At 73.1% G+C, this 57671-nt stretch carries 44 protein-coding genes (2 of these 44 cut by a window edge); 24 read left to right on the top strand and 20 right to left on the bottom strand.

Annotated features, from left to right (window positions below; all coding sequences use genetic code 11):
* Together ACWD4O_RS11535 and mltG are read left to right on the top strand one after the other, a co-directional pair.
* Positions 1–1764 carry the 3' portion of an ABC transporter ATP-binding protein gene (locus ACWD4O_RS11535; RefSeq protein ID WP_451279570.1) on the top strand. Its footprint begins 39 nt before the window's first position, so only the last 1764 of its 1803 coding nucleotides appear in the window; its start codon lies off the left edge, out of view; its stop codon occupies positions 1762–1764.
* 53 nt (positions 1765–1817) lie between these two features.
* Positions 1818–2720 (top strand): endolytic transglycosylase MltG, encoded by a 903-nt coding sequence (mltG, locus tag ACWD4O_RS11530; RefSeq protein WP_451279569.1) that lies wholly within the window; start codon positions 1818–1820, stop codon positions 2718–2720.
* Positions 2721–2733: 13 nt separating this feature from the next.
* On the opposite strand, the gene ACWD4O_RS11525 is transcribed toward mltG, so the two are convergent.
* The 5 genes from ACWD4O_RS11525 to ACWD4O_RS11505 all read right to left on the bottom strand — a co-directional run bounded on the left by ACWD4O_RS11525 (position 2734) and on the right by ACWD4O_RS11505 (position 7004).
* Complete coding sequence (locus ACWD4O_RS11525; protein ID WP_451279568.1) at positions 2734–3813, bottom strand: NAD(P)-binding domain-containing protein; 1080 nt, start codon at positions 3811–3813, stop codon at positions 2734–2736.
* A gap of 49 nt (positions 3814–3862) precedes the next feature.
* A complete protein-coding gene (locus ACWD4O_RS11520; protein ID WP_451279567.1) occupies positions 3863–4891 on the bottom strand; it encodes an ABC transporter substrate-binding protein in 1029 nt (342 codons plus the stop codon).
* A gap of 174 nt (positions 4892–5065) precedes the next feature.
* Complete coding sequence (locus ACWD4O_RS11515) at positions 5066–5842, bottom strand: ABC transporter ATP-binding protein (RefSeq protein WP_451279566.1); 777 nt, start codon at positions 5840–5842, stop codon at positions 5066–5068.
* Positions 5815–6699: an ABC transporter permease gene (locus ACWD4O_RS11510; RefSeq protein WP_451279565.1), complete on the bottom strand. Its 885-nt coding sequence runs from the start codon at positions 6697–6699 to the stop codon at positions 5815–5817. Before ACWD4O_RS11510 ends, ACWD4O_RS11515 begins: the two co-directional genes overlap by 28 nt.
* A 221-nt stretch (positions 6700–6920) precedes the next feature.
* On the bottom strand, positions 6921–7004 hold the full coding sequence (locus tag ACWD4O_RS11505; RefSeq protein WP_313884353.1) for a putative leader peptide: 84 nt from the start codon (positions 7002–7004) through the stop codon (positions 6921–6923).
* Positions 7005–7084: 80 nt separating this feature from the next.
* Between ACWD4O_RS11505 and ACWD4O_RS11500 the strand changes: the two genes are divergently transcribed.
* Positions 7085–7507, top strand: a complete 423-nt coding sequence (locus ACWD4O_RS11500; RefSeq protein WP_451279564.1) for a secondary thiamine-phosphate synthase enzyme YjbQ — start codon at positions 7085–7087, stop codon at positions 7505–7507.
* A gap of 103 nt (positions 7508–7610) precedes the next feature.
* Here ACWD4O_RS11500 and ACWD4O_RS11495 read toward each other — a convergent pair whose 3' ends face one another.
* A complete protein-coding gene (locus ACWD4O_RS11495) occupies positions 7611–7832 on the bottom strand; it encodes a hypothetical protein (protein WP_450947482.1) in 222 nt (73 codons plus the stop codon).
* Positions 7833–8012: 180 nt separating this feature from the next.
* Here ACWD4O_RS11495 and ACWD4O_RS11490 point away from each other — a divergent pair, with 180 nt between their 5' ends.
* Positions 8013–9458: a cytochrome gene (locus ACWD4O_RS11490; RefSeq protein ID WP_451279563.1), complete on the top strand. Its 1446-nt coding sequence runs from the start codon at positions 8013–8015 to the stop codon at positions 9456–9458.
* A 78-nt stretch (positions 9459–9536) separates the two neighbouring features.
* Here the strand turns inward: ACWD4O_RS11490 and ACWD4O_RS11485 are convergent, their stop codons facing one another.
* A complete protein-coding gene (locus tag ACWD4O_RS11485) occupies positions 9537–11993 on the bottom strand; it encodes a CBM35 domain-containing protein (RefSeq protein ID WP_451279562.1) in 2457 nt (818 codons plus the stop codon).
* A 210-nt stretch (positions 11994–12203) separates the two neighbouring features.
* Here ACWD4O_RS11485 and ACWD4O_RS11480 point away from each other — a divergent pair, with 210 nt between their 5' ends.
* Both ACWD4O_RS11480 and ACWD4O_RS11475 read left to right on the top strand, forming a co-directional pair.
* Positions 12204–14939: an MGH1-like glycoside hydrolase domain-containing protein gene (locus tag ACWD4O_RS11480; RefSeq protein WP_451279561.1), complete on the top strand. Its 2736-nt coding sequence runs from the start codon at positions 12204–12206 to the stop codon at positions 14937–14939.
* Positions 14936–16384 (top strand): alpha-amylase, encoded by a 1449-nt coding sequence (locus ACWD4O_RS11475; RefSeq protein ID WP_451279560.1) that lies wholly within the window; start codon positions 14936–14938, stop codon positions 16382–16384. The genes ACWD4O_RS11480 and ACWD4O_RS11475 overlap by 4 nt, the downstream gene beginning before the upstream one ends.
* Positions 16385–16387: 3 nt before the next feature.
* Here the strand turns inward: ACWD4O_RS11475 and ACWD4O_RS11470 are convergent, their stop codons facing one another.
* The 8 genes from ACWD4O_RS11470 to ACWD4O_RS11435 all read right to left on the bottom strand — a co-directional run bounded on the left by ACWD4O_RS11470 (position 16388) and on the right by ACWD4O_RS11435 (position 31019).
* Entirely contained in the window at positions 16388–16942 is a 555-nt protein-coding gene (locus ACWD4O_RS11470; RefSeq protein ID WP_451279559.1) for a DinB family protein, read from the bottom strand.
* A gap of 101 nt (positions 16943–17043) precedes the next feature.
* Positions 17044–18822, bottom strand: coding sequence for a hypothetical protein (locus tag ACWD4O_RS11465; RefSeq protein ID WP_451279558.1), 1779 nt, complete (start codon positions 18820–18822; stop codon positions 17044–17046).
* On the bottom strand, positions 18819–22505 hold the full coding sequence (locus tag ACWD4O_RS11460; protein ID WP_451279557.1) for a DUF5682 family protein: 3687 nt from the start codon (positions 22503–22505) through the stop codon (positions 18819–18821). The genes ACWD4O_RS11465 and ACWD4O_RS11460 overlap by 4 nt, the downstream gene beginning before the upstream one ends.
* A gap of 5 nt (positions 22506–22510) precedes the next feature.
* On the bottom strand, positions 22511–23680 hold the full coding sequence (locus ACWD4O_RS11455; RefSeq protein WP_451279556.1) for an ATP-binding protein: 1170 nt from the start codon (positions 23678–23680) through the stop codon (positions 22511–22513).
* A 35-nt stretch (positions 23681–23715) separates the two neighbouring features.
* Positions 23716–28728, bottom strand: a complete 5013-nt coding sequence (locus tag ACWD4O_RS11450) for a hypothetical protein (protein ID WP_451279555.1) — start codon at positions 28726–28728, stop codon at positions 23716–23718.
* Positions 28725–29579, bottom strand: coding sequence for a DUF4132 domain-containing protein (locus ACWD4O_RS11445; protein WP_451279554.1), 855 nt, complete (start codon positions 29577–29579; stop codon positions 28725–28727). The genes ACWD4O_RS11450 and ACWD4O_RS11445 overlap by 4 nt, the downstream gene beginning before the upstream one ends.
* Positions 29580–29677: 98 nt before the next feature.
* Positions 29678–30067: a cold-shock protein gene (locus ACWD4O_RS11440; RefSeq protein WP_351916336.1), complete on the bottom strand. Its 390-nt coding sequence runs from the start codon at positions 30065–30067 to the stop codon at positions 29678–29680.
* Positions 30068–30155: 88 nt separating this feature from the next.
* Positions 30156–31019, bottom strand: coding sequence for a LysR family transcriptional regulator (locus ACWD4O_RS11435; RefSeq protein ID WP_451279553.1), 864 nt, complete (start codon positions 31017–31019; stop codon positions 30156–30158).
* A gap of 68 nt (positions 31020–31087) precedes the next feature.
* Between ACWD4O_RS11435 and ACWD4O_RS11430 the strand changes: the two genes are divergently transcribed.
* Positions 31088–32029, top strand: a complete 942-nt coding sequence (locus tag ACWD4O_RS11430) for an EamA family transporter (protein WP_451279552.1) — start codon at positions 31088–31090, stop codon at positions 32027–32029.
* 34 nt (positions 32030–32063) lie between these two features.
* Here ACWD4O_RS11430 and ACWD4O_RS11425 read toward each other — a convergent pair whose 3' ends face one another.
* Positions 32064–32453, bottom strand: coding sequence for a DUF5997 family protein (locus ACWD4O_RS11425; RefSeq protein ID WP_451279551.1), 390 nt, complete (start codon positions 32451–32453; stop codon positions 32064–32066).
* Between the two features lie 58 nt (positions 32454–32511).
* Here ACWD4O_RS11425 and ACWD4O_RS11420 point away from each other — a divergent pair, with 58 nt between their 5' ends.
* A complete protein-coding gene (locus tag ACWD4O_RS11420; protein WP_451279550.1) occupies positions 32512–33333 on the top strand; it encodes a LysR family substrate-binding domain-containing protein in 822 nt (273 codons plus the stop codon).
* A 38-nt stretch (positions 33334–33371) separates the two neighbouring features.
* Here the strand turns inward: ACWD4O_RS11420 and ACWD4O_RS11415 are convergent, their stop codons facing one another.
* The 3 genes from ACWD4O_RS11415 to ACWD4O_RS11405 all read right to left on the bottom strand — a co-directional run bounded on the left by ACWD4O_RS11415 (position 33372) and on the right by ACWD4O_RS11405 (position 38264).
* On the bottom strand, positions 33372–36176 hold the full coding sequence (locus ACWD4O_RS11415) for a beta-L-arabinofuranosidase domain-containing protein (protein ID WP_451279549.1): 2805 nt from the start codon (positions 36174–36176) through the stop codon (positions 33372–33374).
* Between the two features lie 130 nt (positions 36177–36306).
* Complete coding sequence (locus tag ACWD4O_RS11410) at positions 36307–36783, bottom strand: Lrp/AsnC family transcriptional regulator (RefSeq protein WP_450951755.1); 477 nt, start codon at positions 36781–36783, stop codon at positions 36307–36309.
* A 107-nt stretch (positions 36784–36890) separates the two neighbouring features.
* On the bottom strand, positions 36891–38264 hold the full coding sequence (locus ACWD4O_RS11405) for an MFS transporter (RefSeq protein WP_451279548.1): 1374 nt from the start codon (positions 38262–38264) through the stop codon (positions 36891–36893).
* Positions 38265–38769: 505 nt separating this feature from the next.
* On the opposite strand from ACWD4O_RS11405, the gene ACWD4O_RS11400 reads away from it, so the two are divergent.
* The 16 genes from ACWD4O_RS11400 to ACWD4O_RS11325 all read left to right on the top strand — a co-directional run bounded on the left by ACWD4O_RS11400 (position 38770) and on the right by ACWD4O_RS11325 (position 56981).
* Positions 38770–39600 carry a 2-amino-3,7-dideoxy-D-threo-hept-6-ulosonate synthase gene (locus tag ACWD4O_RS11400; protein WP_451279547.1) on the top strand — a complete coding sequence of 277 codons (831 nt, stop codon included), beginning with the start codon at positions 38770–38772 and terminating at the stop codon, positions 39598–39600.
* On the top strand, positions 39597–40811 hold the full coding sequence (locus tag ACWD4O_RS11395; RefSeq protein ID WP_451279546.1) for a 3-dehydroquinate synthase II family protein: 1215 nt from the start codon (positions 39597–39599) through the stop codon (positions 40809–40811). Before ACWD4O_RS11400 ends, ACWD4O_RS11395 begins: the two co-directional genes overlap by 4 nt.
* A 6-nt stretch (positions 40812–40817) precedes the next feature.
* Positions 40818–42200 carry a class I adenylate-forming enzyme family protein gene (locus tag ACWD4O_RS11390; RefSeq protein ID WP_451279545.1) on the top strand — a complete coding sequence of 461 codons (1383 nt, stop codon included), beginning with the start codon at positions 40818–40820 and terminating at the stop codon, positions 42198–42200.
* A 60-nt stretch (positions 42201–42260) separates the two neighbouring features.
* Positions 42261–42536, top strand: coding sequence for an acyl carrier protein (locus ACWD4O_RS11385; protein ID WP_450951760.1), 276 nt, complete (start codon positions 42261–42263; stop codon positions 42534–42536).
* On the top strand, positions 42533–42811 hold the full coding sequence (locus ACWD4O_RS11380) for an acyl carrier protein (protein ID WP_451279544.1): 279 nt from the start codon (positions 42533–42535) through the stop codon (positions 42809–42811). Before ACWD4O_RS11385 ends, ACWD4O_RS11380 begins: the two co-directional genes overlap by 4 nt.
* Positions 42801–43976 carry a beta-ketoacyl-[acyl-carrier-protein] synthase family protein gene (locus ACWD4O_RS11375; protein WP_451279543.1) on the top strand — a complete coding sequence of 392 codons (1176 nt, stop codon included), beginning with the start codon at positions 42801–42803 and terminating at the stop codon, positions 43974–43976. The genes ACWD4O_RS11380 and ACWD4O_RS11375 overlap by 11 nt, the downstream gene beginning before the upstream one ends.
* Positions 43973–44833: a hypothetical protein gene (locus ACWD4O_RS11370; RefSeq protein WP_451279542.1), complete on the top strand. Its 861-nt coding sequence runs from the start codon at positions 43973–43975 to the stop codon at positions 44831–44833. Before ACWD4O_RS11375 ends, ACWD4O_RS11370 begins: the two co-directional genes overlap by 4 nt.
* On the top strand, positions 44820–46550 hold the full coding sequence (locus ACWD4O_RS11365; RefSeq protein WP_451279541.1) for an AMP-binding protein: 1731 nt from the start codon (positions 44820–44822) through the stop codon (positions 46548–46550). The genes ACWD4O_RS11370 and ACWD4O_RS11365 overlap by 14 nt, the downstream gene beginning before the upstream one ends.
* Positions 46547–47101, top strand: a complete 555-nt coding sequence (locus ACWD4O_RS11360) for a hypothetical protein (protein WP_451279540.1) — start codon at positions 46547–46549, stop codon at positions 47099–47101. The genes ACWD4O_RS11365 and ACWD4O_RS11360 overlap by 4 nt, the downstream gene beginning before the upstream one ends.
* Before the next feature lie 3 nt (positions 47102–47104).
* The gene (locus ACWD4O_RS11355) at positions 47105–48022 is read left to right on the top strand and encodes an NAD-dependent epimerase/dehydratase family protein (RefSeq protein WP_451279539.1); all 918 of its coding nucleotides are present in this window, start codon (positions 47105–47107) and stop codon (positions 48020–48022) included.
* Positions 48019–49899: an FAD/NAD(P)-binding protein gene (locus ACWD4O_RS11350; protein WP_451279538.1), complete on the top strand. Its 1881-nt coding sequence runs from the start codon at positions 48019–48021 to the stop codon at positions 49897–49899. The genes ACWD4O_RS11355 and ACWD4O_RS11350 overlap by 4 nt, the downstream gene beginning before the upstream one ends.
* Before the next feature lie 70 nt (positions 49900–49969).
* Positions 49970–51406: a class-II fumarase/aspartase family protein gene (locus tag ACWD4O_RS11345; protein WP_451279537.1), complete on the top strand. Its 1437-nt coding sequence runs from the start codon at positions 49970–49972 to the stop codon at positions 51404–51406.
* Entirely contained in the window at positions 51403–53073 is a 1671-nt protein-coding gene (locus tag ACWD4O_RS11340) for an MFS transporter (protein ID WP_451279536.1), read from the top strand. Before ACWD4O_RS11345 ends, ACWD4O_RS11340 begins: the two co-directional genes overlap by 4 nt.
* Positions 53074–53140: 67 nt before the next feature.
* Entirely contained in the window at positions 53141–53845 is a 705-nt protein-coding gene (gene fabG, locus ACWD4O_RS11335; RefSeq protein ID WP_451279660.1) for a 3-oxoacyl-ACP reductase FabG, read from the top strand.
* Positions 53846–54070: 225 nt separating this feature from the next.
* Positions 54071–55783 carry an FUSC family protein gene (locus ACWD4O_RS11330; RefSeq protein ID WP_451279535.1) on the top strand — a complete coding sequence of 571 codons (1713 nt, stop codon included), beginning with the start codon at positions 54071–54073 and terminating at the stop codon, positions 55781–55783.
* Between the two features lie 151 nt (positions 55784–55934).
* The gene (locus tag ACWD4O_RS11325) at positions 55935–56981 is read left to right on the top strand and encodes a lactonase family protein (RefSeq protein WP_451279534.1); all 1047 of its coding nucleotides are present in this window, start codon (positions 55935–55937) and stop codon (positions 56979–56981) included.
* 86 nt (positions 56982–57067) lie between these two features.
* Here the strand turns inward: ACWD4O_RS11325 and ACWD4O_RS11320 are convergent, their stop codons facing one another.
* Positions 57068–57671 carry the 3' portion of a sirohydrochlorin chelatase gene (locus ACWD4O_RS11320; RefSeq protein WP_451279533.1) on the bottom strand. Its footprint extends 320 nt past the window's final position, so only the last 604 of its 924 coding nucleotides appear in the window; its start codon lies beyond the right edge, outside the window; it ends in the stop codon at positions 57068–57070.

Here is a 57671-nt window from a genome sequence, read left to right as displayed (position 1 = left end):
ACCTCGACCGACGAACCCCGGCAGGTGCGCCGCATCCTCACCCTCTTCAAGCCCTATCGAGCCAGGCTCGCGGTCGTCGGCCTGCTGGTCGCCGCCTCGTCCCTGGTCGCCGTGGCCACCCCGTTCCTGCTGAAGGAGACGCTGGACGTCGCCATCCCCGAGGGGCGCACCGGCCTGCTGAGCCTCCTCGCCCTCGGCATGATCCTCAGCGCCGTCCTCGGCGGCGTCTTCGGCGTCCTGCAGACCCTGATCTCCACCACGGTCGGTCAGCGCGTCATGCACGATCTGCGCACGGCCGTCTACGACCGTCTGCAGCGCATGTCCCTCGCCTTCTTCACGCGCACGCGTACCGGCGAGGTGCAGTCCCGCATCGCCAACGACATCGGCGGCATGCAGGCCACCGTCACCTCCACCGCCACCTCCCTGGTCTCCAACTTCACCAGCGTGGTCGCCACGATCATCGCGATGGTCGCCCTCGACTGGCGGCTGACGGTCGTCTCCCTGCTCCTGCTGCCGGTCTTCGTGTGGATCAGCCGCCGTGTCGGCAACGAGCGCAAGAAGATCACCACCCAGCGTCAGAAGCAGATGGCGGCGATGGCCGCCACGGTCACCGAGTCGCTGTCGGTCAGCGGCATCCTGCTCGGCCGCACCATGGGCCGCTCCGACTCTCTCACCCGGGCCTTCTCGGAGGAGTCCGAACAGCTGGTCGACCTCGAGGTGAGATCGAACATGGCCGGCCGCTGGCGCATGGCCGTGATCGGGATCGTCATGTCCGCGATGCCGGCCTTCATCTACTGGACCGCAGGCGTGACCCTCCAGCTCGGCGGCCCCGATGTCTCCCTCGGCACGATCGTCGCGTTCGTCTCGCTCCAGCAGGGTCTGTTCCGCCCCGCCGTCAGTCTGCTGTCGACCGGGGTGCAGATCCAGACGTCGCTCGCGCTCTTCCAGCGCATCTTCGAGTATCTCGACCTCCCCATCGACATCACCGAGCGCGAGAACCCGGTCCACCTCGACCAGATCAAGGGCGAGATCCGCTTCGAGGACGTCGACTTCCGGTACGAGGACAAGGGCGGGCCCGTTCTCGACGGCATCGACGTCACCGTCCCCGCCGGCGGCAGTCTCGCCGTGGTCGGCCCGACCGGCGCGGGCAAGTCCACGCTGGGCTATCTGGTGCCGCGTCTGTACGACGTGACGGGCGGTCGGGTCACCCTCGACGGCGTCGACGTCCGCGATCTCGACTTCGACACCCTCGCCCGCGGGATCGGCGTCGTCTCGCAGGAGACGTATCTCTTCCATGCCACGGTCGCCGACAACCTGCGCTTCGCCAAGCCGGACGCCACCGACGAGGAGCTGTACACGGCCGCGCGAGCCGCGCAGATCCACGACCACATCGCCGCCCTGCCCGACGGCTACGACACGGTCGTCGGCGAGCGCGGGCACCGCTTCTCGGGCGGTGAGAAGCAGCGGCTGGCCATCGCCCGCACCATCCTGCGCGACCCGCCGGTGCTGATCCTCGACGAGGCGACCAGCGCCCTGGACACCCGTACGGAACGGGCGGTCCAGGAGGCCATCGACGCGCTCTCGGCCAACCGCACCACGCTCACCATCGCCCACCGCCTGTCCACCATTCGGGGTGCCGACCAGATCCTGGTGCTCGACTCGGGTCAAGTGGCCGAACGGGGCACGCACGAGGAGCTGTTGGAGCGGGACGGGCGGTATACGGCCCTGGTGCGACGAGACGCCCGCCTGGAGCCGACAAGATGAAAGTATGGCAAGTTATGCCGGGTTTGTGACGGTATGAGGGTTACCGTGCCCGCATGCAGATGAACACTCCGCCACGGAGCACGAGGAGCACGATTCGACTGACGCGCCGGGGCCGTCTCGTCCTCATCGCGACCGGAGCCGTCGTGGCCGGCACCGCCGTGGCGGTGCCGCTGCTGAGCCTGGAGAGCCCGAAGAAGGAGCAGGCGAAGCCGACGTCCCTGGTCATCCCGGAGGGCTGGAGGGCGAGCCAGATCTACGCGGCTGTCGACAAGGCGCTCGCCCTGCCGCCCGGCACGACGCTCAACGCGTTGCCGACGGCCGGTCTGAAGCTGCCGAACGACGCCGACGGCAACCCGGAGGGCTATCTCTTCCCGGCGACGTACCCGCTGGAGAAGGCGACCCCGCGCACGCTGCTGTCGTACATGGTCGACACGGCGAACAAGAAGTTCAACAAGGCGCCGGTCGCGGCGGGCGCCCAGCGCAACGCGATGAACGTCTATCAGGCGGTCACCATCGCCAGCCTCGTCCAGGCCGAGGCGGCCACCAAGGCGGACATGGGCAAGGTGGCCAGGGTGGTGTTCAACCGCCTGGAGCGCGGGATGCCGTTGCAGATGGACTCCACCATCAACTACGCGCTGAACCGTTCCACGCTGAACACGACGGAGAGCGACACCCGTATCGAGAGCCCCTACAACACCTACCAGCGCATGGGCCTGCCGCCGACGCCGATCGACAACCCCGGCGAGGAGGCGATGCGCGCCGCCATCAGCCCCACCCCGGGCGACTGGCTGTACTTCGTCACGGTCAGGCCGGGCGACACGCGCTTCACGGCGAGCTACGCGGAGCACCGGCGCAACGTCGCCGAGTTCGACCGGAACCAGAAGGCGGCCTCCGAGAGCCCGAGCAGCTCGGCGGGCACGAAGGGCGACAAGAGCACGTCGGCGGCGGCCGGCTGACCCGTCGGATGCGTCAGGCGACGGCGACGGGTTCCTCCGCGAGCAGCCGCCTGATGTCCCGTACGGCCGCGCGTCCGGCCCGGTTGGCGCCGATGGTGCTGGCCGACGGCCCGTAGCCGACGAGGTGGACGCGGGGATCGGCGACCGCACGCGTGCCCTCCACCCGGATCCCGCCGCCCGGCTCACGCAGCCGCAGCGGCGCGAGATGGTCGATGGCGGCCCGGAAGCCGGTCGCCCACAGGATGACGTCGGCGGCGACCCGCCGCCCGTCGTTCCACTCCACGCCGTCCTCGGTGATCCGGTCGAACATGGGCAGCCGGTCCAGCACCCCGTCGGCCAGCCCCTGCCGGATCGCGTCGTTGAGCGGCAGCCCCGTCACGGACACGACGCTCTTGGGCGGCAGCCCCTGCCGCACCCGCTCCTCCACGAGGGCGACCGCCGCCCGGCCCACCGCCTCGTCGAAGGGCCCCTCGCGGAAGACGGGAGGCCGTCGCGTCACCCAGGTGGTGTCGGCCGCGTACGGCGCGATCTCCAGCAGATGCTGGGTGCCGGACGCCCCACCGCCCACCACGAGCACCCGCAGCCCGGCGAACGCCTCGGGACCGGGGTACTGCGCGGTGTGCAGCTGCCGCCCGCGGAAGGTCTCCTGGCCGGGATAGCGCGGCCAGAACGGCCGGTCCCAGGTGCCGGTGGCGTTGATCAGGGCCCGCGTGGACCACGTTCCGTCGGAGGTCTCGACGAGCAGCCGTCCACCGACGCCCTCCCGGACGGCCGTCACCTCGACCGGCCGCCGCACCCGCAGGTCGAAGGCGCGTTCGTAGGCGTCGAAGTACTCGGCGATGACCTCGGACGACGGCCGTTCGGGATCCGCGCCCGTCAGCTCCATGCCGGGCAGCGCGTGCATCCCGTGCACCTTGCCGTACGTCAGTGAGGGCCACCGGAACTGCCAGGCGCCCCCCGGAGCGGGGGCGTGGTCGAGCACCACGAAGTCGCGCTCCGGCTCGAAACCGGTGCGGCGCAGGTGATAGGCGGCGGCCAGACCCGCCTGACCGGCGCCTATGACGACCACCTCGACCTCACGCACGTTGTTCACGCCTCTACCAACGGAACGGTGGGCGTGGATCTTCCCGCGTCGCCTGTGACTACGAGGACACGCGCGCGGGAGTGGTGGAGGGCGGCAGATCGCCGTTGTAGCGCGGGTCCACGAAGGCCGCGAAGTCCACCTTGCGCGGGATGAGCTTCAGCTCGGTGAACGTGTCGGCGATCCGCTGCTCGGAGGCGATCAGCGGCTTGTCGATCGCGACCGGGATCCGGGTGGAGTTCGTCCGCTCGACCGAGGCCAGCGCCACCTCGTACGGCAGCCCGGTCTCCTTCGCCCACACCTCGGCCCACTCCTCCTGGTGGTCGTACACCCAGGCCGTCGCGCGCCGCAGCCGCTCCAGGTAGTCCTCGATGGCGGCGGCCTTCTTCGTGTCCTCGAGCGCGGCCGGCGCGGCCACCTGGAAGGTGAGGCCGTTGGTGACACCGTCGCCGGTGGTCAGCACCCGCCCCTGCTTCGCCTGCAGCACCTGCGAGGTGTACGGGTCCCACACCGCCCACGCGTCGACCTTGCCGGAGGTGAACGCGGCGAGCGCGTCGGCCGGCTGGAGGTACTTGACCTTCACGTCGCTCAAGGTCAGTCCGGCCGCCTTGAGCGAGGCCACCAGCTGATAGTGCGCGGAGGAACCCTGCGCGACGGCGACGGACCTGCCCTTGAGCTGCTCGGGCTTCGTCAGCTCGGAATCGTCGGGTACGAGGACGGCGTCGCCCTTGGACGTGCCGTGGAAGGCGGACACCACCGTGATTTTCGAGTCGGAGCCGGCAGCGAAGACAGGCGGGGTGTTGCCGACGCCGCCGATGTCGACCGCCTTGGCGTTGACCGCCTCCAAGAGCGGTGGTCCGGAGGTGAACGTGGACCACTTGATCTTGTAGTCGAGGTTCTTCAGCTCACCCGCGGCTCGCAGCACGGCCTCGGAACCGCCCTTCTGGTCTCCGACGTTGAGAGTGAGAGAGCCCTTGCCGTCGGTGTCGCCGCCCGCGCCCGTGCCGGCGGAGGCGTTCCCGCCGCAGGCGGTGAGCAGCAGGGCGAGAGGAAGGAGCAGGGCCGCGGGGAGGAGGAGGCGTCGTCGCATGGGGGTCCGTCCAGAGATGGGGGAGTACCGGTGGGAGGGGGCGGAACGGGGCGGGGCGGGTTGAGCGGCCGAGGCGTTGGCGGTCGGCGGAGGTGGGGGAGGTGGTGGAGGTGACGGCGGCCGGCGGCCGGCGGTCGGGGGTCGGGGGTCGGCGGAGGTGGCGACAGCCGGCCGTCAGGCGGCTTCGGTGGCGGCCGGGTCCACGCCGAGGCGGCGCAGCAGTCCGGCGCGCAGTTCCGCGAAGCGGGGGTCGGCGATGTCGCGCGGGCGATCGAGGTCGATCTCCTGCTCGTGCGCGATGACACCGTCGTCCATCACCAGCACCCGGTCGGCGAGCAGCACGGCCTCCTCCACGTCGTGCGTGACGAGGAGCACGGCGCAGCCGCGGCGCTGCCACAACTCCCCGACCAGACGCTGCGCGTTGATACGGGTGAGTGCGTCGAGCGCACCGAACGGCTCGTCGAGCAGCAGCAGATCGGGTTCCCGCACCAGAGCCCTGGCCAGGGAGGCGCGCTGTGCCTCGCCGCCGGAGAGGGTCTTCGGCCAGGCGTCGGCGCGATGCCCGAGCCCCACTTCCGCCAGGGCCTGGTCGGCGACAGGGCGTTCGGGCCGGCCCGGCAGCCCGAGGAGCACATTGCGCCACACCTTCTTCCACGGCATCAGCCGCGGCGCCTGGAACGCGACGGCCTTGCGGCGCGGCACCAGCACGGTGCCCTCGATGTCACGGTCGAGCCCGGCGAGGATGCGCAGCAGCGTCGACTTGCCGCAGCCACTGCGGCCCAGCAGGGCCACGAACTCGCCCGGCCGGATGTCGAGCCGGAGGTCGTCGATGACGGCACGCCCGTCGAAGGAGCGGGTCAACCCCGCCACGCGGACGGCCTGCGGCGTCTGGGCCGGCTGCGGCGGCTGCGCCGCCCGGGGGCTCAACGGCCGGTGAACGTCGGTCGCCATTGCAGCAGCAGCCTTTCGAGAGAACGGACGATGAAGTCGGCGAGCAGACCGAGGAAGGCGTAGACGATGAGGCAGACCACGATCACGTCGGTGCGCAGGAAGTCCCGCGCCTGCACCATCAGGAAGCCGATGCCGGAGTCGGCGTTGATCTGCTCGGCGAAGACCAGCGCGAGCCAGGCGATACCGAGCGAGTAGCGCAGGCCCGTCATCGCGCCGGGCAGCGCACCCGGCAGGACCACATGCCGCACGAGCCCCCGGCGCGACAGCCCGAGCGACTCCCCGGCCTCGATCAACTGCGCGTCCACGCCCCGGATCCCGGCGTAGACGTTGAGGTAGAGCGGGAAGGTCACCCCGAGCGTGATGATGGCGATCTTCGGGGTCTCGCCGATGCCGAACCAGATGATGAACAGCGGGATGAGTCCGACGAACGGCACGGTCCGCAACATCTGCACCGGGGCGTCAACCAGATCCTCCCCGATCCGGAACAGCCCCGACACCAGGGCGAGTCCGGTGCCGATGAGGGTGCCCAGGAGCAGCCCGGCGGCCACGCGCTGCAGCGAGGTGCCCATGGCCGAGGGCAGCGAGCCGTCGGAGACGAGATCACCGGCGACCTGGGCGATCCGGCCCGGCGAGGCGAGGACGTCGGAGGCCAACACGCCTGTGGCGCTGAGGAGTTGCCACAGCAGAAGGAGCAGGACCGGTCCGGTGGTACGGCGCAGCCAGCGGGGGACGCGGGCGCGGCGGGAGGATCGGGGGACGATGGGGGTGAGTGCGAGAGGACTCTCAGGTGCGGATGCGGCGGACATAGGGGAAATGTCAGCCCCGGAGGACTCGGGCGGGGCGTGGCTGATGGTCATGGGGGGCTCCACGGAACGGAACAGATGAGGACCGGCGACCGGCGACCGGTGGCGGTGGGTGGGGGGAGCGGAGGGGCGCGCGGGGTGCGCCTCAGCGCCGCCACGTCACGATCGGCTCAATCGGATCGATCGACTCGATCGGCGATGGTGAAGTGAGGCGAAGCGGGGTGAGGGAAGTGAGGTGGTGCGGAGCGAAAGGTGCAGCCAGGGGCTGGAAGACGTCAGCGGCCGCGACGACACGCGGCGGAGGCCACCCGCAGCAGGTCGATGTGACCGCGCGTGGTGAGCAGGGCTGAACGCAACATGCGGCTGAACGTAGTCAGCCTGCATGCCCACGGTCAACGGGCGTCTCGCAGATCGGACTCCGGAAGGTCAGGATGGGGGCATGCCAGCTGCGTTCACCACCCGAGTTCTGCACATCGCCTCCGGTTCCCGGGAGAGGGTCGTCGACATCACCGGCGACTGTGAGGCGTTCCTGCGTGAAGAGGCCGCCGGCCGCAACGGCCTCCTGAACGTCTTCGTCCCGCACGCCACGGCCGGCATCGCGGTCATCGAGACCGGCGCCGGCAGCGACGACGACCTTCTCGCCGCCCTGCACACGCTCCTGCCCGCCGACGACCGCTGGCAGCACCGCCACGGCAGCCCCGGCCACGGCCGTGACCACGTCCTCCCGGCCTTCGTGCCGCCCCACGCGACCCTGCCGGTCCTGAACGGAAGGCTGGAACTGGGCACCTGGCAGTCGGTGTGCCTGGTGGACACCAACAAGGACAACCCCGACCGCCAGGTGCGGGTGAGTTTCCTGGGCTGACCCTGCGCCGCGCGCATATCGGCCTGCGCACGCACGCTCATATCAGCCTGCGCACGCACGCTGTGGAAGGGCGACGCGGGCCGGGCCGGCGAGGGGCGCTTCGTCAGACCTCATGCGGAGCGAAGAGCTCCAGGTGGCCGCAGGCGCGGCAGCGGTGGGCGTCTATCTGGAAGCGTGGCCGGCCGAAGCGCTTGGCGTTGCCCAGGAGCCCTCGTTGCAGCGGCCCGGGGATCCACCGCGCATACCCCCGCGCATGTTCGCCGGTCTCCTCGACGAACCCCGGCTCCAGGTCGTAGCCCTGGCATTGAGAGCACCTGATCTCCATGGCCGCACTGTAGACAGTGGACCGCGGCCCCGGATACGGCTCGTCGACGGCGGCCGGAGATCGCCCCGAGCCGTGCCCCCGTAGTTCACCCCGGGCGGGGCCTGGGATAAGGTCCCCCCGGTTCCGGTCACCGAATGGGGAGGTGCCGGTACGGGGAGTGTCTGAGGGGCGGGCAGATTGATGGAATCCCAGGTGGGCGACGGCGGATCCGTGGACCTCGAGGGAGCGACGTTAGAGTCGTTGTCCCCCGAACCGCTGCTGACCAGGGACTACGAGACCCGCCCCTCGCTCGTCTACGAGAGCCTGCGCCAGCGGTACGGCCCGGTCGCGCCGGTCGATCTGCTCGGGGTGCCCGCCTGGCTGGTCCTCGGCTACCGCGAGGCGCTCGAAGTCCTTCAGGACGACGCCGGGTGGCCGAAGGGGCTGGAGAACTGGCGGGCCCGCTCGGAGGGCCGGGTGCCCGCGGACTGGCCGCTCGGACCGTCCCTGGAGGTCAACCATGTGCTGATCCAGGGCGGCCCCGGTTACCGGCCGCTGAGGACGGCCTGGGACGCGGCTCTCAAACCGTTCCAGGACCCGCGTCACCCCCAGGCGAAGCGGCTGAAGACGGCGGTCACCGTCTACGCCGACGAACTCATCAGCCTGGTGGGGCAGGCGGGCGGCACGGGCCTGGCGGATCTGTCCGCCCAGTTCTCCCGTCCCCTGCCCCTGATGGTGGCCAGCCATCTGCTCGGCTTCCCCGGTTCACAGGGCGACGACGCGCTGATGGACATGTGGCGGGTACTGGACGCGGGCCCGGACGCGGAGCCGGCGCTGGAGAGGCTGCTGGGGGCCCTGGCGGAACTCGCGGCGGTGAAGCTGAAGACGCCGGGGGAGGACTTCCCCTCGTATCTGCTGGCGGCCCACCCCGAACTCTCCCTAGACGAACTGGCCCGTGAGCTGTTCATGCTGCTGGGCATGACCTCCGATCACGTCGGGATCCTCATCTCCAACACGGTGGTCGAGGTCATCTCGGGTGAGGGCGGCGTGCGCGCCAGCCTGTCCGCGGGGATGGTCAGGGAGAGCATGAACCGGGTGGTGATGCGCAAGCCGCCGCTGGTGAACTTCGTTCCGCGGTTCGCGGCCAAGGACACCAAGCTCGGGAACTACGTCATCCGCGCGGGCGACCCGGTGTGGGTCTCCTCCGCGGCGGCCCACGCGGACCCGCTCTTCGCCGGCAACGTGTGTCCGAGCACCACGGTCAGTACCCGGGCACACCTGTCATGGGGGGCGGGCCAGCGCCAGTGCCCGGCGCGCGAGCTCGCCTCGACGGTCGCGGCGGTCGGCGTGGGCCGGCTGTTCGAGCGGTTCACCCACCTGGACCTGGCGCTCCCCGTCGACCAACTGCCGTGGCGTTCCTCGCCGTTCATGCGGGGGCTGCGCTCGTTGCCCGTACGGTACGAACTCGCCGCGATGCCGCAGCCGCCGTCGGCGCGCGCCTCGACAGCGGGATCGGCATCGTCGGCGTCGGAGTCGACATCGGATGCGGATCCGGAATCGGCCGAGACGGCGTTGCCGGACCCGGCCGTCCGGCAGCGCTCGTCGCTGTGGCGGTATCTGACGGGCCTGATCGGCGTCGGCCGCTGATCGGCCGCTGATCGGCCGTTGATCGGTCGCTGACGGGCCGTCCGCCACAAGCGCAGCCCGGCTCTCGGAGGAGCCGGGCTACGACTGGCGGACGACCCGGCCCAGTTCGATGCGGTCGATGTTCGGGGCCCAGGCGCCCGCGTTCCCGAAGGTCACTCTGTTGGCGCCCTTCTCCAGGTCGACGGGGACGCCCAGCGTCCAGTAGTCGTCCGAGCTCCAGGTGTTCTTGAAGGTGACCCTGCGCGGCGCTCCGGCGCCGACCGTGATGTCTGCGGTACGGGACACGATGTCCGTGTTGTAGGCGTGGCCGTTGTCGCGGCGGTCGTTGTGCGCGTAGTGGACGACCAGCAGGTGACGGCCGGCGGTCGGCGCGTGCACGGTGAACTCGGCTGTGCTGGAAGGGCTGTTGCCGAGCTCGCCGATGCAGGAGCCCCCGAAGGCGTGGACGGAGTCGACGAGCCTCGCTCCTCCCGCCAGGACGGCGGAGGCGGCCGCGTAGGAGAGGACGCCGGTGGTCGAGCCTTCGCCCGAGACGTCGAGGGACCGGACCGCCGCGTGCTCGGCGGTCAGCGTGACACGGTTGTTGCCCGCGACCAGGTAGAGCCGCAGCGGCCGGCTCGGCGCCGCTGTGACCTGCTCGCCGTGCACGGTGAGCCGGACCGCCGCCGAGGCCCGCGGCACCACCGTGTAGTAGCCGTCGCGCGGGGCGTACACGTCGAAGACGGCCTTGTCGCCCTTGCGCAGGACGAGGGCGCCCGTGCCCACTCCGGCCGACGAGGAGTAGTCGTACGACGGGTTCCCGTCGATGTCCGCGAGCGTCGCCTCGTACGACGCCGACGGGGCGCCGGTGCGCGCGGTGAGGTCGATGCGGTCGAGGGTGACCTCGGCGTGGCCCTTGGCGAGCGTCAGCACATGGGAGCCGGCGGACAGCTCCACGCCGAGGTCCCTTCTGGCGCGGTAGTGCCGGTTCTGGGTGGAGGGATACGTCACCGTGGCCGGTTCCGCGCCGTCGACCGACAGCAGTTGGGTGGCCGGGCCGCCGGACTGGTTGCCGTACAGGATCGCCAGGTCGTACGTGCCGTCCGCCGGGACGGTCACCGTGAAGTCGACCTTGCTGGAGGCGGTGTCGAGGGGGCCGACGTCCTTCGTGCCGGAGGCCGCGTAGCCGTTGGGGTCGCTCACCGTTCCGTGGGTGTGGATCCGGCCGCCCGTGACGGCCGCGTCCTCGGCCTCGTAGGACGCCGACCAGGGGACGGCGGCGGGGGCCGGGGCGCCCGTGCCGCCCGGGGTGAGGACGAGCCGGTACGCGGACATCCGGCGCAGGCCGTGCAGCGGGACGGTCACCGAGCCGTCGTCCGCCACCTCGAGCTTCGTCCGCATGAGGATGCGCGGAGCGGCGTGCTGTCCCTCGTAGCCGGACCAGGCGGCCTCGGCGACGGTCACGCCGACCGTGCGGCCGAAGACGGACCGCGGGAGGCGGTGCACCACGACGTCCGCGTCGCCGTCCGAGCCGCCGAGCAGCACCTGGGCCTGGCGGCGTGCGGTGTCGAGGGAGGCGAGACCCTGGAGGGTGTCGACGGTGTTCGGCTGCGGCGGGGTGACGCCGACGGTGTCGCCGGTGAGCCCGGCGTACCAACGGAACAGCCACCAGCCGCCGTTGGGGATGTTCGTCCGCACCACATTGCCGTCCAGGTTGCCGGCGGCGTCCCAGTAGGCCTGGTTGGCGTACACCTTGTTGCGCTCGAACATCGAGACCCACTGCACGAGTTGCCCCGGCACGGACAGATCGCGGCGGTTGGCGTACTCGTCGATGCTGATCCTCAGCGGTGGGACGCCCGACTCGCGCTCGATGCGCCGGTAGTCGTCGTGGTGCTCCTGGAAGTCCCGCAGTGAGCCCGAGTCCAACTCGTGCCAGGTCAGCACCTGGGGCAGGACGTTCTCCCGTTTCGCGAAGGCGAGGAAGTCGGTCAACAGGCGGGCGTGGTAGGCGGCTTCGTTGGGGCCCGCGATCCTCGCGGCGGGGTCGACCGCACGGATGCGCTCGTACACTGTCTTCCAGTCCTGAAAGAAGCGGTCGCGGTTGGCCTCGTACTGCCTCTGGTCGGCCACGCCGAGGTCGTACCAGATCTGGTCGGGCTCGTTGAACGGGATGTAGACGAAGCGGTCGCCGTTCGGGTCGGCCGACACCTCCTTGACGATCTTGTCGACCTTGGGGAGGTAGTCGTCGATGCCGAGATCCTCGTACGGCCACCGGGCGTAGACGTCCTGCATCAGCACGTTGATCTCGCCGCCGCCGTTGCGGAAGAACGACCTGGAGACCGAGAGCGCGTCCCCGCCCGGGTGCTGGGCGCCGCCCTCCGGCTTCTGCGAGACGCTGGTGATCTTCAACGGCTCCAGTACGGCGTCGCCGGGCACGCCGTCGTCGCTCAGCCCGTAGAGCGCGCCGTTCGCGCCGAGGAGCACCGGGCCCTCGGAGACGGCGAGGTCCACGGTGAGGCGCCTCGACAGGGCCTCTATGTGACCGGTCACGTTCATGCAGGGATTGTGATCGGTCGTATACGGGCCGTCAAGAGCGCCAAGGATCGCCGGGTCGTGAGACGGCCGAACGTCGAACTCCACGCCCGTCATCCGTTCGGCCCAACTGGAGCCGATGCACCGGCCATGTCATTGCGGGCCGGTGCCGGACGGTCGAGGGTGGACGTACGGCTCCGGGGCGGCGCCGGGCGGTGGCGAGGAGGACGGGCGATGACGGACGGCGACGGCGCGGCGGACGCCGAGCGGCGGCGGCTGGCGGAGGCCGACGGGGGCGTGACGCCCTGGCGGCGCTGGGGACCGTATCTGAGCGAGCGCCAGTGGGGGACGGTCCGCGAGGACTACAGCACCGACGGCGACGCCTGGTCGTACTTCACCCACGACCAGGCCCGCTCGCGCGCCTACCGCTGGGGCGAGGACGGCATCGCCGGCGTCAGCGACGACAAACAGCGGCTCTGCTTCGCCCTGGCCCTGTGGAACGGCCGCGACCCGATCCTCAAGGAGCGGATGTTCGGGCTGACCAACAGCGAGGGCAACCACGGCGAGGACGTCAAGGAGTACTACTTCTACCTCGACAACACGCCCACGCACTCGTACATGAAGTACCTCTACAAGTACCCGCAGGGCGAGTTCCCCTACGCCGACCTCCTCGACGTCAACCGGGCCCGCGGCCGCCACGATGCCGAGTACGAACTCCTCGACACCGGAGTCTTCGACGAGAACCGCTACTTCGACGTGTTCGTCGAGTACGCGAAGGCGGGACCCGAGGATCTGCTGATCGAGATCACGGCGCACAACCGCGGCCCCGACGACGCCGTGCTCCATCTGCTGCCGACCCTGTGGTTCCGGCACACCTGGTCCTGGGCGGGCGGCGAGGCGGTGCCCGGACTGCGTGCGACGGACGGGGGCATCCGCGCCGACCACGAGGAACTCGGCCCGCGCTGGCTCTACCACGACGGCACGGCGGAACTGCTGTTCACCGGCAACGAGACCGACGACGAGCGGATCTTCGGGAGCCCGAACGCCACCCCCTATGTGAAGGACGGCATCGGCCGCTACGTCGTCCACGGCGAGAGCGCCGCCGTCGACCCCGCGCGCACCGGCACCAAGGCGGCCGTCCACCAGGCGCTCACCGTCCCCGGCGGCGGCAGCAGGACCCTCCGACTGCGGCTGACCGACGTCGAACTCGCCGACCCCTGGCGGGAGTTCGACGCGACCGTGGAGCTGCGCCGGAGCGAGGCCGACGCCTTCTACGACGGCATCACCCCGGACGGCATGGCCGAGGGCGAACGACACCTCGTCCGGCAGGCGCTGGCCGGCATGCTGTGGAGCAAGCAGTACTACGGCCTGGACGTCGCGCGCTGGCTCGCCGAACACGGCGTCGACCCGCTCGCCGCCGACCCCCGGATCCGCAACAGCGCCTGGTACCACATGGTCAACGACGAGATCATGTCGATGCCGGACACCTGGGAGTACCCGTGGTTCGCGGCCTGGGACCTCGCCTTCCACACCCTCGCCCTGGCCATGGTCGACATCGGCTTCGCCAAGAGCCAGCTCGACCTGCTGCTGCAGCGGCTCTATCTGCACCCCAACGGCCAGATCCCCGCGTACGAATGGAACTTCGGCGACGTCAACCCGCCTGTGCACGCCTGGGCCACCCTCTTCGTCTACGAACTGGAGAAGCACCGCACCGGACGCGCCGACCGCGCCTTCCTGGAGAACGCCTTCCACAAGCTGATGAAGAACTTCTCCTGGTGGCTCAACCGCAAGGACGTCGACGGCAACAACGTCTTCCAGGGCGGCTTCCTCGGCCTCGACAACATCGGCGTCTTCGACCGCAGCGCCCCACTGCCCACCGGCGGCCATCTCGACCAGGCCGACGGCACCGCCTGGATGGCGCTGTACTGCCAGAACCTCCTGGACATCGCGATCGAACTGGCCGTCGACAACCCGGTGTACGTCGAGCAGGCACAGACCCTGTTCGAGCACTTCGCGTGGATCGCCGTCGCCATGAACCGCGTCGGCAAGGACAACGCCAGCCTCTGGGACGAGGAGGACGGCTTCTTCTACGACGTCCTGCGTCTGCCCGACGGCACCGCGACCCCGCTGAAGGTGCGCTCGCTGGTCGGCTTGATACCACTGGCGGCGACCAGCGTGATCGGCGGCCGGGCGGACCAGCGATTCCCCCAACTCGTGCAGGGTGCAAAGGAGTTCATCAAGCGACACCCGGCCGTCGAGGCCTTCGTCTCCCAGCACGTCACCGCGGAACCGGGCGCCGACGGCCGCTATCTCTTCGCCCTGTTCGGCGAGGACCGGCTGCGCCGCGTGCTGGCCCGCATGCTCGACGAGGACGAGTTCCTCGGCCCGCACGGCATCCGCTCCCTCTCCCGCCACCACGCCGACCACCCGTACACCTTCGAGGTGCACGGACAGACCTACGGCGTCGGCTATCTGCCGGCCGAGTCCGACTCGGGGATGTTCGGCGGCAACTCCAACTGGCGCGGACCCGTGTGGTTCCCGATCAACCTGCTCCTGATCCGAGCGCTGCTGAACCTGCACGGCTACCACGGCCCCGACTTCCGGGTGGAGTGCCCGACCGGCTCCGGACGCCTGCTGAACCTCTACGAGGTCGCCCGCGAGATCTCCGACCGGCTCACCGCCACCTTCCTGCGGGACGCCGACGGCCACCGCCCGGTGCACGGCGCGCAGCCCCAGTTCGCCAAGGACCCGCACTGGAAGGACCTGATCCTGTTCTACGAGTACTTCCACGGCGACAACGGCGCGGGCCTCGGCGCCTCCCACCAGACCGGCTGGACCGGACTGGTGGCCGCCACCACCACGCTGTTCCACACCCTCACCGCCGACGAATGGCAGCGCGGCAGCCGGGAGTCCCTGCGGCCGAAGGGCGAGGGCAGCTCCGACGGCAACCGTGAGGAGCCGCTGTCATGACGGTGCTCTACGAGATCAACACCGTTGTCTGGCTGGGTGAGTTGAGCGTCCGGCACGGTCGCCGCGTCACCCTCGGGGACGTGCCCGGCGAGGACTGGGACGAGATCGCCGTGCCCGGTGTCGACACGGTCTGGCTGATGGGCGTCTGGGAGCGCAGCCCGGCCGGTCTGCGGATCGCACTGCGCGACGAGGGCCTGCTGACCTCGTTCCGCGAGGCCCTGCCCGACCTCACCGACGCGGACATCGTCGGCTCCCCCTACTGCGTACGGGACTACGTCGTCGACGCAGCCCTCGGCGGACCGGACGGACTGGCCGCCGCCCGGGTCCAACTGGCCCTCCGCGGACTGCGGTTGATCCTCGACCACGTCCCCAACCATGTCGCCCCCGACCACCCCTGGCTCACCGCGCACCCCGACCGCCTGATCCAGGGCACCGCGGACGACCTGGCGCGGACGCCGGGCGACTTCGTCGAGGCCGCCGACCGCGTCTACGCCCGCGGCCGCGACCCGTTCTTCCCGCCCTGGCCGGACGTCGTCCAGCTGAACGCCTTCAGCGACGGCCTGCGCGCGGCGACCGTGGACACGCTGGTGGCCATCGGCGACCAGGCGGACGGCGTGCGCTGCGACATGGCGATGCTGCTGATGAACGACGTCTTCGCGAAGACCTGGGGCGACCGGGCGGGACCGGCCCCCGCCGAGGACTTCTGGCCGCACGTCCTCCCGCGGGTCCGTGAGCGCCACCCCGACCTGCTCTTCGTCGCGGAGGCGTACTGGGACCTCGAGTGGTCCCTTCAGCAGCAGGGCTTCGACCACTGCTACGACAAACGGCTCCACGACCGGCTGGTCCACGAGGACGCCGACTCCGTCCGCGCCCATCTCCGGGCCGACCTCGCCCACCAGCGAGGCCTGGTCCGCTTCCTGGAGAACCACGACGAGCCACGGGCCGCCGCCACCCTGCCCGGCGCGCGCGGCCGGGCGGCCGCCGTCACCGTGGCGACCCTGCCCGGCGCGACCCTCTGGCACGAGGGCCAGTTCGAGGGACGCCGGGTACGGCCGCCGGTGTTCCTCGCGCGCAGACCGCGCGAGCCCGTCGACGAGCCGGCGCGCGACTTCCACCGCCGTCTGCTGCCGGCCGCGGCCGCCGTCCGCCGGGGCGAATGGCGACCGCTCGCCCCGACGGGCTGGCCGGACAACGACACCTGCCGCAACCTGCTGGCCTGGACCTGGACCCACCCGGACGCCCGCCATCTGGTCGTCGTCAACCACTCCGACCACCCGGCCCAGGCCCGACTGCCCCTGCCCTGGGACGACCTGCGTGGACGCGAACACCGCCTGACCGACCTGCTCACCTCGCAGTCGTACGACCGCGCCGGCGACGAACTGACCGACCCCGGCCTGTTCGTGGCCCTGGAGGCCTGGCAGGCCCACGTCCTCGAGGTCGGGTGATGCTCAGCCCATGCTCTTCGCGCCGTCCAGGGACTCGCGGATGATGTCGGCGTGACCGGCGTGCTGCGCGGTCTCCGCGACGATGTGCAGCAGGACGCGGCGGGCCGACCACCGCGCGCCCGGCTCGTTCCACGGAGCCGGCGGCAGCGGGTGATCCGCGTCCAGATCGGGCAGGGACACGACCAGTTCGTCGGTACGGCGCGCCACCTCGTCGTACTCCTTCAGCACCCCCGCCAGCGTCTCGCCGGGCAGCATCCGGAACTCGTCGGCTCGCGCGGCGAAGTCCGCCTCGGTCATGCTCGTGAAGTCGGGCATCGCCGACGGGCCCTCCAGGATGAAGGCCACCCAGCCCCGTTCCACCGAGGCGACGTGCTTGACCAGGCCGCCGAGACAGAGTTCGCTCGCGGTGGTCCGCAGACCGACCTGCTCGTCCGTGAGGTCACGGGTGGTGAAGCGCAGGAAGTGCCGCTGCTTGGCGAGCGCCTCCAGCAGATCGGCGCGCTCGCGGCTGACGGCCGGGGCCGCGGCGGTCTCTTCGAGGGGGGTGGGCTGGCTCATGGCTGCCTCCGTGAGTGCTGTTCCGGGATCATCTGTCCCGCGGTCACTTTCTCCCGCGGTCACGAGCACCACGTTAGGACCGATAGAGGTCAGATCCTGACCTAGATGCGCACGCCTTCCGGTGAAGTCGTCACCCCTTGCCCGCTCCCACCCCATGCCGCCGCGCACAGCGCCCGTTCGACCTCGGCGGTGTACACGGCCGAGGCCAGCCAGGCGCGGGCGAAGCGGTCGGCGTCGGCCGGGAGCAGACGGCCGAAGGCATCGCGGGAGCGGTCCGCGGCGGCGGCCTGAAGTTCGTCGAGGAGGTCGGCGGCGGTGGCGAGACCGACCCGACGCAGCCGCCCTCCGTCGCCCGCCCCGTTGCCGGGGAAGGACAGCACCCGGCGGCCCCCCGACACGGTCTGCTGCACTCGACGACCGAGGAGGTGCAGCGGGGCCTCGTCCACGGAGGGAGCGGAGGCGGGCGCGGCCGCCGCCGGGGGCAGGTCCGCGCGTTGCAGACGGTCCAGCCCCAGGTCCACCCGGGCCTCGTCCCCGGCGGGGTGCTCGGCGGCCAGCAGCAGCGCGCGCGGCACCGGACCCGGCGCGAGGCGGGCGACGATCCGCAGCCGCTTGCCCCGGGCCGCGGCCAGCAGCCGGAGGTTGTCGCGGTACGGAAGCGCGGGGTCGTCGTGCGCCATGGCGAGCCGGAGCGCCAGGCCGTCGCAGTCGGCCAGCAGACAGTCGCCCGTCGCCTCACGGACCGCGCCCGCCAGGGTGACGTCGAGGAAGAGCAGGCCGTGGCCCTCACCGGGGCCGCCGCTCAGGGCCCGGGCGACCTGCTGGGCGGCGGGCACCGCCCACAGCCGGTCGAGCGGCGCCTCGTTCCAGGCGGCGCCGGCCGCCCGCACCGCCCGCACCCCCGCCCCCGCGCCGAGCCGACCCGTCGGGGAGACGGTCGCACCGGAGACCGCGAGCCCCGCGCGCGACAGCTCACGGTGGGTCAGGGAGGCGTCGCCGATCCGCACGGCGCGGTCGGCGGCGCCGATCGCCCGGCCCGGGCCGCCCGGGGCCACGTCGGAGACCGTGTACAGGCGGCCCTCGGCGTCGGCGGTCCAGGTGACCGCGCCCGCGTACCCGCTCGCCGTCAGGATCGGCTCGGAGAAGAGCCCGTACAGCCGCAGGGAGCCGTCCGGGGTGTACGGCTGCCGTACGGAGCCGCGCAGTTCGGCCAGGTCCCGCCCGGTCGCGAACGGCAGGCGATGGGCCACGCCGAGGACGCCACGGAGGGCGTCGACGAGATCGGGCAGCCGGTACGCGGGATCGGCGGAGCGCGCCGCGCGTACCCCGGTGACGACGGAGACCGCCGAGGCGGCGGCCCGGGGGAGACCCGCGAGCCGTGCGCTGTGCGCGGCACGCAGCAGCTCCGCCTGGAGCACGGCGCCGGAGCCGTCCGTACCGGCCGCGAGCACGGCGGCCGCCGCCTCGAACACGGCCCGTGCGACGGCGAGTTGGTCGGGAGCGGCGGTCTCGACGGCCGACGGCTGCGCGGCCCCTTCGTCCTCGGCCGGCTCCTCCTGCGAGGCCTCGGGCGACGCGTCGGGGATGTCGTCGGCGACCGGTGCGGCCGAGGCCGCCGCCGCGCGGTGCAGACAGTCGGGCGCGAGCAGACAACCGCAGCGGATCGCATTCGCGTCGGTCACCGTGCCGCCGGGGGCGTGCAGTTCGAGGTCGGTGTCGTCGTCCACGGCGATCCGCACGGTGTCGCCCTCGCGGACCACCGGACGAGCCGCCAGCTTGGCGATGCCCGCGTCCAGCCGCTTGCGCAGCCGGGGCGAGAGCGCCTCGACGAGTTCGGCGGTGACGGCCGGGGCGACCGGCGGCAACAGGTCCGGGCTCATGCGATCTTCTCCCCTACCCAGCGGGCCAGTTCGAGCGGACTGAGAGCGGCGACGGGCATGCCCGCGGCGACGAGCTGACCCGCGACGCCCGTGGAGTAGCGCGGCCGGCCCGTGTCGTCGAGGCTGGCGCAGCCGAGCACATGACAGCCCGCGCCGACCAGCGCTCGCACCTCGGCGAGCAGCCCGCCGAGCGGATAGCCCTCCTCGAAGTCGCTGACGACCACGACAAGGGTCCGCGACGGCACGGTGACGAGCTCGCGCGCATGCCGCAGCCCCGCCGCGATGTGCGTGCCGCCGCCCACGCTGACCTCCAGCAGCAGCGACAGCGGGTCCTCGACATGGCCGGTGAGGTCGATGACCTCCGTGGAGAAGGCCAGGAAGTGCGTGGACAGGGTCGGCACCCCGGCCAGCACCGAGGCGGTCAGCGCGGCCCACACCGTCGACGCCTCCATGGACCCCGACACGTCCGTGACCAGGATCAGCCGCCAGTCGGCCGCCCGCCGCGCCCGGGTACGGAACACCGGGCGCTCGGGGATGACCTGGACCGTGCCGTCCGGCCCGCGCCGTGCCGTCGCCAGGTTGGCGCGCAGCGTGCGGGGCAGATCGAGGCCGCCGCCCGGCCGCCGGCTCGGGCGCGGCAGCGCCGTACCGTGCAGGGCGGGCCGCAGCCGCGTGGCCAGCTGCCGGGTCAACGCCTCGACCAGTCGCCGGACGAGCGGTCGCAGCGCTGCCAGCCGGGCCTCGGGCAGCCCGCCCGCATGCCGCAGGACCGTGCGCAGCAGATCGACCGAGGGGCGCACGCTGTCCGCGTCGAGTTCCGCGAGCACGTCCCGGCGGCCCGACGCGGCCGCCGCCGCCAGCACCTCCTCCCGGATGCCCGGGCCGAACAGCACGGCCAGTTCCTGCGCCCACTCCCGCACCCCGGGGTACGGCGTCTCCCGGCCGCCCCCGGCCCCCGGGCCCGTCAGATCCCCTCTGCTGCCCTCGCCGCGCCCGCTGCCGTACAGCTCGTCCAGAGCCGTGGCCAACGAGCGGGCGGAGGACGGGAGTTGATCGCGACGGCGGCCGAGCACGAGCCGCCAGCGGTCGGCGGGGGCAAGGAGCCGCTCCTCGCCCCCGGGCCCCTCGCTTCCGGACCCCTCGCCCCCAGAGGGTGCGACCTCTGAGGGGAGATCCCGGTCGACGAGGTCTTGGTCGACGAGGTCTCGGTCGACGACGTCCCGGCGGTTGTCGCCCGCTGTCGCCGGCAGCAGTCCGAGCGAGCGCAGCATTGCGCGGGCCGCGAGGTCCGCGCCGGCCCATGCGGCGAGCGCGGCCGGATCCAGGCCGTCGGTGTCGGCCATGCGCCCGGCGCCGAGGCGTTCCTCGACGGACGCCAGGAGACGGTCGCGTGCCGCCGGGCTCAGCGTCTCGAACCCGCCCCGCAGCGCGGGGAGCCGGTCGAGGAACTCCCGGTCGGGGAGCTCCGAGACCCGGCCCAGCAGGGGCTCCAGCGCGGGCGCCGCGGCCTCCAGCAGTGGACCCGCGGCGGTCAGCAGCCCGCTCAGCCGGGCGGTCAGGGCCGACCGCGAGTCGGGATCGACGGCGCCGTCCACCCAGGACGCGACCCGGTCGCCGAAGGCCCGGGCGTCCTCCTGCCCGAGCAGCACCCGGACGGCCCCGGCGGCGCCGCGCATCAGCGGGGAGCCCTCGGCGGCCAGCCGGGCGAGCGCCTCGGTGAGCCGGACACCGCCCAACAGGTCGGCCCGGTGGGCGAGTTCGAGCAGGGCATGGGCGTCGGCCGGATCCTCGGCGCCGGTCAGGCCGTCCACCTGCCGTACCGCGGCCGCGGTGAGCAGCTCGGCGACGGCGGCCGCCCGCGCCGCACGGTCCTCGTCGGAGCCGAGCCCCGGCACATGACCGGCCCGCAGCCGGTCCGACAGGGCCAGGCCGGCGAGGAGTTCGGGCAGCGTGCCGGCCTGGGGCAGTACCTCGGTGACATCGTCGAGCCGCTCCTGTGCGAGCGCGGGCAGCCCGCACTCCGCGGCTTCCGCGAGTCCTTGCAGCACCTGCGCGGCCGTCGAGCCACCCGCCTCCCGCTCCGCGCGCCGCCGCTCCCGCAGCACACCCTCGGCCGCCTGGGCAGCGGTGACCCCGCGGACGCCGGCCGCGGTCAGCATGGCCGCCGTCGCCGGCGTCCAACGCACCTCCCAGCGGGAGGTGAGGGCCTCGGCGCCGCCCGCGCCGACCACCTCCTTGGGCTCCCCGTACGGCACCCCGCACACCGTCAGCCGGCGCAGCAGCAGTTCACGGCGGCGGTCCAGGTCGGAGCGCAGCGGGTCGAGCCGTAGATCCCGGGGCGCGCCCGAGGCGCTCTCCGGACCCGGCAGGCCCAGCGTTCCGACCTCGGCCTCGACCGCCGGGGCGAGACCGCTGCGCGGCGCGTCCGGCGCCGGCCGGCCGGTGCGCGTGCCGACGAGCACCCGCTCCATCGCCCGCGCGACAGCCCGCCCCCGCCCGTACGGCTCACCCTGCGCGAGGACCGTCTGCACCGCCTCGACCAGCTCGCCACGGCCCGCGGCGGGCAGCCCGCGCAGCCGGGCGAGGTCCGAGGCGAGCCGGGTGATCTCGCGTGCGTCGGCGGGCCCGGACGGATGGCCGAGACCCCGCAGCTCCGCGCACACCCGCACGGCGGCCCGCGTCAGCGCCTCCTCCAGCGCCGCCGGATCGCCCGCCGCCCGGAACACCGTGTCCTGCCACTCCGGGTCCCGGATCCCGGCCGGATAACCGGACCGCTCGTCGAGCAGCGCATAGGCATACGGAATCAACGAGGTGACCCACGAAGCCCGTCCAGGAGCAACGGCGGCACCCCGCTCACCGCGCCCCGGCCCACCCGCTTCGCCGGTCCCGTCGACAGCCGCTCCGGCCCCCTCCGCCATAATCGCTGTCGCTGTCGCTGTCGCTGTCGCTGTCGCTGTCGCTGTCGCTGTCGCTGTCGCTCCGGTCAGGGCCGGGGCGTGGAAGGCGCCGACGAGCACGGCGGCGCGTTCGCCGTGGGCCGTGGCCTCGGCGATCCGGCAGCGCATCCACTGCTCGCGCCGCAGGTCCAGCTCGGGCACGCCGTCGGCGGCGACCGCGTCCTCGCGCAGCGCCCACCCCGTCAGCAGGGCCGCCCGGCGCAGCGCCTCGGGCGGGGAGCCCGGGGCGGTGGCCTCCACGAGCCGGTCCCACAGGTCGTCCCCGGGGCGGCCGGTGAGCCGGGCCCGCAGCGCGCCGGTGAGTCCGGGGGACTCGCCCCGCGCCGAGCCGTCGCGTCCCTCGCCCCACGCCCGGTCCGCCAGGGGCAGATCGCAGGCGATCACCGGGACGCCGTGCCGGGCGGCCCAGCGCACGGCGGCCAGCTCGGGGGAGAAGTCGGCGAACGGATAGAACGCCGGCCCGCCGCCGCCCCGGCCGTCGGCGGGCGCCGCCGCGAGGGCGACCGGTGCCCGGGTCTCCTCGTGCCCGAGCCACGGCAGCCACTCCTGCAGCTCGGCCGGCAGCTCCACGAGCAGCACGTCCGGCTTCGCCTCGTCCAACAGCACGGGCACGGCGGCGGCCAGCGAGGGCGCGTGGTGCCGTACGCCGATCAGGTAGGGCGCGGCCGGGCCGGTGAGTGCGGCGAGGGCCTCGTCGAGGGCGTCGACGTGGGACAGGTGGGACACGGCCGTCAGCCCTCCAGCACGGTGCGCAGGTCCCACAGGGTGCGCCAGGTGGCGGAGCCCTGTTCGGCGCGGCGGCGGACGGGGCCGTCCCAGTAGCCGCGCAGCCGGGCCGCGTCGGCGGGGTCGTCCTTGCGGACCACGCCCAGCAGATGGCCCGGGAGCAGCCCCAGCACATCACGGTCGCCGGGGAAGTAGGCCGCCGCGAGCGCCAGCGCGCCCGCGACCGACACCGCCTCCGCGGTGCTCATCACCGTGGACGGCCGCTCCACCTCCCAGCCCTCCGCCGACCGTCCCTCGCGCAGGTCGCGGAAGGCGGTGACCAGCGCCTCCAGCACGGCGTCGTCGACCTGGAAGGGCGCCCCGGCCCGCTCCACGGAGGCCCGGGCCTGGCTGCGCACCAGTGCCGTCTCCGCGTCGAGGTCCGGGATCGGGCCGACGGTCTCGAAGTTGAAGCGGCGCTTGAGGGCCGCGGACATCTCCGAGACGCCCTTGTCCCGCAGGTTGGCCGTGGCGATCAGGTTGAAACCCGGCGCGGCATGGGCCAACGCGTCGTCGCTGCCCGCCAGTTCGGGCACGGCGATGCGCCGCTCGGACAACAGCGAGACCAGGGAGTCCTGCACCTCGGGCAGACAGCGGGTGACCTCCTCGACCCGGGCGATGGCGCCCCGGGACATGGCGGTCAGCACCGGCGAGGGCACCAGCGCCTGCCGGCTCGGCCCCTGCGCCAGCAACAGGGCGTAGTTCCAGCCGTACTTGAGCTGGTCCTCCGTGGTGCCGGCCGTGCCCTGCACGACCAGACCGCTGGTACCGCACACGGCGGTGGACAGCAGCTCGGACAGCATCGACTTGGCGGTGCCGGGCTCGCCGACGAGCAGCAGACCGCGCTCACCCGCGAGCGTGACCACACACCGCTCCACCAGCGCCCGGTCGCCGACGAACTTGCCCTGCACGACCAGCCGGCGCGGCACCCCCTCCGCCGCCTCGGCGCCTTCGGGCAGCTTCAGGGCCCGGCCGTCGCTGCCCATCACGAACGTGACGACGGCACGCGGGGTGAGCCGCCAGGCGGGCGGGCGGGGCCCGTCGTCGTACGCGGCGAGGAAGACCAGCTCGGCGGCGTACAGGTCCTCGGGCGGGACGATCTGCCGGACGGGGGCGGGGGACACGGTGGTGGTCATCGGTGCGCGCTCTTCCAGAGGGGGCGGGACGGTGGTCATCGGCGGCGGCCCTTGCGGGTGGCGCGCGTGGTGAGTTCCTCGTAGGCGGGGGCGTCGCCCGCGCGGACGCGGTCCCACGCGCGGGTGAACAGCTCGGGCACCGGCACCAGAGGCACCGCGCGGGCGTTGCCGCGCACCGGGTAGAGGCCTTCCTTCCAGAGCTCCATCGGCAGCACGGGGGACTTGAGGTCGAGCCAGCCGCAGGGCAGGAAGAGGGTGCGCCCGGCGCGCGGCCGCTTGGCCTCGACGACCAGGTCGGTCGCCGCGAGTTCGGCGCGGGCCTTCTTCGTCCGGGCGGGCTTCCAGCCGGTCCAGCGCACGCAGTTGCGGTCCGTGGGGTCCGGGAGGGCGAGCAGCTGGAGGTAGAGCGTCGCCGCGTCCGTACCGAGGCCGTGCTCGGCTGCCACCTCCGCGACCAGTTCGGGCACGCTGAGGGAAGGGTCCTGGGCGTATCCGGCGGTCCCTTCGACGCCGGTGAGGGGATCATGGCCGACGGCGAGCGCATCGGCGAGCTCGGTGTCGAGGATCGTGCGCAGGGCCCACATGCCCTGGCTCCGCACGGACCCCACGAGGCCTTCGACCAGCCCGAACACCGGGTCGTCGGAGGCGCTGAGCCTGCCCGGCCGGACCAGGACGGTCTCCTGGTCGCCGTACCACGGACGCAGCACCAGAGCCTCGCCCACCCGCGTCAGCCCGTCGGCGTCGGCGCCCCCGGTGGCCGGCATCCCGTACGCCTTGCGCAGCTCGACGGCGGTCGAGGTGCCCTTGTCCGTCCACGCGATGCCCGGGTCGATCAGCAGCCCCGGATCGGCGATCCGGCGGCGCAGCGCGGCGAGGCTCTCCGGCAGACGGGCCCGCAGCGGGTGCCCGTACGGGAGGGAGTAGGCGAGCCCGGACAGGGCGGCCACGGCACGCGTCAGATGGTGCAGGCCCGGCAGCGCCGACGGGTCCTGCGCGACCAGGTTGCCGTTCTTGTCCGGCCGCTGGACCGTGGTGCGGCTGATCCAGGGGGTGAGCCCCGGGTTGAGGAGCTCCTCCGCGGTGCCGGTGGGCAGGCCGTCGAGGGACAGCTCCCCGGCCAGGTCCTCGGGCAGCCGCACGACGTTGCCGAGCCGCTCGGTCCACACCTTGCCCGCGGCCTCGGTGTCCGGCCCGGCCGTCCACAGGTCGCCGGGGCTCTCGGGCAGCAGCGCGCCGACGAGCGCCGCCCGGTCGGTGTTCGCGACGGTGGACAGCAGGGCGTCGCCGAGCTCCTTCTGACGCGGCTTCAGCCCGGTCGCCGCGATCACCTCGGCGGTGAGCTGCGCCGGCCGGCCCGCGAGCAGCAGGGCCGCCTGCAAGGGCCCCAGCCCGCCGCGCGTCGCGGCGGCGAGGACGGCGGGCGCCTCCGGCTGCCAGGGCGCCGGGCCCTTGTCCCGGACGAGCGCGGTGACGGCGCTCAGCGCGTCGGCGGGGAACACCGCCGGGTGCGCGGTCTCCCGGTCCAGGGTGAAGTGGGCGATCGCGCCGAACCGGCCGGTCGGGTCGTGGTCCAGGGCGAGCCAGTGCACCCGCCCGGCCTGCCGGTCGAGGTTCTGGCAGCCGAGGACGACGACGGTACGGCCGTCCCGGCGCAGCACCTGGCCCAGCCGCTCCTGCTTCTCGTGCGGCTCGCTCAGCACGATCTCGCGCAGGGCGCCCCCGGCCGCGGCCAGCGGTCCCTCCGTGATCGCCTCGAACAGCAGGAGCAGCGCCTCGCGGTGCGCCTCGGTCACCGTCGGGGAGGCGGCGCGGTACGCGAGGGGGCGCAGCACGTCCAGCACCGGAGTCCACACCAGGCCGATGCCGGGAACGGTGAACTCGTCGCTGTGCCACCCGTCGGCGGCCCCCGTCGACCGGGAGGCCTTGGCCAGGGCCTTGCCGTCGGCCGGCTTCCCGGCCAGCACATGGTTCACGGCGCGGATCTGCCGCAGCGAGCTCCAGTTCCGCTCGCCGCCCCACCAGCCGTGCACATCGGCAAGGCCCTTGGCAGCCTCGCTCAACGTCTCGTCGTCGCCGTGCTCGGGCTTGAGGTCGGCGAACATGCCGTCGGCGCGGCTGCGTTCCGCCTTCGGCCGCTCGACCGGAGGCGCCACGAACGAGGCGGTCGACTCCGCGAACCGCAGCACCGCGCGCACGAGCGCGGCGACCCCCGCGCCGAGCCTCGGCTCGCCGAGTTCGGGCAGCGTGCGGGTCACGACCTCCTGGAGCACCTCGTCGGCGGTCGGGACGACCTCCTTGCTCTCCGGAGTTCCGTCGACCGCCTTCGCCGCGTTCAGCTTCGCCTGCCGCTCCGCCAGCGCCTCGGCGCCGGCCCGCACCAGCTCGGCCGCCCGCTCGTCGGTCAGCGCGCGCAGCACGGCCGACGCCCGCTCGTCGCGAGGACGCAGGGCGTGCCAGAAGTCGACCGGCGGGACGAACCGGGTGCCCGCGGCGAACTCGCCGCCCCGCTCCATCGGCGTCACCCGGCCCAGTTCCCCGGCGGCCGACGTGTCGTCGCCCGCGTACAGGGCGATCTGCCGGTGGAGGCCGACGGCGACCGGCTCGGCCCCGCCGGGCAGCCGCAGCGGGCCCAGCAGGTCGCCCGGCGCCCGGCCGTCGGCCCAGGGCAGGGTGACGGTCCGGCCGTCCGGAGTGCCGGCGACCGTACGGGTCTCGGCGCCCTCGCCCTCCGTGCGCACCCAGCGGCCGAGCACCGTGCCGTCCGTGCCGAACGGACTCTGCTCCAGCCCCGGTCGCAGGGGCAGCACCTGGCAGTCGCCCTGCAGCAGGCGCGCGTCCTCACGGATGCCGGACTGCACGAACGCGGGCAGCGAGGCACGCCCGTGCGTGCCGGTGGCCGGGTCGTACTCGAGCCACACCTGCTGCAGGCCCTGCCTGCCCTGACGCCAGTACGAGGTGCCGTCGCCGAGGATGCGGCGGCTCGCCGGCACGACGGTGTCACCGGCGTGCAGCGTGCGTCCGCCGGTGGCGCGGCCGCCCTCGGGCAGCGGGATCGACGGCTCGCCCGCGTCGCTGCTGCCGTACCAGTACGGGATCTGCTCACCGCCGAGCGGGAACACGTCGGCCGGGCGGGCGGACCAGTAGCCGAACTGCTTGCCCTCCTGCCGCCACATGACGAGCAGTTCACCGTCCGTGAAGCGGTACTGCGGGCGCTGCCAGCTGTCCAGACCGTCGGGCAGCCGCAGGTCGTGCTCCAGCAGGATGTCCTCGGGCCCGACGACGATCACCTTGTGCGCGCGGGCGAGGATCAGCGCGGGCCAGGCCTCGCTGACGTTCAACGTGTCGTCGCGGTTGCGCCTGGCCTCGGCGTCGAGCCTGGCCAGCGCCTCGTCGAGCGCGGGCCAGCCCAGTTCGTCCAGGATGCCCGCGCGCAGCGTGTGCCCGAGCAGCGGCGCGACATCACGCGTGGCGGCCTGGGCGACGGCCGCCGGACTCACCCGGGCGGCCACCGTGCGGAACGGGCGCAGCCGATCCAGCGCCGCCCGAGCCGCGGGCAGACCGACCGCCGAGGTCAGGTCCCCGGCCGCGTTCTCCAGCCACTCCCGCAGCACATCGCCGAGCACGGGGTGGGCGGCCAGGCCCGCCAGTACCTCGGCCCCGGGACGGACGCCGCTGAGAGCGCCGACGGCGGCGTACAGCAGACGCCGGAAGCGCGGGTCCGCCGCGGACGCCGTCAGATCGCGCCGCCCGGCCCGGGGCTCGCGCAGCCAGCGGTCCAGGGACAGGTACACGACCTGGTCGGGGGCGGGCAGTGTCAGGGGCACGCCGTGGGCCACGCACAGGTCCAGCAGGTCGAGGTCGGCTCCGGCCTGCCAGCGGCCCGTGCACAGGTCGACCGGACGGCCCTCGGCGCGCAGCCGGGGAGCCATCCGCTCCACGAGGGCGAGCGTGGCCGGGGAACGATCGCTGAAGCTGGCGCCGTGCTTGCGGTACAGCGCCCACCGGCCGAGCCAGTCCGCCGCGTCGACGTCGGCTTCCGTCTCGCCGGTCAGGAGCTGATCCGCCTTGCAGTCCACGAGCAGCGCCAGCCAGAACTCGTCGTCCTCGACGGAACGGGCCAGGCCGGTCGGCATGATCTCCAACAGCCGTGCGCGCACCTCGGGTCGCTGCTCGGCGAGAACGGCGAGCGTCGCCCGGTAGGCGTTCCAGAAGGAGGCGGGGGCCCGGACCGCGGCGGGCGAGGCGAGCAGATCGGCGACCAGGGCGCACTCCTCGGCGCCCCGGTCCAGACCGGCGGCCTTGATCAGCCCGCGCGCGTCCTGCGGCAGGGAGGCGTACGGCGGCATGCCGGCCGCACAGCGCTCCACGGTCAACTGCCGGAACTGCGCCCAGGCCTCGGCCGGGTCGAGACGTGTGGCGAGCGCCTTGACATGCTCCTTGAGCGCCTTGACCGTCAGCGCCCCGGCGAAGGCGAACTCCAGGAACACGGCCCGCTGCCGCTCCTCGTCCACCTTCAGCGCGTGCACCCGCTCGGCCTCGCGGGCCTTGCCGAAGAAGGCGGAGGCGTACGTCGTGTTCTCGTGCTGGAGGAAGACGCGGGCGGCCTGCTCGTAGAAGGTGGGCAGGAAGTGCGGCACGGCCCGGCCGAGCCGGGTGCCGAGCTCCTCGAAGCCGTCCTTGGCGGTGCCGGGGCGGGACTTGGCCTGCCGCGCGAGCCGCTCCACGTCCTTGACCAGCGCCAGCGCGTGGTGGCCGTTCGCCGGGTCGTTGACCAGGGCCCAGGCGGGGAAGCCGAGCGTCTCCCGGCGCACCTGACCGACCTCGGGGATCTCCGGGTCCCGGGCCAGCCCGAGGAACTCCAGCGCCAGGTCCTCGGCCTCGCCGAGCGTGCCCGGCACCAGCCGCACGATCCGCCGGTCGTCCAGCGCGGGGTGACCGTAGGTGCGGACGGTGAGGGTGTCGGCGTCCTCGCGGGCGGTGCTGCCCGAAGGCAGGACGGCGCCCGCCTCGAGCAGGGCGGCCGCGGTGGTCTCGTCGTAGGTCGTCATGCCGCCCGCTCCTCGTCCTCGATGTCGCGCCCGGCATACAGCGCCGCCGCCATGCGCATGCCCTCCGACCAGGCCACCGGCCCGACCTGACCGAGCTTCAGCGCCCGGCCGGCGGAGTCGGTGAACATCAGGGGACCGGTCTCGGCCTGCTCGTAGCCCTCGTAGTCGCCGACCCACACCCGGGCCTCGACCGTGCGGCCGTCCTCCAGGACGGCGCAGACGGCGTGGCCGCCGCGCACGCGGTAGCCGAGCTGGGTGACCCGGCCGTGCAGGAAGCGCTGCTCCTTGAAGGCGCCGCCCGCGTACTCCTCGACCGAGGCGCCTTCCGCGTCGAGCGTGGCGGGCCGCCGCCACACCTCGCGGAAGAGCTGCTGGGCACGCTGCTCGACGCCGAGTTCGACGGCGAACTCCCGCAGTTCGTCGAGCTCGTCGAGGAGCACGGGGTGCGGGAGGCGGACGAGGTCGGGCGTGATGCGGACGGTGTCGCCGTCCAGGTCGACCAGGCCGAGGCCGCGTTCGGCGTCGGCGTCCCGCAGGAATCCGGCCACCTCGCCGTCGGCCCCGGTGACGACGAGGTCGCGCAGGGCGGACTGCCAGGCGGGGTCGGGCCACACCCGCGCGATCACGGCGAACGGCACCGGCAGCGAGCGCACCATCCACCGCTCCACGGTGGCCAGGCACTCGCGTTCGTGCCTTTCCAGCCACTCGGTGAGCTGCCGCAGGCCCACCACCGCCGGCTCGTCGGTGATCTTGGACGGTACGGACTTCAACCGCCGTCCGGCCGCGTTGCGGCACACCACCTTGCCGTCGTCGAGGGCGACTTCGTAGTCGCCGGCCGACACCCACCCCATGTGTGCCTCCCGCACCCGCACTGATCAAGTGACGGGAACTGTAGAACAGGCCACTGACAACGGGCCGGGAGGCGGGGAACCAGGATCTGCCGGTCGGGTCAGCCCTCCACCCAGCCGTGGTTCTTCGCGAACTGCGCGAGGCCGGCCCGCACCTGGACGATCTGCTCACCGGTCAGCGAGGGGGCCGCCGTCAGCAGCGCCTCGGTGACGTCCCGGGTGAACTCCTCCGTGCTGAGCACATCGCACAGGACGTCGTCGTCGGCGGCGAGCGGCTTGCCGTCCTCGCCCCGCGCGAGCCGGACCCCGGACGCCTTCGGGCCCCGCTCGCCGTCCTCGATCTCAAACTCCACGACGATGCCCCGGCGCACCTGCGACTCCGGCATCAGCATGTCGTTGACGTGCAGGAAGACATCCTCCCCGCCGTCGTCGGGCGCAATGAACCCGTAGCCTCGCTGGCTGTCGAAGCGCACCACACGACCAGCAACCATCCCAACCCCCAGCAACCTCGAAACACCCACGTCGGTGAACCTGCCCAGATCGTAGTCAAAGCGACGGCTCCGGGCGACACCGGGATGTTCACTGTGCGCGATACAGCGTGGTGAGCAGTTCCAGCACGGCCTGCGTCGCCGGATGCGGGTCGTCGCGCCACCACACCAGGCGCACGGCGACGGGCTCGGCGTCGCGCACCGGCCGGTAGACGACGCCGGGGCGCGGGTACTGGTTGGCGGTCGACTCCGCGGTCATCCCGATGCTGCGGCCGGTGGCGATCACCGTCAGCCAGTCGTCGACGTCGTGGGTCTCCTCCGTGGCCGGACGGGCGTCGGGCGGCCACAGTTCGGGGGTGGTGGTGCCGGTGCGGCGGTCGATCAGGAGCGTCCGCCCGCCGAGGTCGGCCAGCCGCACCGAGCGGCGCCGGGCCAGCGGATCGTCGGCCGCCAGCGCGCACAGGCGACGCTCCAGACCCACGATCGCCGAGTCGAACCGCCGGTCCGTCGGCTCCCGGCGCAGCACCGCCAGGTCGCACGCGCCCTCCGCGAGACCGGCGCTGCCGGAGTTCACGCGCACCAGCTGGAGGTCCGTCTCCGGCCGCTGGGCCGCCCACTGCCGCTGGAAGGCGAGGGTGTGGCGGCCGAGCGCGGCCCAGGCGTAGCCGATCCGCAGCCGGGTGTGGCCCGAGGTCGCCTCCTGCACCAGGGTGTGCACCTCGCCCAGCACCCGCCGCGCGTGCGCGGCCACCCGCAGCCCGGTCGCGGTCGGCGTCACCACCCGTGAGGTACGCCGGAGCAGCCTTACGCCCAGGGCCCGTTCGAGCGAGGCAAGGGTCCGGGACACGGCGGCCTGGGAGACGCCGAGCACCGCGGCGGCGTCGGTGAAGCCGCCCTCGTCGATGATCGCGACCAGACACCGCAGCTGCCGCAGCTCCACTCCTGAGGAATCCATGACTCCAGCGTATGGACCGCACGCCGCATGCATTTTGCGCAACGCCGGACCGGGAGGAGCATCGGCGTATGCCAGCCGCGTCCGCGTCCGCGCCCGTACCTGCGTCCCCGTCCCCGTCGTCGTCCGCGTCCTCGACCACCGTCTCCGCAGCGGCTCCCGCCCAGGAGCTCCCGAACCGGCGACGACGACTCGCCGGGGCGGTCACCATGATCGGCAGCGGTCTGTCCAACCAGACCGGTGCCGCGATCGGCTCGCTCGCCTTCCCCGTGCTCGGCCCCACCGGAGTCGTCGCGGTCCGCCAGTACGTCGCCGCGTTCGTCCTGCTGGCCGTCGGCCGCCCCCGGCTGCGGTCCTTCACCCGGAGTCAGTGGGGACCCGTCCTGCTGCTGGCCCTCGTGTTCGGCACGATGAACCTGTCCCTCTACACCGCCATCGACCGCATCGGACTCGGCCTCGCGGTGACCCTGGAGTTCCTCGGCCCGCTGACCATCGCCCTGGCCGCCGCGCGCCGCCGGGTCGACGCCTGCTGCGCCGCGATCGCCGCGGTGGGCGCGATCACCCTGATGCGCCCGCAGCCCTCCACCGACTACCTGGGGCTGGGGCTCGGCCTGCTGGCCGCCGGGTGCTGGGCGGCGTACATCCTGCTCAACCGCACGGTCGGCCGGCGTATCCCCGGGGCCCAGGGCTCGGCGGCCGCCGCGGCCGTCTCCGCCGTGCTGTTCCTGCCGGTGGGTGTCGTCCTGGTGCTGCGCGAGCCGCCGACCTCCCAGGCCCTCGGCTACGCCGTCGCCGCCGGGGTGCTCTCCTCCGCGGTGCCCTACCTGGCCGATCTCTTCACGCTGCGGCATGTGCCCGCCGCCGCGTTCGGCCTGTTCATGAGCGTCAACCCGGTCCTCGCCGCGCTCGTCGGGTGGATCGGGCTCGGGCAGGGCCTCGGTCTCGTCGACTGGTCGGCCATCACCGCAGTCGTCTGCGCCAACGCCCTCAGCATCCTGGTGCCGCGCCGCTGACCCGCGCCGGCCGACCCGGGGCAGCCGACCGGGGTCAGGACTGCTGCTCGCGCTCCGCGTTGCGCTTCTTGATGCGGACCGTCTCCTTGCGGACCTCGGCCTGCGTGGCGCGCTCCTTCTCCAGCCACTCCGGCTTCGCGTCCTTGACGGCCTCGATCTGCTCGGTGGTGAGCGCATCGGTCACCCCGCCGCGGGCCAGGCCCGCGATCGAGACGCCCAGCTTGGCCGCGATCACCGGACGCGGGTGCGGGCCGGTCTCGCGCAGCTTCCGCAGCCACTCGGGCGGGTTCGCCTGGAGCTCGGTCAGCTCGGCGCGCGAGACGACGCCCTCCTGGAACTCGGCGGGCGTGGCGGGGAGGTACACACCCAGCTTCTTCGCCGCGGTGGCGGGCTTCATCGTCTGGGTGCTCTGCTGCGACTTCATACACCCCAGGGTATCGGCCCCCGACGAGAGGTCCGACCACAGCCGGTAACCTGGCGGGATGACCGACTCGGCGGATTCCCCCTCGTTCCGGCTCGCGTACGTCCCCGGAGTGACGCCCGCCAAGTGGGTGCGGATCTGGGCGGAGCGCCTGCCCGACACCCCCCTCGCCCTCCTCCAGACGACCCCCGCCGAGGCGGCCGACGCCCTGCGCGAGGGCACCGCCGACGCGGCTCTCGTACGCCTTCCGGTCGACCGTACGGTGTTCAGCGCGATCCCTCTCTACACCGAGACGACGGTCGTCGTGGTCCCCAAGGACCATGTGATCACCGCGGCCGAGGAGATCACCCTGGAGGACCTCGCCGACGAGGTGGTCCTGCACCCCCTGGACGACGTCCTCGGCTGGGAGCGGCCGCCCGGCGAGGCAGCCTTCGAGCGCCCCGCGACCACCGAGGACGCGATCGAGCTGGTCGCGGCGAACATCGGCGTCCTGGTCGTGCCCCAGTCCCTGGCCCGGCTCCACCACCGCCGCGACCTCACCTACCGCACGGTCGTCGACGCTCCTCAGTCGGACATCGCCCTCTCCTGGCCGGAGGACGCGACGACCGACCTCGTCGAGGACTTCATCGGCATCGTCCGCGGCCGCACGGTCAACAGCACCCGCGGCCGCGCCCAGCAGCCCCCGGCGGCGGAGCGCAAGGGCGAGCGCGAGCGCGGCAAGCCGCAGTCCGGCGGCACCGCGCGGAAGACCACCGCCCGGGGCGCACAGAAAAGCGGTGGCCAGAAGAGCGGTGGCCCCAGGACCGGCGCCCAGAAGAGCGGTGGCACGAAGGGCGGCGGTCGGCGCGGAACCGGCGGCGGCAAGCCCCGCCGCCGGTCGTAGTCGCCTGCCGACGGCAGCCACCACCGCTGTCGGCCCGCTCAGGCCACGAAGGTCGCCGCGCTCGCGGTGCTCACCGCCTTCTCCCCGTCGGCCTGGGTGAGCAGCCCGGCCGCCACCCACGTGTTCACCACGGTCTGCACCCGGGCGACCAGCGCCGCCTTGGACGCGAACGGCGCCGCGGCCCACACCTCGTCGAGCAGCGTGGTCCCGTCCGCCTTCGCGGGGTCGGCCACGCCCGAGTCGCTGTTGCCGAAGACGATCCGGGGCTCCGCGCGCCGCCAGTACGCGTGCGTCGGATTCTCGGTCCCCTCGTGGAACGGGGCGAACTCGGTGCCGTTCAGGGTGTAGTGGAGCGGCTTGCCGCTCACGGCGGTCAGGGTGGGCAGCAGGTCGCCGGAGAGCGCCGCGTTGGCGTACAGCCCGAACTGCAGGTAGGACGTAGAGGAGTTGCGGGCCACCAGGTTCACCGGGCCGTAGAAGAGTGTCTGCAACGACGGGTCGTCCAGGGCCTTTTCGACCCGCAGCCGGAAGGGGACGGTGATGCGCACGACGTCGCCGGACTGCCAGGTGCGGGACACGGTGAAGTAGCTGCCGGCTGCCGGAGTGCCGCTCACCGCGCTGCCGTTGACCGTCACCCGGAAGCCGGCGGTCGCCCAGGACGGCACCCGTAGCTTCAGTGCGAAGGCGGCGCCGCTCCCGCCGAAGGTGAGGGTCGTGCCCTGCTCCACCGGGTAGTCGGTGGTCTGGGTGACCGTGACGCCCTTCTCCGCCCAGGTCAGCGTGGACGGGCTGTAGAGGTTGACGTACAGGGCGCTGCCGTCGGCGGCCTTGAAGTACACCGAGTCCTGGTACTTGGTGGCGCTCTCCATGCCGGTGCCCTCACAGCAGGTGGTGCCCTGCTTGGGCGTGTAGTCGCGCACATGGCCGGGCGTGAGCCCGATGAAGTAGGTGACGAGCGGCTTCTCGGCGTCGGCGGTGTCCTGCTTCGAGCCGAGGACCTGGTTGAGCAGGGCGCGCTCGTAGTAGTCCATGTAGGCCGGGGTCTGCTCGTGGAAGAACAGGGTCCGGCTCAGCTTCAGCAGGTTGTAGGCACAGCACGTCTCGGCGTTCGTGGCGCTGATCGTCCCCGCGACGACGTCCCGTGCCTTCCAGAACTCACCGGTGCTGGTGCCGCCGATGCCGTACATGCGGTGCGGTACGACCATGCCCCAGAAGTTCTTCGCGGCGGTGAGGTAACGCGTCTCGCCCGTGGCGTCGTACAGCCGGAGCAGACCGGTGAAGATCGGGATGTGCTGGTTGGCGTGCAGTCCGTCGAGGACGTCGGTGTTCGCGGCGCACGCGTCGATCAGCGAGTCGAGGTCGAACAGCCGGGCCAGCGCGAGATGTTGGGCCTTCCCGGTGAGCGCGTACAGGTCGACGATCGCCTCGACGATGCCGCCGAACTCCCCGCTGGAGAACAGTGCCCACATACGTTGCAGCGTCGCCTCGGGCAGCGCCGACAGCCGCGCGTGCATCCAGTCGCCCATGCCGGACGCTAGGTCGAGGGCGCGGGCGTCGTCGGTGGCGAGGTAGGCGTCAAGGAGTCCGCGCAGGATCTTGTGCGCCGTGTAGTACGGCGCCCAGACCTTGGTGTAGTCACTGGCGGTCATCGACTCCAGCAGGATGAACTGGGTCTCGGGGTAGGCCGCCAGGAACCCGGGGTGGCTCGGTCCGCCCCAGGTGCGTCGCAGGGTGGCGGTCAGGCCCCGGCCGGAGGCGTCCGGGAAGGAGCCGCCGGCGGTGGCCTGGAAGTAGTACGACGCGAGGTTGCCGAGCCCCGGCGCGGAGAGCTTGGCCTCCTTGGTCTGCAGTGAGGTGATGTCGGCCTGGGTAAGCGCCCGCGACCAGACGTTGAACTCGTCGAAGGCGCCGGCGAACACCGGGTCGGAGGCGTAGTTCGAGCGGCCGAGCCAGTTGTTGGCGAGTGTGCCGAGCGTCGCCGGGTTGAGCGTCATCGCCGTGTTCACGGCGACGGCCGTGCCGTTGACGTACAGGGTGCCGGTGGTGCCCGTGACGGTCACCGCCAGGTGGCTCCACTGGTTCAGCGGCAGCGCGGTCGTGCCGTTGAGGCCCTGCTCGCCGCCGGGACCGCCGGTGGTGATGGCGAACCGTGGCACGCCGCTCGCGTTGCGGGCCGCCAGGTACATGTACCGGGTGGTGTCGTTGCCGAAGTCGAACACCCGACCCCAGTTGCCGTCGTGGGTGGGTTTGACCCATACCGACAGGGTGATCGCGGAGGCGCCGCCGAGCACCGCGGCGGGCAGCTCGACGTACTGGTAGGAGCCGCGCACGTTCTCCAGGGCGCCTCCCCACTTCCCGGTGACGGCGAGCATCTTCGGATCGGTGCGCAGCGCCGCGCGGACCTCGGTCAGCGCACCGACCACGGTCGCGATCCGGTCGGCGAACACCTGCTCGCCGGTGGACGCGTACGCCTGGGCGAGCATCGTCAGGAAGTGGCCGGTGTAGTGGCCGCGCAGATTGCCGTTGGCCTCCCCGTCGAGGCCCTCCCAGCCGCCGGGGGCGACCGCACCGCCGGTGGAGAGGCCGGCGTTGGCGCGGAAGACCTGAAGCAGCCGGTTCACGTCGTAGCCGCGGGCGTGGTCGAGCATCAACTGCCGCTTGGCGGCGAAGACTCCGGGGCCGAGGGCGACGTCCTTCAGCGCGAAGGGCTGAAGCGTCCAGGAGGCCGGAGGCGGAAGCGCGGCCGCCGAGGCCGTGGGAGCCAGGGCCGCGCCCGCTCCGGGGACGGCGGCGGCGAGGATCGCGCTCTGAAGAAGGGTCCGTCTGCTGAGGGGCGGTGCCATGTACTGCTCCTCTGGTCCACCGAGTATGTTCGATATCACGAACGGTGTACGAATGGTCGACCAGACGCTAGAGGCGGGACGGGAGAGCGTCAACGGTCCTGACGGGACGGAAAGTTGCGGAGCGGACGGGCTACTTGGCGGCGGCCCGCCCGATCGACTCGACGAGCGGCAGCAACCGGTGCGGCACCCGCTCCCGCAGAGCGACCTCGGTGCGGGTGCGCACCACTCCGGGCAGGCTGATGAGCTTCTGGATCACGTCCTCCAGGTGCGCGTTGTCGCGGGCCACGACCCGGGTGACGAGGTCGCCGCCGCCGGTGATGGAGAACGCCTCGACGATCTCCGGGACGGCGGCCAGCGCCTCGCCCACGTCGTCGAGGTGACCCTGGGTGACCTCGATGTGCACGAACGCGAGCACCGGGTGGCCCAGCGCGGCGGGGGAGAGGGAGGGGGCCGCGCCGGTGATCACGCCGTCCCGCTCCAGCCGGTCGAGACGGGCCTGCAGGGTGCCGCGCGCGACGCCGAGCAGCCGGGCGTACTCCCGCACGCTCGTGCGCGGCTGTTCCAGCAGCAGCCGCAGGATGCGGGTGTCCAACTCGTCCACGGCCATGCCGTCGGCCTTCCTCGCGGATGTCTGATCAGCGCCGACTGTACCGATGGCTCAGTGGAACCGGCATCTACCGAGCCATGCGGCCGACCTGCCGTGGCGGGGGAGTGTCAGACGTCGAACTCGTGGTCGCGGGTCTCCGGCAGGGCCAGCAGGCACAGGAGGCTGAGCAGGCAGAGTCCGCCCGTGTAGAAGCCGAGGACGAGCGGTGACTCCCAGTGGCTGTTCAGCCAGGTGGCGACGAGCGGCGCGAAGCCGCCGCCGAAGGTGTTGGCGAGGATGAAGGCCGCCGAGGCGCCGGTGTAGCGCAGCCGGGCCGGGAACAGCTCGGGCAGGAAGGCCGCCACCGGCGAGAACATCAGCGCGAGCAGCATCAGCCCGACCGTGTAGGCCCCGGTGATCACCCATACGTCGCCGGAGCTCAGCGAGGCGTACATGGGCACCGCCCAGAGCACACTGCCGACGGCCCCGGTCAGCATCACCGGGCGGCGGCCGATCCGGTCGGCCAGCCGGGCGGCCGGGAGGGTGAGGGCGATGCCGGCGGCCGAACCGACGCTCGCGGCGATCAGCATCGTGTTCCGGTCGATGCCGAGTTCCTTCGGCCCGTACGACAGGCTGTAGACGATCGTCAGGTAGTAGACGGCCGAGCCGCCCAGTGCCGCGCCGATGCCGAGGAGGAGCCGGCGGGGGTGCCGGGCGAGCAGGGTGCCGAGCGGGAAGCGGGACCCGGCGGCCGGCGTCTCGGCGAGCGAACGGGGCGTGCGGTCGGGGGCCGACGCGAACACCGGTGACTCGGAGATCGTCGTGCGCACCCACAGGCCCACCACGACCAGCACCGTGCTGAGCAGGAACGGGATCCGCCAGGCCCAGTCGGTGAACGCGTCCCGGCCCGCGAGGTTCAGGGTGGGCAGGATGACGGCGGTGGACAGCAGGAAGCCGAGCGAGGGGCCGGCGTTCGGGACGGACGCGTACAGCGCCCGGCGGCCGGGCGGCGCGTGCTCCGCGGCGAGCAGCACCGCCCCGCCCCACTCGCCGCCCATGCTCACGCCCTGCAGCAGGCGGAGCGTCACCAGCAGCACGGGGGCGAGGAGTCCGGCGGTCTCGTAGGTCGGGAGCAGTCCGACGCCGACCGTCGCCACGCCCATCAGCATGAGCGAGACGACCAGGGCCCGCCGTCGGCCGAGCCGGTCGCCGATGGTCCCGAACAGCATGACGCCGACAGGGCGGGCGAGGAAGGCCGCGGCGAAGGTGAGGAACGCCGCCAGGGAGGAGACGGTGGCGTTGTCGGAGGGGAAGAAGGCGGGGCCGAGGACGAGCGCGCTGGCGGTGCCGTACACCGCGAAGTCGTAGTACTCGATCGTCGTGCCGACCAGGCTGGCGGCGGCGACCCGCGACGCCTGCGGCGCGGGCGATGCCGGGGACGGTCTTGCGTCGAGCGGGTCGGAAACGGCGTTGGGGGCGGTATTGGACGGTAATTCAGGCATGGGGGAGTCGCTTCCGGTACGCCCGGTGCGTGGGGGCCGGGGTCGAATGGGGAGAGGGACGGCCTCGCATGTAACACGAACCGGAGCGCACTTGTCACCCCTGTCACGTAATTCAATTTCAGCCGATAAGTCTTCCGGCTGGATTTGTCTCTGCAGTTCTCTCCGGAATAGCGGCCAAAATTACACGTGACACCGCTGTAAAGCCTCCGATGCGGCCATGGGTCCGGGCAGACCGGCCCAATGTGCATAGAAATCACCCGAACAGCACTCGTGGACCACGTCAACCCGTCTTACCTATCAGAACGCTGTCAAATAGTCATGCGGCGGAGGGCATGAATATTTGGGGGTGATTACGCCTTGCCAACGGCTGATCACTCGCGGAATGCTGATCCGGGGGGAACTTGAAAGTTCTATGACCATCGTTTTTCGGACATGGCGACCGCATCAGACTGCATCGGTCCGACATTCCTGAATGCGGCCTCCAAGCTGGGAAGGCGCATTACCCATGCTGAAAACCGGCAAGTTATTACGCCTGAGAAGACTTTCGCTGGCGGGGGACGGCCGGCATCTCTTCGTGCCCCTCGACCACAGTGTTTCGGACGGTCCGATCGTCCCCGCCGACAAGTGGGACGACCTGTTGCGCGCGCTGGTGGACGGCGGGGCCGACGGGATCATCGTCCACAAGGGGCGGGCCCGCTCCTTCGCGCCGGACATCCTCAAGCGCTGCGCGCTGGTGGTGCATCTGAGCGCCAGCACCGCCTGTTCCGCCGACGTCCACGCCAAGGTGCTGGTCGCCGACGTCGAGGAGGCGCTGCGGCTCGGTGCGGACGCGGTGAGCGTCCATGTGAACATCGGCTCGGACACCGAGTCCCGGCAGCTCGCCGATCTGGGCGCGGTGGCTCGTTCCTGTGAGGCCTGGGGCATGCCGCTGATCGCGATGGTGTACCCGCGCGGCCCCCGGATCGAGGACCCGCGCGACCCCGCCCTCCTCGCCCATCTGGCCAATGTCGCCGCCGACCTGGGCGCGGACATGGTGAAGACCTCCGTGGCGCTGCCGATCGAGCGGATGGCCGAAGTGGTGGCGGGCAGCCCCATCCCCGTCCTCGCGGCGGGCGGTCCGCCGGACGACTCCGACCTCGTCGAGTACGGCTCCGCGGTGATGGCCGCCGGCTGCCAGGGGCTGGCCGTCGGCCGCCGGATCTTCTCCTCGGCCTCCCCGTACGCGCTGGTGTCCCGGCTCTCCGCGGTCGTGCACGGCGGCGACGGCCTCCAGGGTGGCATGAGCATGACATCACCGAACGGCAACTACTCGACGATGGTGGCAGGTGTCGCATGAGGTTCGCGTGGATCGATCTCCGTGAAGTCCCCCGTCCGCAGCTCCAGGCAGTGGTCGACGCCGCCGTCCACGCCCGGATGGCCGGGGTGGTCTCCGCCGACGCGGAACTGCTCGGGACGCTGCCCCCGACCGTCACCCGGGTGCTGGTCACCGAGGGCCCCGCCCCCACCGCGACCCTCGCCGCGAAGAAGCCCGGCGACAAGGACGGGAAGGAGCCGAAGGACGCAAAGTCCCCGGCGAGCGCCGCGAGTTCCGCTCCCGCCGCCGGAATCGACCTCCTGCTGCGGAAGTTCGGCACCCAGGACGAGCTGGACGCCCTGGCCGCCGCCAACCGCGCCACCGCCACCGCCACCGACACGGCCGCCCCCGTCGCCGGCTTCATCGGCGTACGCGACGACCGCACCCTGAGACTGTCCTGCTCCGGCGCCATGGCGCTGCCGTACACCGTCATCCACTTCGCCGACCCGACCAAGATCCCGCTGGAGATCGTCCTGGCCGCGGCCGAGTCCGCCGAGGGCAAGCTGGTGACCGTCGTCGACGGCCTGGAAGAGGCCGCGATCGTCTTCGACGTGCTCGAACGCGGCTCGGACGGCATCCTGTTCACGCCCCGCAACGCCGACGACGTGTTCGCGCTGGCCCGCCTGCTGGAGGCCACCACACCCCAGCTGCAGCTGTCCACGCTCACCGTGGAGAGCATCCGGCACGTCGGCCTCGGCGACCGGGTCTGCGTGGACACCTGCTCGCACTTCGAGGAGGACGAGGGCATCCTCGTCGGCTCCTACTCCTCCGGGTTCGTGCTGTGCTGCTCCGAGACCCACCCGCTGCCGTACATGCCGACCAGGCCGTTCCGGGTCAACGCCGGCGCCCTGCACTCGTACACGCTCGGCCCCGACAACCGCACCAACTACCTCAGCGAGGTGGGCTCCGGCAGCGCCCTGCTGGCGGTCGGCGCCGACGGGCGGACCCGGCGGGTGGTGGTCGGCCGCGCCAAGCTGGAGTCCCGGCCGCTCCTGGAGATCCGCACCCACGCCGAGGACGGCCGACTGGTCAGCCTGACCGTGCAGGACGACTGGCACGTACGGGTCCTCGGCCCGGGCGGCAAGGTCCTCAACGTCACCGAACTGCAGGCGGGCGACGAACTGCTCGGCTATCTGGCCGCGGACAAGCGCCATGTGGGCCTGCCCATCGGCGAGTTCTGCAAGGAGGTCTGAGAGCCCATGGACGACTCCCTGGAGGAGGCGGTCCAGAGCCTCTTCGACGCACAGGACGACGACGGCCTCCCCTATCTGACCCATCGCCAGGAGACCGTCACCCGGGGCGAGTTACGCGAGCGGGTGGCCAAACAGGCCGCGGTCTTCGCCGGTTACGGCATCGGCCCCGCCGGCACCGTCGGCCTGCGGACGCCCCCCAGCTTCACCCAGGTCGAGGTGCTGCTCGCGCTGTGGCGGCTCGGCGCCCAGGTGCAGCTCTTCGACTTCCGGCTGAAACCGGCCGAGGTCGCCGGGATCTGCGCCTCCTGCCGGCCGCAGTTCATGGTCAGCGCGGGCGTCAACGTCCGGGCGACCTTCGGATTCCGGTCCGAGTACGAGGTCCTCACCGAACGGCAGAGCGGCGGCCGCCCGGCCGCCACCGACCACCGGCTGGTCCAGTTCAGCTCGGGCTCCACCGGGCGGCCGAAGGTGATCGGCAGGACGGCCCGGTCGCTCACCGAGGAGGTCGACCGGTTCGCCGGGGTCGCCGGCATGCCGGGCCGCGGCGACCGGCTGCTGCTGCTCAGCTCGACCGCGCACAGCTTCGGGCTGGTCGCCGGACTGCTGCACTCCCTCGCCGCCGGGGTCTGTGTCGTCTTCGCCCCGCGGATCTCCGCCCGTGACATCCTGCGGACCGCCGTCGACCATCGTGTCACCGCCCTGTTCGGAGTGCCGATGCACTACGAACTGCTCGCCGCCGCCGTCGATCCGCCCGCGCTGCCCGAGCTGCGGCTCGCGGTGTCGGGCGGCGAGCTGATGCCCCCACCGGTCGCCGCCCGGTTCGCCGAACGCTACGGAGTGCGGGTCGGCGAGTCCTACGGGACCACCGAGTCCGGGGTGGTCGCCATGGACACGAGCGGCGCACTGCGGCCCGCGGTCGGCCGGGCCGCCCCGGGCGTGGTGCTGCGCGAGCACCACGGCGAACTGGACGTCGCGCTGGCGCAGTCGCCGTACCTCTTCGGCTCCGGCGGCGCGCAGTACGCGGACGGCTGGCTGCACACCCGGGACCGGGCCACCGTGGACGCCTCCGGAGCGGTACGGGTGCACGGCCGCGCCGACTCCCTCGTGGTGATCGGCGGCCTCAAGGTCGACCTCGTCGAGGTCGAGAACGTGCTCCGGGAGCATCCGGCCGTCGAACAGGCCGTCCTGGTCCACGAGGACGTCACCGAGGCGTACGTCACCCTGACTGTTGGGGCCGGGCAGCCGTCCGCGGAGGAACTGCTGCGCTGGTGCCGGGAGCGGCTGGCCGACCACAAGCTGCCCCGGGTCGTACGACTGCTGGAGACCCTGCCCCGCACGTCCAACGGGAAGCTGCTGCGCCAGGCTGCGGCGTTGCGCTCCGCGCGTTGAGCCCCCCGCGCCCTTGGGGTGCTGCACCTTCCCTGACATCACTCACTGGAGACATTGATCATGAGTACGTCGACCCTGGAAGACGAGATCCGCGAGTTCGTCCTGACCGCGGTCATCGACGAGATGAACATCCTGACCAGCCGCGACGGCATCACGGACGAGAGCCCGGTGACCGTCGGCGGGCTGGACGTGGACTCGCTGAGCCTGATCGAGCTCACCCTGCGGCTGGAGTCGCGGTTCGCCGTGGAGATCCCGGACACCGACATCGAGCCGCTGGCCTCCCTGACGCTCGGCGGGCTGGTCACCGAGGTCGTCCGACGCGGTGCGAAGGCATGAGGACGGCCCCCTTCACCACCGCTTCCGTCCGGGAGCTGCTGGCGGACCGGAACGTCTTCCCGGGACTGCCCGACGACCTCGGCGACGACGCCGAACTCGTCCTGGACTCCCTCGGGCTGGTGTGGCTCCTGCATGTGGTGGAGGAACGCTACGGCCTGGTCGTGGAGCCCAGCGACGAGGACATCGCCGGACTCACCTCGCTGCGGCGTCTCACCGACTACCTGAGCGCCGCCACGCCGGCCCCGGCCGCAGGGGGCGAACGCGATGAGCGCTGAGGTCACGGTGACCGGATTCGGCGTGCGCACCGCGTTCGGCACCGGCGCCGAAGCCCTTCGGCGCGGGGTCTTCGCGGGAGTCCACTCGTTCGCCCCCACCACGAGGTTCGACACCGGCCCGTACCGTACGCCGATGGCGGCCGCCGCCCCCGACGGACCCGAAGCGGTCGAGGACCGGGCCCTGCGCCACGCGCTCGACCTGTGCGGCGTCCAGGCCCTCGACATGGCGGGCCTGCGCCCGGGCGCCGAGGCTGCGGTCCTGCTCGGCATCGCCGGCGACCACACCGCCGTCACCCGGTACTGGCGGGCGGAGGCGGGTTCCCCGACCGGCGGGAGGACGCCGCTCTCCGACGCCGTTCCCGCCCGGCTCACCGAGGCGCTGGCCGACGGCCTCGGACTCACCGGGCCGCGGCTGACCTTCACCAACGCCTGTGTCGCCTCCGCCGCGGCGATCGTGCACGCCTGCCGGCTGATCTCCTCCGGCCGGACCGATGTGGCGGTCTGCGCGGGCGGGTACCTCGTGGAGGAGGAGACCTTCGGGAAGTTCGACTCCGGGCGGGCGCTGTCCCGGGACGGCACGGTGCGCCCGTTCAGCGCCGACCGCAGCGGACTGCTGCTCGGCGACGGGGTGGCGGTCGTCGTCCTGGAGTCCGCCGAGCACGCCCGGCGGCGCGGCGCCCGGCCGCTGGCGTCCGTGGTGGGCTGGGGCGCGGCGACGGACGCCCACCACATCGCCCAGCCGCACCCGGACGGCGCCGGCCTCGCCCGCGCGGCCCGCCAGGCGACCCGGCTCGCCGGCGACCCCGACGGGGCGGCCCTCGGCTATGTCAACGCCCATGGCACCGGCACCAGGTACAACGACGGGGCCGAGACCCGCGGACTGCGGGCCGCCTTCCCCGAGCACGCCGAGTCGATACCGGTCAGCTCCACCAAGAGCACCACCGGCCACCTCCTGGAGGCGGCCGGCGCGGTGGAGTTCGTGATCACGCTGCTGGCCCTGACGGACGGCGTGCTGCCGCCGACCGCCGGATACACCGCCGCGGACCCGGAGTGCGACCTCGACTATGTGCCGAACCGGCCGCGCCAGGCCGATCTGCGCCGGGCCCTCACCGTCAACGCCGCCTTCGGGGGCGCCAACACCGCACTCGTCCTGGAGCGGCCATGACGACCGAGCCCCTGCTGCGCTCCCCCCTCGGCGTCCTCGCCGCCGCCACCGCCACCCATGGCACCGGGGCGGACGACGACATCACGCTGCCGAAGCTGCCCGGCTTCGTGGAGTCCGCCTTCAGCCCGCTGGCCTACGAGGTGAGCCGCCGGTGTCTGACCGAACGCCCCGGCGACGGCGCACACACCGCCGTCGCACTGGCCGCCCTGACCGGTGACACCACCACCGCCGACCTGGCCAGCAGCCGCATGGTCGCCGGGAAGGTCCACAACCCGCTGCTGTTCATGCAGGCCACCCCCAACTCCGTGCTGGGCCACCTCAGTCGGGAGTTCAAGATCACCGGACAGATGTTCAGCGTCTCCACCCTCGACGACCCGGCGACCGAGCTGCTCGCCCTGGCCGACCTGCTCCTGGAGGACCCGGAGCTGGACCGCGTCCTGGTGCTCGGCGTGGAACTGGGCGGCGGCGCGCGGCTGGCAGCCGTGCACCGGGAACTGGCCGCCGACAGCGGCCGACCGGTCCCACGCCTCCCGGCCTCTGCGGGCCTCGCGGCCGCGCTGCTCCTCGGCCGCCCCGACGCCGGGACCCCGGTGACGGTCCGCTCAGCCGAGCCGGCCGACGACACCGCCCGCCCCGCGCACACCACCGGGGAGCCCCGGCGCCACGGAAGCGTCGAGGGCCTGTTCGACCTGGCCGCCGCCCATCGCCGGCTGCTGCGGGACGGCGGCAGCCGGCTCCTGACGACGGCGCCCGGCGCGCGGCGCGGCCCCGCCGAACTCCTCCTCACCGCCGGCACGGACTCACCCGTGCGGGCCCCCGCCGGAAGGAACGAGACGAAGACCCATGCTCATCAGTAGGCAGGAGCGCGCCCGGATCTGCTCCGACACCGAACTGGGCGCCGGCAACGTCCTGGAACGCCTGCGGTCGTACGGCCGTCCGCTCGACGAACCCGTGCTGCGCACCGACGGCACCTGGCGGGCGCCGGACGGCAGCCGCCCCACGGCGCTGACGCTCGGCCGGCTGTGCGAGACCGTCGAGACGTACGCGGGCTGGTACACGGCCCGGGGCGTGCGCCCCCGCGACCCGGTCGCCGTCCACTCCTTCTCCAGCGTCGAGTTCGCCGTCAACTTCCTGGCGTTGACGTCCCTCGGCGCGATCCCGTCGTTCGTCAACGGCAACCTGGCCCCGGACACGGCACGCGCGTACGTGCGTCGACAGGGCGCCGTCGGCGCGTTCACCGACCGGGCGCACCACGAGGTGCTGTCGGGATCGGACCCGGGCCTCGGCTTCTGCGTCACCGCCGACGACATCCTCCCGGCGCACCGCGCGTCGCTGCCGCAGGCGTACCCGTACCGGCACGACCCGAGCGACCCGGTGCTCATCTCGCACTCCTCCGGCACCACCGGCCTGCCCAAGGGCGTGCCGCACACCCACCGGACGCTGATGTACGCGCAATTGCACCGGCTGCGCTACTCCACCGGCACCGACATGGAGCGCACCCTCGTGGGCCTGCCGGGCGCCCACAACGCCATGGTGGCGACCCTGCTCTACTGCCTGCTGCTGCACACCGACATCAAGCTGCTCTCCAGCCAGCGCGGCGCCGAAGTGCTCGACGGAGTCGAGGAGTTCCGGCCGACCACGGTGCTGGCCTTCGCCGGCACGTTCGGCGAGATGGCCGCCGAGGACCTGTCGCAGCGCGACCTGTCGAGCGTGCAGGTGTGGTTCAACACCGGCGACGCGGCGCACGAGGCGCACATCCGGGCGCTCGTCCAGCACGGCAGCCATCTCGAGATCCGCCGGGACCTGAGCCGCGTACGGGTGGACGGCTCGGTCTTCGTGGACGGGCTCGGCTCCTCGGAGGCCGGCTACTCCGTCTTCCACAACCGGCACACCAAGGACACCGCCGCCTACGCCCGCTGCGTCGGCAAGCCGATCAGCTTCGCCGAGGCCGCCGTGCTCGCCGAGGACGGCACCCCGCTGCCGCCCGGCCAGGTCGGCCGTCTCGGCCTCAAGTCCCCGACCCTCACCCCCGGTTACTGGAACGACTCGCTGACCTGGAACCGGCTGCGGCTCGGCGGCTACTGGCTCACCGGGGACCTCGCCCACCGGGACGAGAACGGCAACTTCTACCACCTCGACCGGGCGCCGGACGCGGTCCGCACCCGCGCCGGCATCGTCTTCAGCACCCGCACCGAGGAGCTTCTGCTGGCCGCGATTCCCGAACTGGCGGACTGCACGGTCGTCGGCGTGGCCCCGGACGGCGTCCGCGCGGACTGGGACGGCGACGGAGAGGCCGAGGCGTACGTCCTCCTCCAACTCGCCGACGACCGACTCGACGATGGCCGACGCGCCGACGACCGACTCGACGAGCAGCAGGGCGAGAACGGCGGTGCGGACGACGAGGCGTGGACGGCGCGGGTCAACGCGGTACTGACCGAGGCCGGATTCCCCCCGGTGCACCGCGCCCTGCGGATGAAGCCCGACGACGTGGCCAAGGGCGCCACCGGCAAGGTTCTCAAACGAGTGATGCGCGACCGGTTCGCCGCCGTCGCCGCCGAGGAGCAGCACGCATGAGCACGAACACGGACGCCGACGGCGTCAACCACCGCGCCCGGGCGGGGGAGGCGTACCGGCTGTGGTGGCAGCACGACGCCCACTGGTACCAGGGCGTGGCCGCGCGGTTCGGACAGCAGGCCGCGAACGAGATCAACGCCGAGGCGCTGCGCAAGGTCGCCCTGCACGTCGGGCAGCGCGTGGCCCGGCTCTCCGGCGCGCTCCCCGACAGCGGGGACACCGGCAAGGACCTGGAGGAACTGCGCCGCCGCTACGACGAGTGCGGCGGCCGGATGTTCCCGCCGGAACTGCGCAACGCCTCCACCGAGGTCGAGGACGACGACCTGATCGTCCTCACCATGAAGCGGAACTTCGCCGTCACCATGGTCCGGATGGCCGGTTCGCTGGACGGCTACCGGTGCCCGTGCACCGACATCCACGCGGGCTGGTCCGAGGGGCTCGGCGTGACCCTGACCGAGAACCGGGCCGAGAGCTGTCTGCGGGACGGCGACCAGGCGTGCCGGCTGCTGATGCGGGTGACCGGTCCGGTCGCGACCGGGACGGAGGGCTGAGCGTTGCGGATACTCGTCGCAGGGGCCACCGGAGTGGTCGGACGTCCGCTGGTCGGCGCGCTGCAGGCCCGCGGCCACGAGGTGAGCGCGCTGGTGCGGGAGGAGTCGCGGGCCCCGGACGCGGACCGCGTCGTGGTCGCCGACGCCCTCGACCGCGAAGCGGTCCTGTCGGCGGTCTCGGCCGCCCGGCCGGAGGTGGTCGTCCACCAGCTGTCGGCGTTGCGGCTGCTGCGCGACGACCCTCCGGAGGCCTTCGCACAGACCGCACGGCTGCGCACCGAAGGCACCGCGCATCTCGTCGAGGCCGCGCGCGCGGCCGGCGCCCGGCGACTGGTCGCGCAGTCCATCGCCTTCGCCGCAGCCCCCGCCGGGCCCGCCGTCCTCGACGAGGACGCGCCGCTGTACACGGACGCCCCGGATCCGGGCTGGGCCGCCACCGTGCGGGCCGTCGCCGAGCTGGAGCGCCTGACGCTGAGCGGCGAGGACCTGGGCGGCCTGGTGCTGCGGTACGGCACGCTGTACGGCCCCGGCACCGCGTACGCACGGGACGGCGGGACCGGGCAGCGGGTGCTGGCCGGGAAGCTCCCGCTGCCCGAGGGCGGGGCCGGGGTCACCTCGTTCCTGCACGTCGAGGACGCCGTGGGGGCGGCCGTCGCGGCCGTCGAGTCGGCGACCACCGGCGTCTTCCACCTCGCGGACGACGAACCGGCCCCGGCCGCGCAGTGGCTGCCGCAGTACGCCCGTGCGCTCGGCGCCCCGCCCCCGCGCACGATCCCGGCGGCGATGGCACCCCGGCTGCTGGGCTGGTTCCTGGCCCATCAGCTCACCGCGGCACGCGGGGCGGCGGCCGACCGGGCGCGGGCGGCGCTGGGCTGGAAGCCGCTGCGGCCGAGCTGGCGCGACGGGCTGGGCCAGGAATGACCGACCCCGTCGGCGCCCTCTCCGTGTGCGTGATCGGGGCCGGTCCGCGCGGGTTGTCGGTCCTGGAGCGGATCTGCGCCAACGCCGCGGGCACCGGCCGGCCGGTCGCGGTGCACCTCGTCGACCCGTACCCGCCCGGCCCGGGCGCGGTGTGGCGCACCGACCAGCCGGGCGAGCTGCTGATGAACACGGTCGCCTCCCAGGTGACCCTGTTCACCGACGACAGCGTGGCCTGCGCCGGGCCGTCCGTGCCGGGGCCCAGCCTGTACGCATGGGCACGCACGATCGGGCAGGGCGCCGGCGACCACCCGGACCGGGTCCTGGACGAGGCGCGGCGGCTCGGCCCGGACACCTATCCGACCCGCGCCTTCCACGGCCACTACCTGGAGTGGGTCTTCCAGCACCTGTTACGCACCGCACCCGAGGAGGTGACGGTCCACCCGCACCGCTCGACCGCGGTCGCGCTGGACGACACACCCGACGGGCGGCAGACGGTCACCCTGGCGGACGGCGGCCGACTGACCGGAACGGACGCCGTGGTGCTGGCCCTCGGCCACGGGGAGCTGACCCCCGACCAGGAGGAGCTGGCACTGGCCGACTTCGCCGACCGGCACGGCGCGACCTACGTCGGCCCCGCCAATCCGGCCGACGCCCGGCTGAGCCAGATCGCGTCGGGCACGCCCGTCGCCCTGCGCGGCCTCGGGCTCAACTTCTTCGACCATCTGGCGCTGCTCACCGAGGGCCGCGGCGGCACGTTCAAGGAGAGCGAGACCGGCCTCGTCTACCTCCCCAGCGGCAACGAGCCCGTGCTGTACGCCGGTTCACGGCGCGGGGTGCCCTACCACGCCCGGGGCGAGAACGAGAAGGGCGCGCTCGGCCGCCACCACCCCCGCTTCCTCACCCCCGAAGTCATCGCCGGGCTGCGGCGGCGGGCGGACGACGGACGTCCCGTCGCCTTCCGTGACGCGCTCTGGCCGCTGATCGACCGCGAGGTGCGCACCGTCTACTACGAGGCGTGGATCCGCGCCGCCCACGGGACCTGGGCCGCCGAGGAGTTCGTCCGGTCCACGCTCGCCGGCCGGTGCCCGGAGGAGCTGCTGCTGGACCGGTACGCGGTGCCGGCCGGCGAGCGCTGGGACTGGCGGCGCATCGAGCGTCCGTACGGCGAGCGGACCTTCGCCGGCCGCGACGAGTTCCGGCACTGGCTGCTGGCGTATCTGCGGCGGGATCTCGTCGAGGCCCGGCTGGGCAATGTGAGCGGGCCGCTGAAGGCCGCCCTGGACGCCCTGCGGGACCTGCGCAACGAGATCAGGCTCGTCGTCGACCACGGCGGGGTCCCCGGCGACTCCTACCGCGCCGAACTCGACGGCTGGTACACGCCGTTGAACGCCTTCACCTCGATCGGCCCGCCCGCCTTCCGCATCGAGCAGCTGATCGCGCTGATCGAGGCCGGGACGCTCTGCCTCCTCGGCCCGGGGATGCGGGTACGGCCGTCGGCGCGTGCGGGCGGGTTCCTCGTGGACGCCGAACTGGTCGCCGGGCCACCGGTGTTCGCCTGCACGCTGATCGAGGCCCGGCTGCCTGCCGTCGACGTACGGCGCAGCGCGAACCCCCTGCTGACCGGGCTGCTGGCGGCCGGCGCCTGCGTCCCCTACCGGCTGGGGGACCACGAGACGGGCGGACTGGCCGTGACCGGCGGTGCGGCCCGGCTGGTGGACGCGGCGGGCCGGGCCCACCCGCGCCGGTTCGCGTTCGGCGTGCCGACGGAAGGGGTGCGCTGGGTGACGGCGGTCGGCGTCAGACCCGGCGTCGGCTCGGTGACGCTGGAGGACTCGGACGCGATCGCGCGGGCCGCGCTGCTGCTCCCGGAAGCATAAATGCCCATGCTCAGCAAGTTTTTGACGAGACATCAGATACGACACATCAGATACGAGACGTAGGGAGTCGATGAGCGTGAACGCGCTGTCCGCGGGTACCGACGCGGGCCTGCTCGCCCCCACCTGGGCGGACACGCCGGTCGCGGCCGAGGTGACCGACGAGGCCTGGCTGCAGGCCATGCTGGACGTCGAAGTGGCGCTCGCCCGGGCCCAGTTCGCCGTCGGGCTCACCCCGGCCGCCGCGGTGGAGACGATGCGCACGGCGGCCCGCGAGGACCGGCTGGACCCGGTCGCCCTCGCCCGGGCGGCACGGGCCACGGCCAACCCGGTGGTCGCACTCGTCGCCGCCTTCACCGAGGCGGTCGCCGCCCGGGACCCGGCCGCCGCCGAGTATGTGCACCGCGGCTCCACCAGCCAGGACATCCTCGACTCGGCGGCCATGCTGATCGCCCGCCGGGCGCTCGGCCTGATCGCCGCCGACCTGGACCGCGTCCGGGCCGCCCTCGCCGCGCTGGCCGACACCCACCGCCACACCGTGCTGGCCGGACGCACCCTGACCCAGCACGCGGTCCCCACGACCTTCGGCCTCAAAGCGGCCGGCTGGCTCCACTCGGTCGGCGACGCCCTGGCCCGCGTACGGGCCGTCGCGTCCGCGCTCCCGGCCCAGCTCGGCGGCGCGGCGGGCACCCTCGCCGCGTACGGCGAGTACGCGGCCCTGGACGGCGGCAGGGCCGAGAGCGCGGTGGAGCTGCTGCGGCCGTTCGCGCAGGCGCTGGAGCTGGCCGAACCAGTGCTCCCCTGGCACACCGCGCGCACGCCCGTCGCGGACCTGGGCGCCGTGCTCCAGCAGGTCGCCGGGGCGCTCGGGAAGTTCGCGCTCGATGTGCAGACGCTGTCGCGCACCGAGATCGGCGAGCTGTCCGAGCCGGCGGCGGCCGGACGCGGGGGCTCGTCCGCGATGCCGCAGAAGCGCAACCCCGCGCTCGCCACGCTGATCGTGTCGGCCGCCCGTCAGGTACCCGCCCACGCCCTCGTCCTGGCCCAGTGCATGCTCGCCGAGGACGAGCGGCCGGCCGGGGCCTGGCACGCCGAGTGGCAGCCGCTGCGGGAGGCGCTGCGGCTGGCCGGCGGGGCCGCGCACACCGCCGTGGAACTCGCCGAGGGGCTGGTCGTGCATCCCGAGCGGATGCTCGCCAACCTCGAACTGACCGGCGGCGCGATCGTCGCCGAACGGCTGACCGTGGCCCTGGCCCCCGCACTCGGCAAGACACGGGCCAAGCAGGTGCTGACCGCCGCCACGGCCGAGGCGGAGAGCAGCGGCCGCCCGCTCGCCGACGTGCTCTCGGGCCGTCCCGAACTGACCGCCCGCCTCACCCCGGACCGACTGACGGAACTCCTCGACCCGGCCCGGTACACGGGCGCGGCCGACGCGCTCGTCGAGCGCGCGCTGCGCGCCTACGGGGACGCAGACGCCACCCGCCCGACAGCGGACGGGGGCACCCGATGAGCGCCGTGAGCCGCACCGAGGAGACCACGACAGCGGCGGCGACGCCCCGGTCCTGGCCCGTCCTGGTGGTCGTCGTCTGCGCCCAGATGCTGATCTGGCTGGACACCTCGATCCTCAACGTGGCGGTCACCACGCTGGCCGACCCGGACCGGGGACTCGGCGCGACCCCCGCCGAGCTGGAGTGGGTCGCGAGCGCCTACACCCTGGTGTTCGCCGGCACCCTGTTCGCGGGCGGCGCGCTCGCCGACCGCTTCGGCCCGCGGGCCACCCTCTTCGCCGGACTCGCGCTGTTCGGCGTCGCCTCCGGGGCCGGTGCGTTCGCCGGGAACGCGGGCTGGCTGATCGTGGCGCGCGCCTTCATGGGCGCGGGCAGTGCGCTGCTGATGCCCGCGACCCTGTCGGTCATCGTGCAGAGCACCCCGGAGGAGCGACGCACCCGGGCCATCGCGATCTGGAGCTCCTCCAGCGCCCTGGGCGTGGCCGTCGGCCCGGTCGCGGGCGGGGCCCTGCTCAGCCACTTCTGGTGGGGTTCGGTCTTCCTGGTCAACGTGCCGATCGTCGCCCTGTGCCTGGCCGGGGTGGTGGCCGTGGTGCCCGCGCTGAAGGGCCCGGTGCGCAGGGTGCTCGATCTGCCCGGCCTCGCGCTCTCGGTCCTCGGCCTCGGCGGTGTCGTCTACGGCATCATCGAGCTCGGCAACGGCCGCAGCTGGCACGGGGCACACGTCCTGGCGCCCCTCGTCCTGGGCGGAGCGCTGCTCACGGCCTTCGTCGCCGGCCAGCGCAGATCCCCGGCGCCCAGCCTGGACCTGCGGCTCTTCCGACAGCCAGGGTTCGCGGCCGGGAGCGTGGTGCTGCTGATCGCGTTCCTGGCGCTGGCCGGGCATCTGTTCTACGCGGCCTTCTACCTCCAGGGGCCCCGCGGGCTCTCCCCGGCCGACGCCGGAACCGTGATGATCTCCGCCGCGGTCGGCATCCTCCTGGGCAGCCAGGCCTCCCCGGCGATGAGCAGGCTGCTGTCGGCCCGCTGGACGGTCGCGGCCGGAGTCCTCGTCACGGCCGCCACGTACGTCGGCTATCTGTGGTTCGACGGACGGACCCCCGTCCCGGTCGTCGTCGCGCTGCTGTGGGTCCAGGGCTTCGGCATGGGCCTGGTCGGCACACCGGTCACGGCCGTGATGATGAGCGCGGTGCCCGCACAGCTCGCGGGCGCCGGATCGGCCGTCAACAGCGTCACGCGGCAGGTCGGCGGGACGCTCGGGGTGGCCATGGCCGGCTCGGTCCTGTCCGGGGTGTACCGGGAGCGCATGGCGGACGCCACGCTGCCCACGGCTGCACAGGGGCTGTCGCCCGGCGCCGCGGAACGGGCCCGGACCTCGGCCGAGGCGGCGCGTTCGCTGGCCGGTTCGCTGCGGCTGCCGGAGCTGGCCGCCACCGCCGACCGCGCCTTCCTGGACGCGATGTACGCGGCCACCTTCTGGATCGCGGTCCTGGCCTTCGGCGGGTTCGTCGTGGCCGCCGTGGGGCTCCGCCCGCGCAAGGCGGGCGGCGCAAGCGTCGGCAGTGGCAGTGGCAGTGGCAGTGGCAGTGGCAGTGGCAGCGGCGGCAGCGGCAGGGGCGGCAGCGGCAGTGGCAGCGGCAGCAGTGGCAGCGACAGCGGAGGGCGGTGACATGGCGGTGACCAGGCAGGACACGGCGGGGACCAGGCAGGACACGGCGGGGACCAGGCAGGACACGGTGGCCCGGTCGGTCTTCGTGACCGGCGGGAACCGGGGCATCGGGCTGGCCGTGGCCCGCCGCTTCGCGGCCGCGGGAGACCGGGTCGCGGTCACCTGCCGCGGCGACGGGCCGCCCCCCGGCGAGAACCTCCTCGCCGTGCGGTGCGATGTGACGGACGGCCGACAGGTGGACCAGGCCTTCAAGGAGGCCGAGGCCGCCCACGGCCCGGTCACGGTCCTGGTCGCCAACGCCGGCGTCACCGGCGACCGGCTGCTGGTACGGATGAGCGAGGAGGACTTCACCTCCGTGATCGACGCCAACCTCACCGGAGCCTTCCGGGTCGTCCGGCGTGCGATGCGCGGGATGCTAGGGCAGGGCCACGGCCGGATCGTGCTCATGTCCTCCACCGCAGCGCTGCACGGGGCCGCCGGGCAGACCAACTACGCGGCGGCGAAGGCGGGGCTGGTCGGATTCGCCCGCTCACTGACCCATGAACTCGGCGCCCGGGACATCACCTGCAATGTGGTGGCCCCCGGACTGACCGAGACGGACATGAGCCGTGCGCTCACCGACGAACAGCGCCGGAACCTGCTCGGCCGGACCCCGGCGGGCCGCCCGGCCCACCCCGACGAGGTCGCCGACGCGGTCGTGTTCCTGGCCGGCGCCGGTCATGTGCGCGGCGCCGTCATCCCGGTCGACGGAGGCGCCGGACTGGGGCACTGAACCGAGTGGACCGTTGGTCGGCCGACGGCGAGGGAAGCCGGGCTCGGACTGGGCCATTGGCCCAGTGCTTTCCTCGCCTGTTGAACCACCAGCCCTCCTGATGCTGAGATGTCCCCATCGATGGCGCTGCGGACTCCGCGGCGCCTTTCTCATGTCGTGTGACATGCCAGGTCAGGTCGGGGTGCGCCGTCGCGGCGCGCCAAGGTGGGGAAAGGGCGGGGCAGCTTGCTGAAGAGGGCGTTCGTCGCACCGGATCCAGGGCGCGCGCGGCTGCGGTTCGCCTCCCGGGCGGTGCTCGGCATCGGGCTCGCCGTCGCCCTGTGCGGCCTGGCCGGGCATTCGCTGACGGCCGCCGTCACCGGCGGTCTGGCCGCGCTGCTCGCCCTGTTCACGGTGACCGACCCGACGGTGCGCGGACAGGCCGTCACGACCGCGCTGCTCCCCGTCGTCGGGCTGCCGGTGCTCGCTCTCGCGGCCGTTCTGCACGACACGCCCGTCGCCCGTGACCTGGCCTTCCTCGCCGTCGTCGGGGCCGGGGCGTACGCGCGGCGCTGGGGGCCGCGCGGGCACTCGCTCGGCGTGTTCGCGTTCATGACCTTCTTCGCCGCCCAGTTCCTGCAGACCGTCCCCGCCCAGCTGCCCGAGCTGTACGCGGCGGTGCTGATGTCGCTGGGGGCGGCTTCGGCGGTGCGCTTCGGCCTGTGGTGCTACGAGCGCCGCTCGCCTGCGCCGGTGGCCGTCGCCGCGCCGACCGGCGGTACGGGCCTGGCGCGGATCACGACGCGACAGGCGCTGCAGGCGACCGTCGCGGCCGGGATCGCCCTCGTCGTCGGGCAGGCGCTGTCCGACCAGCGGTGGTACTGGGCGGTGGGCGCGACCTGGTGGGTGTTCGTGAACACCACCTCGCGCGGCGAGACGCTCGTCCGAGGGTTCCGGCGGTTCCTGGGGACCGTCATCGGGATCGTGCTCGGTCTGGTGGTGGCCGTGCCCCTGCACGGGGATCCGGTGGCGACCGCCGTGATCGTCGCGATCAGCGTCTTCGGGATCTTCTACTCCGCCGCCGTCTCCTACACGTGGATGATGCTCGCCGTCACGGTCATGGCCAGCGCCCTCTACGGCCTGCTCGGCCTGCTCGATCCGGCCCTCCTCGCCCTGCGGGTGACCGAGACGGCCGTCGGGGCGCTGGGAGCGGTGCCGGCGGTGCTGCTGGTGCTCCCGGTGACCACGCACTCCGTCACCGACGCCTGGGTGGAGCGGGCGCTGCGCTGTGTGCACGCCTGCACCGCCGAGGCCGCCGCCCGGCTCGCCGGCTCCCCGACGGCGGACCCGGCCCGGCGCGTGATCGAGCTGGAGCAGATCCTCGCCCGGGTCCGGCTGTCGCTGGCGCCGCTGGTGCATCCGCTGAGCCCCCTGCGGGCGCGCGGGGCCCGGGCCCGGCACGTGCTCGCGCTGCTCGACGACTGTGCCCGTGAGGTGCGGGCACTGGCCTCCGTCGCCGCGGACCCCGAGGCCTCGCACGACGCCCGCCTCGTCGCCGCCTGCCGACGGGTCGAGGCCGCGGTCGAGGCGCTCACCGCCCTGCCGACCGACGGACGGTCACACCCCGCGCAGCCGGCCGCCGAGCCGCCGCGCGCCGCTTCGGCCGACCCGGTCCTGACCCATCCGCTCCGTCCGGCCCATCCGCCCGGTCCGGCCACTCTGCACGGTCCGGCTCATCTGCCGGGTCCGGCCTCTCTGCCCGGTCCGGCCCATCCGCCCGGTCCGGCCCCTCTGCACGGTCCGGCCCCTCTGCACGGTCCGGCTCATTCGCCGGGTCCGGCCCCTCTGCACGGTCTGTCCCAGCCGCACGCCCTGTCGCATCTGCACGCCCTGGAACAGGCCCTCCTCGAACTCGCCGTGCCCCTTCGCGGCTCCGTCCGGGTCCCGGTAGGCGCCTGAGCCTCGCTCGCCGGTCGCCCGGGCGTCACGAGCCCCGGCGGACGAGATCGCGAGCCTGGTCTAGACCGCTCGTGATCGACTGCTACCGTCACCCCGAGCAACAGCGTCAGCAGCGACAGCGACGACAGCGGCGACCCGGGAGGGGACAGCGGTGGCAGACCTCGGCGGAAGGCGACGGCGGGCGTTCATCGGCTCGTTCACGGCGGCTGGAGGGCCCGGGATCGTGGCCGCCGCCGTGGACCCGGCCAACGGCGCCCTGACCCCGTTGAGCAGCGTGAACGGCGTACCGGACCCCTCCTACCTGGCCCTGTCGGCCACCGGGGACACGCTGTACGCGGTCAGCGAGACGACGGACGGCGCGGTGGCCGCCTACCGGGTCACCGGCGACGTGCCGGAACAGGCCGGACCGCCCGTGCCGGTGGACGGCAGCGGCCCCACCCACCTCGCCGTGTTCGACGGACACGTCCTCACCGCCAACTACGGCTCCGGCAGCGTCACCGCCGTCCCGGTCCACGCCGACGGCACCCTCGCCCGCGTCGCCTCCGGCGTGCTGCGGCACACCGGCTCGGGCCCGCACACCCGGCGCCAGCAGGGCCCGCACGCCCACCAGGTGCAGCCCGACCCGAGTGCGCGCTGGGCGGTCAGCGTGGATCTGGGGACGGACTCCGTGCGGGTGTGCGCCCTGCGCGACGGCAGCCCCGTGCTGCACCGCGAGCACGCGCTGCGCCCCGGCTCGGGGCCGCGCCACCTGGCCTTCCACCCGGGCGGCCGGTACGCCTACGTCGTCAACGAACTCACCCCGACGGTCACCGTCTGCCGCTGGGACGCCTCGGACGGCTCGCTGAAGCCGCTGGCCGAGACCGCCGTACTGCCCGGCGCACCGGCCGGGGACGCCTACCCCTCGGGCCTCGTCGTCTCGCCCGACGGCCGGTTCGCCTGGACGGCCACCCGCGGCGAGGACGTCCTCTCGGTGTTCGCCGTGGGGGACGACGGGGAGACGTTGCGGCTGGTCGGCACCGTGCCCTGCGCCGGGCACTGGCCGCGCGCCATCGCCGTCTCCGGTTCCGGCGACTTCCTCTACGTCGCGAACGAACGCTCCGGCGACGTCACCTGGTTCACCGTGGACCGGGCGACCGGACTGCCCCGCCGCGGCGGTTCGATCCCGGTCCCGGCAGCGTCCTGCGTGGTCCTCGGCTGAGCCCTGCGGCAGGGCTGGACCACGCGAGGGGGCCCGCTCCTGATGGAGCGGGCCCCCTCGCGTGGTACGGCGTTCCGGCGAACGCTTCAGCGGACCGGCGCGCCCTGCGGCTGCGGCGGGGCGATGCCGAGGGCGGTCGTGTACTTGGCCAGCGCGAGCTTGCCGATGGCCGGGTACGGGCCGAGCGCCTCGGCGGCGGCACAGCCGGCCTCCTTGGCGGCCTCGTGGACCAGCGTGGCGTCGATCTCCGGGCCGATCAGATACGGCGCCAGCGCCAGCTGCTGCGAGCCCGACGAGCGCAGCTGCTCGGCGACGGAGGCGATGGAGCCCTCCTGGTCGAGAGCCGCGGCCATCACCGGCACGGCGAGCCGCGCGGCGAGCAGCATGCCGGTGATCCCGGCGGCCTGCACGGCCTCCTCGCCGCCGACCGAGGCCAGGACGATGCCGTCCGCGGCCGTCGCCACGGTGAACAGCCGGGCGCGGTCCGCGCGGGCCAGACCGGCCTCGGACAGCCGCACGTGCAGCGCCTCGGCGAGCAGCGGGTGCGGGCCGAGCACATCGGTCAGCTCGGCCGCGATCCGGCTCTCCATGACGGCCTGGCGGACCTGGCGCAGCAGCGCGCCGTCGGGGCCGGCCAGCAGCGGCACGACGACGGCGACGGGGCCGTCGGGCTCCTTGACGTCCAGACCG

The organism is Streptomyces sp. NPDC002623 (genome assembly GCF_053592635.1).
This window is presented reverse-complemented; position numbering and strand designations above follow the sequence as displayed.

Excerpts from the sequence above, each read along its gene's own strand:
- ACWD4O_RS11345 (WP_451279537.1), top strand. The coding sequence starts at position 49,970 with ATGAGCGTGAACGCGCTGTCCGCGGGTACCGACGCGGGCCTGCTCGCC.
- ACWD4O_RS11400 (WP_451279547.1), top strand. The coding sequence starts at position 38,770 with ATGCTGAAAACCGGCAAGTTATTACGCCTGAGAAGACTTTCGCTGGCG.
- ACWD4O_RS11430 (WP_451279552.1), top strand. The coding sequence starts at position 31,088 with ATGCCAGCCGCGTCCGCGTCCGCGCCCGTACCTGCGTCCCCGTCCCCG.
- ACWD4O_RS11350 (WP_451279538.1), top strand. The coding sequence starts at position 48,019 with ATGACCGACCCCGTCGGCGCCCTCTCCGTGTGCGTGATCGGGGCCGGT.
- ACWD4O_RS11520 (WP_451279567.1), bottom strand. The coding sequence starts at position 4,891 with ATGCGACGACGCCTCCTCCTCCCCGCGGCCCTGCTCCTTCCTCTCGCC.
- ACWD4O_RS11435 (WP_451279553.1), bottom strand. The coding sequence starts at position 31,019 with ATGGATTCCTCAGGAGTGGAGCTGCGGCAGCTGCGGTGTCTGGTCGCG.
- ACWD4O_RS11380 (WP_451279544.1), top strand. The coding sequence starts at position 42,533 with ATGAGGACGGCCCCCTTCACCACCGCTTCCGTCCGGGAGCTGCTGGCG.
- ACWD4O_RS11500 (WP_451279564.1), top strand. The coding sequence starts at position 7,085 with ATGCCAGCTGCGTTCACCACCCGAGTTCTGCACATCGCCTCCGGTTCC.
- ACWD4O_RS11465 (WP_451279558.1), bottom strand. The coding sequence starts at position 18,822 with ATGAGCCCGGACCTGTTGCCGCCGGTCGCCCCGGCCGTCACCGCCGAA.
- ACWD4O_RS11505 (WP_313884353.1), bottom strand. The coding sequence starts at position 7,004 with ATGTTGCGTTCAGCCCTGCTCACCACGCGCGGTCACATCGACCTGCTG.
- ACWD4O_RS11455 (WP_451279556.1), bottom strand. The coding sequence starts at position 23,680 with ATGACCACCACCGTGTCCCCCGCCCCCGTCCGGCAGATCGTCCCGCCC.
- ACWD4O_RS11420 (WP_451279550.1), top strand. The coding sequence starts at position 32,512 with ATGACCGACTCGGCGGATTCCCCCTCGTTCCGGCTCGCGTACGTCCCC.
- ACWD4O_RS11495 (WP_450947482.1), bottom strand. The coding sequence starts at position 7,832 with ATGGAGATCAGGTGCTCTCAATGCCAGGGCTACGACCTGGAGCCGGGG.
- ACWD4O_RS11490 (WP_451279563.1), top strand. The coding sequence starts at position 8,013 with ATGGAATCCCAGGTGGGCGACGGCGGATCCGTGGACCTCGAGGGAGCG.
- ACWD4O_RS11340 (WP_451279536.1), top strand. The coding sequence starts at position 51,403 with ATGAGCGCCGTGAGCCGCACCGAGGAGACCACGACAGCGGCGGCGACG.
- ACWD4O_RS11445 (WP_451279554.1), bottom strand. The coding sequence starts at position 29,579 with ATGGGGTGGGTGTCGGCCGGCGACTACGAAGTCGCCCTCGACGACGGC.
- ACWD4O_RS11475 (WP_451279560.1), top strand. The coding sequence starts at position 14,936 with ATGACGGTGCTCTACGAGATCAACACCGTTGTCTGGCTGGGTGAGTTG.
- ACWD4O_RS11370 (WP_451279542.1), top strand. The coding sequence starts at position 43,973 with ATGACGACCGAGCCCCTGCTGCGCTCCCCCCTCGGCGTCCTCGCCGCC.
- ACWD4O_RS11470 (WP_451279559.1), bottom strand. The coding sequence starts at position 16,942 with ATGAGCCAGCCCACCCCCCTCGAAGAGACCGCCGCGGCCCCGGCCGTC.
- ACWD4O_RS11485 (WP_451279562.1), bottom strand. The coding sequence starts at position 11,993 with ATGAACGTGACCGGTCACATAGAGGCCCTGTCGAGGCGCCTCACCGTG.
- mltG (WP_451279569.1), top strand. The coding sequence starts at position 1,818 with ATGCAGATGAACACTCCGCCACGGAGCACGAGGAGCACGATTCGACTG.
- ACWD4O_RS11510 (WP_451279565.1), bottom strand. The coding sequence starts at position 6,699 with ATGACCATCAGCCACGCCCCGCCCGAGTCCTCCGGGGCTGACATTTCC.
- ACWD4O_RS11440 (WP_351916336.1), bottom strand. The coding sequence starts at position 30,067 with ATGGTTGCTGGTCGTGTGGTGCGCTTCGACAGCCAGCGAGGCTACGGG.
- ACWD4O_RS11410 (WP_450951755.1), bottom strand. The coding sequence starts at position 36,783 with ATGGCCGTGGACGAGTTGGACACCCGCATCCTGCGGCTGCTGCTGGAA.
- ACWD4O_RS11390 (WP_451279545.1), top strand. The coding sequence starts at position 40,818 with ATGGACGACTCCCTGGAGGAGGCGGTCCAGAGCCTCTTCGACGCACAG.
- ACWD4O_RS11480 (WP_451279561.1), top strand. The coding sequence starts at position 12,204 with ATGACGGACGGCGACGGCGCGGCGGACGCCGAGCGGCGGCGGCTGGCG.
- ACWD4O_RS11405 (WP_451279548.1), bottom strand. The coding sequence starts at position 38,264 with ATGCCTGAATTACCGTCCAATACCGCCCCCAACGCCGTTTCCGACCCG.
- ACWD4O_RS11515 (WP_451279566.1), bottom strand. The coding sequence starts at position 5,842 with ATGGCGACCGACGTTCACCGGCCGTTGAGCCCCCGGGCGGCGCAGCCG.
- ACWD4O_RS11360 (WP_451279540.1), top strand. The coding sequence starts at position 46,547 with ATGAGCACGAACACGGACGCCGACGGCGTCAACCACCGCGCCCGGGCG.
- ACWD4O_RS11365 (WP_451279541.1), top strand. The coding sequence starts at position 44,820 with ATGCTCATCAGTAGGCAGGAGCGCGCCCGGATCTGCTCCGACACCGAA.
- ACWD4O_RS11425 (WP_451279551.1), bottom strand. The coding sequence starts at position 32,453 with ATGAAGTCGCAGCAGAGCACCCAGACGATGAAGCCCGCCACCGCGGCG.
- ACWD4O_RS11415 (WP_451279549.1), bottom strand. The coding sequence starts at position 36,176 with ATGGCACCGCCCCTCAGCAGACGGACCCTTCTTCAGAGCGCGATCCTC.
- ACWD4O_RS11375 (WP_451279543.1), top strand. The coding sequence starts at position 42,801 with ATGAGCGCTGAGGTCACGGTGACCGGATTCGGCGTGCGCACCGCGTTC.
- ACWD4O_RS11395 (WP_451279546.1), top strand. The coding sequence starts at position 39,597 with ATGAGGTTCGCGTGGATCGATCTCCGTGAAGTCCCCCGTCCGCAGCTC.
- ACWD4O_RS11385 (WP_450951760.1), top strand. The coding sequence starts at position 42,261 with ATGAGTACGTCGACCCTGGAAGACGAGATCCGCGAGTTCGTCCTGACC.
- ACWD4O_RS11450 (WP_451279555.1), bottom strand. The coding sequence starts at position 28,728 with ATGACGACCTACGACGAGACCACCGCGGCCGCCCTGCTCGAGGCGGGC.